The sequence below is a fragment of the Pseudonocardia hispaniensis genome, assembly GCF_042658695.1.
GTDB classification, from domain to species: Bacteria; Actinomycetota; Actinomycetes; order Mycobacteriales; family Pseudonocardiaceae; genus Pseudonocardia; species Pseudonocardia hispaniensis.
Window position 1 is genome coordinate 1 of sequence record NZ_JBHSQW010000009.1, and the last position, 54,852, is coordinate 54,852.

General features: G+C 73.0%; 55 protein-coding genes and 1 pseudogene (1 of these 56 only partly in view). 34 read left to right on the plus strand and 22 right to left on the minus strand.

Annotation, left to right across the window (positions count from 1 at the left end):
* Positions 1-301 precede the first annotated feature (301 nt).
* Positions 302-1,744 carry an aminotransferase class V-fold PLP-dependent enzyme gene (locus ACFQE5_RS03195; protein WP_379583221.1) on the plus strand — a complete coding sequence of 481 codons (1,443 nt, stop codon included), beginning with the start codon at positions 302-304 and terminating at the stop codon, positions 1,742-1,744.
* Between the two features lie 34 nt (positions 1,745-1,778).
* Here the strand turns inward: ACFQE5_RS03195 and ACFQE5_RS03200 are convergent, their stop codons facing one another.
* From ACFQE5_RS03200 to ACFQE5_RS03225, 6 genes are all read right to left on the minus strand, one after another.
* A complete protein-coding gene (locus ACFQE5_RS03200) occupies positions 1,779-2,450 on the minus strand; it encodes a TetR/AcrR family transcriptional regulator (protein ID WP_379582567.1) in 672 nt (223 codons plus the stop codon).
* Complete coding sequence (locus ACFQE5_RS03205; protein ID WP_379582569.1) at positions 2,447-3,598, minus strand: acyl-CoA dehydrogenase family protein; 1,152 nt, start codon at positions 3,596-3,598, stop codon at positions 2,447-2,449. The genes ACFQE5_RS03200 and ACFQE5_RS03205 overlap by 4 nt, the downstream gene beginning before the upstream one ends.
* Before the next feature lie 25 nt (positions 3,599-3,623).
* On the minus strand, positions 3,624-4,385 hold the full coding sequence (locus ACFQE5_RS03210; protein ID WP_379582572.1) for a 3-hydroxyacyl-CoA dehydrogenase: 762 nt from the start codon (positions 4,383-4,385) through the stop codon (positions 3,624-3,626).
* Between the two features lie 12 nt (positions 4,386-4,397).
* Entirely contained in the window at positions 4,398-5,549 is a 1,152-nt protein-coding gene (locus ACFQE5_RS03215) for a thiolase family protein (protein WP_379582574.1), read from the minus strand.
* Positions 5,550-5,643: 94 nt separating this feature from the next.
* Entirely contained in the window at positions 5,644-6,174 is a 531-nt protein-coding gene (locus ACFQE5_RS03220; protein WP_379582576.1) for a MarR family winged helix-turn-helix transcriptional regulator, read from the minus strand.
* Positions 6,175-6,183: 9 nt separating this feature from the next.
* Positions 6,184-7,917 (minus strand): MFS transporter, encoded by a 1,734-nt coding sequence (locus ACFQE5_RS03225; RefSeq protein ID WP_379582578.1) that lies wholly within the window; start codon positions 7,915-7,917, stop codon positions 6,184-6,186.
* 258 nt (positions 7,918-8,175) lie between these two features.
* Here ACFQE5_RS03225 and ACFQE5_RS03230 point away from each other — a divergent pair, with 258 nt between their 5' ends.
* On the plus strand, positions 8,176-8,928 hold the full coding sequence (locus ACFQE5_RS03230) for a class I SAM-dependent DNA methyltransferase (protein ID WP_379582580.1): 753 nt from the start codon (positions 8,176-8,178) through the stop codon (positions 8,926-8,928).
* A 34-nt stretch (positions 8,929-8,962) separates the two neighbouring features.
* Here ACFQE5_RS03230 and ACFQE5_RS03235 read toward each other — a convergent pair whose 3' ends face one another.
* Positions 8,963-9,457, minus strand: coding sequence for a DUF1059 domain-containing protein (locus ACFQE5_RS03235; RefSeq protein ID WP_379582582.1), 495 nt, complete (start codon positions 9,455-9,457; stop codon positions 8,963-8,965).
* A 365-nt stretch (positions 9,458-9,822) separates the two neighbouring features.
* On the opposite strand from ACFQE5_RS03235, the gene ACFQE5_RS03240 reads away from it, so the two are divergent.
* The 5 genes from ACFQE5_RS03240 to ACFQE5_RS03260 are packed head-to-tail and all read left to right on the plus strand — an operon-like array spanning position 9,823 to position 12,611.
* Positions 9,823-10,173 carry a hypothetical protein gene (locus ACFQE5_RS03240; protein ID WP_379582584.1) on the plus strand — a complete coding sequence of 117 codons (351 nt, stop codon included), beginning with the start codon at positions 9,823-9,825 and terminating at the stop codon, positions 10,171-10,173.
* Positions 10,170-10,883, plus strand: a complete 714-nt coding sequence (gene atpB, locus ACFQE5_RS03245) for a F0F1 ATP synthase subunit A (protein WP_379582586.1) — start codon at positions 10,170-10,172, stop codon at positions 10,881-10,883. Before ACFQE5_RS03240 ends, atpB begins: the two co-directional genes overlap by 4 nt.
* A 17-nt stretch (positions 10,884-10,900) precedes the next feature.
* The gene (atpE, locus tag ACFQE5_RS03250) at positions 10,901-11,173 is read left to right on the plus strand and encodes an ATP synthase F0 subunit C (RefSeq protein WP_379582588.1); all 273 of its coding nucleotides are present in this window, start codon (positions 10,901-10,903) and stop codon (positions 11,171-11,173) included.
* A gap of 26 nt (positions 11,174-11,199) precedes the next feature.
* A complete protein-coding gene (locus ACFQE5_RS03255) occupies positions 11,200-11,781 on the plus strand; it encodes a F0F1 ATP synthase subunit B (RefSeq protein ID WP_379582590.1) in 582 nt (193 codons plus the stop codon).
* Positions 11,781-12,611: a F0F1 ATP synthase subunit delta gene (locus ACFQE5_RS03260; protein WP_379582592.1), complete on the plus strand. Its 831-nt coding sequence runs from the start codon at positions 11,781-11,783 to the stop codon at positions 12,609-12,611. Before ACFQE5_RS03255 ends, ACFQE5_RS03260 begins: the two co-directional genes overlap by 1 nt.
* Before the next feature lie 41 nt (positions 12,612-12,652).
* Here ACFQE5_RS03260 and ACFQE5_RS03265 read toward each other — a convergent pair whose 3' ends face one another.
* The 6 genes from ACFQE5_RS03265 to ACFQE5_RS03290 are packed head-to-tail and all read right to left on the minus strand — an operon-like array spanning position 12,653 to position 18,402.
* The gene (locus tag ACFQE5_RS03265; RefSeq protein ID WP_379582594.1) at positions 12,653-12,796 is read right to left on the minus strand and encodes a hypothetical protein; all 144 of its coding nucleotides are present in this window, start codon (positions 12,794-12,796) and stop codon (positions 12,653-12,655) included.
* 41 nt (positions 12,797-12,837) lie between these two features.
* Positions 12,838-13,503 carry a (2Fe-2S) ferredoxin domain-containing protein gene (locus ACFQE5_RS03270; protein WP_379582596.1) on the minus strand — a complete coding sequence of 222 codons (666 nt, stop codon included), beginning with the start codon at positions 13,501-13,503 and terminating at the stop codon, positions 12,838-12,840.
* A complete protein-coding gene (locus tag ACFQE5_RS03275; RefSeq protein WP_379582598.1) occupies positions 13,487-14,971 on the minus strand; it encodes an ABC transporter ATP-binding protein in 1,485 nt (494 codons plus the stop codon). The genes ACFQE5_RS03270 and ACFQE5_RS03275 overlap by 17 nt, the downstream gene beginning before the upstream one ends.
* The gene (locus tag ACFQE5_RS03280; RefSeq protein WP_379582600.1) at positions 14,968-15,849 is read right to left on the minus strand and encodes an ABC transporter permease; all 882 of its coding nucleotides are present in this window, start codon (positions 15,847-15,849) and stop codon (positions 14,968-14,970) included. Before ACFQE5_RS03280 ends, ACFQE5_RS03275 begins: the two co-directional genes overlap by 4 nt.
* On the minus strand, positions 15,846-16,787 hold the full coding sequence (locus ACFQE5_RS03285) for an ABC transporter permease (RefSeq protein ID WP_379582602.1): 942 nt from the start codon (positions 16,785-16,787) through the stop codon (positions 15,846-15,848). The genes ACFQE5_RS03280 and ACFQE5_RS03285 overlap by 4 nt, the downstream gene beginning before the upstream one ends.
* A 10-nt stretch (positions 16,788-16,797) precedes the next feature.
* The gene (locus ACFQE5_RS03290; RefSeq protein WP_379582604.1) at positions 16,798-18,402 is read right to left on the minus strand and encodes an ABC transporter substrate-binding protein; all 1,605 of its coding nucleotides are present in this window, start codon (positions 18,400-18,402) and stop codon (positions 16,798-16,800) included.
* A 282-nt stretch (positions 18,403-18,684) separates the two neighbouring features.
* On the opposite strand from ACFQE5_RS03290, the gene ACFQE5_RS03295 reads away from it, so the two are divergent.
* The 6 genes from ACFQE5_RS03295 to ACFQE5_RS03320 all read left to right on the plus strand — a co-directional run bounded on the left by ACFQE5_RS03295 (position 18,685) and on the right by ACFQE5_RS03320 (position 24,833).
* Positions 18,685-19,839 (plus strand): FecCD family ABC transporter permease, encoded by a 1,155-nt coding sequence (locus tag ACFQE5_RS03295; protein WP_379582606.1) that lies wholly within the window; start codon positions 18,685-18,687, stop codon positions 19,837-19,839.
* Positions 19,836-20,687, plus strand: coding sequence for an ABC transporter ATP-binding protein (locus tag ACFQE5_RS03300; protein ID WP_379582608.1), 852 nt, complete (start codon positions 19,836-19,838; stop codon positions 20,685-20,687). Before ACFQE5_RS03295 ends, ACFQE5_RS03300 begins: the two co-directional genes overlap by 4 nt.
* Positions 20,684-21,742, plus strand: coding sequence for an ABC transporter substrate-binding protein (locus ACFQE5_RS03305; protein ID WP_379582610.1), 1,059 nt, complete (start codon positions 20,684-20,686; stop codon positions 21,740-21,742). Before ACFQE5_RS03300 ends, ACFQE5_RS03305 begins: the two co-directional genes overlap by 4 nt.
* Positions 21,739-22,581, plus strand: a complete 843-nt coding sequence (locus tag ACFQE5_RS03310) for a class I SAM-dependent methyltransferase (RefSeq protein WP_379582612.1) — start codon at positions 21,739-21,741, stop codon at positions 22,579-22,581. The genes ACFQE5_RS03305 and ACFQE5_RS03310 overlap by 4 nt, the downstream gene beginning before the upstream one ends.
* A gap of 519 nt (positions 22,582-23,100) precedes the next feature.
* Positions 23,101-23,316, plus strand: coding sequence for a hypothetical protein (locus ACFQE5_RS03315; protein ID WP_379582614.1), 216 nt, complete (start codon positions 23,101-23,103; stop codon positions 23,314-23,316).
* A 326-nt stretch (positions 23,317-23,642) separates the two neighbouring features.
* A complete protein-coding gene (locus ACFQE5_RS03320; protein ID WP_379582616.1) occupies positions 23,643-24,833 on the plus strand; it encodes an MFS transporter in 1,191 nt (396 codons plus the stop codon).
* An 18-nt stretch (positions 24,834-24,851) separates the two neighbouring features.
* Here the strand turns inward: ACFQE5_RS03320 and ACFQE5_RS03325 are convergent, their stop codons facing one another.
* The gene (locus ACFQE5_RS03325; RefSeq protein ID WP_379582618.1) at positions 24,852-26,033 is read right to left on the minus strand and encodes an acyl-CoA dehydrogenase family protein; all 1,182 of its coding nucleotides are present in this window, start codon (positions 26,031-26,033) and stop codon (positions 24,852-24,854) included.
* The gene (locus ACFQE5_RS03330) at positions 26,026-27,219 is read right to left on the minus strand and encodes an acyl-CoA dehydrogenase family protein (protein WP_379582620.1); all 1,194 of its coding nucleotides are present in this window, start codon (positions 27,217-27,219) and stop codon (positions 26,026-26,028) included. Before ACFQE5_RS03330 ends, ACFQE5_RS03325 begins: the two co-directional genes overlap by 8 nt.
* Positions 27,220-27,386: 167 nt before the next feature.
* On the opposite strand from ACFQE5_RS03330, the gene recC reads away from it, so the two are divergent.
* Genes recC through recD form a run of 3 tightly spaced genes read left to right on the plus strand, consistent with a single transcriptional unit; the run spans position 27,387 to position 36,021 of the window.
* Positions 27,387-30,728: an exodeoxyribonuclease V subunit gamma gene (gene recC, locus ACFQE5_RS03335; RefSeq protein ID WP_379582622.1), complete on the plus strand. Its 3,342-nt coding sequence runs from the start codon at positions 27,387-27,389 to the stop codon at positions 30,726-30,728.
* Between the two features lie 5 nt (positions 30,729-30,733).
* Complete coding sequence (locus ACFQE5_RS03340) at positions 30,734-34,129, plus strand: UvrD-helicase domain-containing protein (protein ID WP_379583223.1); 3,396 nt, start codon at positions 30,734-30,736, stop codon at positions 34,127-34,129.
* Positions 34,126-36,021 carry an exodeoxyribonuclease V subunit alpha gene (gene recD, locus ACFQE5_RS03345; RefSeq protein ID WP_379582624.1) on the plus strand — a complete coding sequence of 632 codons (1,896 nt, stop codon included), beginning with the start codon at positions 34,126-34,128 and terminating at the stop codon, positions 36,019-36,021. Before ACFQE5_RS03340 ends, recD begins: the two co-directional genes overlap by 4 nt.
* A gap of 221 nt (positions 36,022-36,242) precedes the next feature.
* Here recD and ACFQE5_RS03350 read toward each other — a convergent pair whose 3' ends face one another.
* Positions 36,243-37,079 (minus strand): SDR family NAD(P)-dependent oxidoreductase, encoded by an 837-nt coding sequence (locus ACFQE5_RS03350; RefSeq protein WP_379582626.1) that lies wholly within the window; start codon positions 37,077-37,079, stop codon positions 36,243-36,245.
* A gap of 194 nt (positions 37,080-37,273) precedes the next feature.
* Here ACFQE5_RS03350 and ACFQE5_RS03355 point away from each other — a divergent pair, with 194 nt between their 5' ends.
* The 7 genes from ACFQE5_RS03355 (at position 37,274) to ACFQE5_RS03385 (ending at position 42,643) form a co-directional block, all read left to right on the plus strand.
* On the plus strand, positions 37,274-38,134 hold the full coding sequence (locus ACFQE5_RS03355) for a tryptophan 2,3-dioxygenase (protein WP_379582628.1): 861 nt from the start codon (positions 37,274-37,276) through the stop codon (positions 38,132-38,134).
* 31 nt (positions 38,135-38,165) lie between these two features.
* Positions 38,166-38,894, plus strand: a complete 729-nt coding sequence (locus tag ACFQE5_RS03360) for a (Fe-S)-binding protein (protein WP_379582630.1) — start codon at positions 38,166-38,168, stop codon at positions 38,892-38,894.
* Positions 38,891-40,363 (plus strand): LutB/LldF family L-lactate oxidation iron-sulfur protein, encoded by a 1,473-nt coding sequence (locus ACFQE5_RS03365; protein ID WP_379582632.1) that lies wholly within the window; start codon positions 38,891-38,893, stop codon positions 40,361-40,363. The genes ACFQE5_RS03360 and ACFQE5_RS03365 overlap by 4 nt, the downstream gene beginning before the upstream one ends.
* 73 nt (positions 40,364-40,436) lie before the next feature.
* Entirely contained in the window at positions 40,437-41,060 is a 624-nt protein-coding gene (locus tag ACFQE5_RS03370; RefSeq protein ID WP_379582634.1) for a LutC/YkgG family protein, read from the plus strand.
* A 47-nt stretch (positions 41,061-41,107) separates the two neighbouring features.
* A complete protein-coding gene (locus tag ACFQE5_RS03375; protein WP_379582636.1) occupies positions 41,108-41,872 on the plus strand; it encodes a 5-formyltetrahydrofolate cyclo-ligase in 765 nt (254 codons plus the stop codon).
* A gap of 16 nt (positions 41,873-41,888) precedes the next feature.
* On the plus strand, positions 41,889-42,410 hold the full coding sequence (locus tag ACFQE5_RS03380) for an O-acetyl-ADP-ribose deacetylase (RefSeq protein ID WP_379582638.1): 522 nt from the start codon (positions 41,889-41,891) through the stop codon (positions 42,408-42,410).
* A gap of 47 nt (positions 42,411-42,457) precedes the next feature.
* A complete protein-coding gene (locus tag ACFQE5_RS03385; protein ID WP_379582640.1) occupies positions 42,458-42,643 on the plus strand; it encodes a hypothetical protein in 186 nt (61 codons plus the stop codon).
* A 25-nt stretch (positions 42,644-42,668) separates the two neighbouring features.
* On the opposite strand, the gene ACFQE5_RS03390 is transcribed toward ACFQE5_RS03385, so the two are convergent.
* Both ACFQE5_RS03390 and ACFQE5_RS03395 read right to left on the minus strand, forming a co-directional pair.
* Positions 42,669-43,556 (minus strand): ribokinase, encoded by an 888-nt coding sequence (locus ACFQE5_RS03390; protein WP_379582642.1) that lies wholly within the window; start codon positions 43,554-43,556, stop codon positions 42,669-42,671.
* A gap of 44 nt (positions 43,557-43,600) precedes the next feature.
* Complete coding sequence (locus tag ACFQE5_RS03395) at positions 43,601-44,182, minus strand: TetR/AcrR family transcriptional regulator (RefSeq protein WP_379582644.1); 582 nt, start codon at positions 44,180-44,182, stop codon at positions 43,601-43,603.
* Positions 44,183-44,288: 106 nt separating this feature from the next.
* On the opposite strand from ACFQE5_RS03395, the gene ACFQE5_RS03400 reads away from it, so the two are divergent.
* Positions 44,289-44,954: a DJ-1/PfpI family protein gene (locus ACFQE5_RS03400; protein WP_379582646.1), complete on the plus strand. Its 666-nt coding sequence runs from the start codon at positions 44,289-44,291 to the stop codon at positions 44,952-44,954.
* 52 nt (positions 44,955-45,006) lie between these two features.
* Here the strand turns inward: ACFQE5_RS03400 and ACFQE5_RS03405 are convergent, their stop codons facing one another.
* Positions 45,007-45,423: a cupin domain-containing protein gene (locus tag ACFQE5_RS03405; protein WP_379582648.1), complete on the minus strand. Its 417-nt coding sequence runs from the start codon at positions 45,421-45,423 to the stop codon at positions 45,007-45,009.
* 351 nt (positions 45,424-45,774) lie between these two features.
* On the opposite strand from ACFQE5_RS03405, the gene ACFQE5_RS03410 reads away from it, so the two are divergent.
* From ACFQE5_RS03410 to ACFQE5_RS03450, 9 genes and pseudogenes are all read left to right on the plus strand, one after another.
* Positions 45,775-46,368, plus strand: a complete 594-nt coding sequence (locus tag ACFQE5_RS03410) for a hypothetical protein (RefSeq protein ID WP_379582650.1) — start codon at positions 45,775-45,777, stop codon at positions 46,366-46,368.
* A complete protein-coding gene (locus ACFQE5_RS03415) occupies positions 46,361-47,533 on the plus strand; it encodes an SRPBCC family protein (RefSeq protein WP_379582652.1) in 1,173 nt (390 codons plus the stop codon). Before ACFQE5_RS03410 ends, ACFQE5_RS03415 begins: the two co-directional genes overlap by 8 nt.
* A gap of 3 nt (positions 47,534-47,536) precedes the next feature.
* On the plus strand, positions 47,537-47,995 hold the full coding sequence (gvpJ, locus tag ACFQE5_RS03420) for a gas vesicle protein GvpJ (RefSeq protein ID WP_379582654.1): 459 nt from the start codon (positions 47,537-47,539) through the stop codon (positions 47,993-47,995).
* On the plus strand, positions 47,992-48,723 hold the full coding sequence (locus tag ACFQE5_RS03425) for a GvpL/GvpF family gas vesicle protein (protein ID WP_379582656.1): 732 nt from the start codon (positions 47,992-47,994) through the stop codon (positions 48,721-48,723). The genes gvpJ and ACFQE5_RS03425 overlap by 4 nt, the downstream gene beginning before the upstream one ends.
* A gap of 4 nt (positions 48,724-48,727) precedes the next feature.
* The gene (locus ACFQE5_RS03430; protein WP_379582658.1) at positions 48,728-48,958 is read left to right on the plus strand and encodes a gas vesicle protein GvpG; all 231 of its coding nucleotides are present in this window, start codon (positions 48,728-48,730) and stop codon (positions 48,956-48,958) included.
* Positions 48,959-49,042: 84 nt separating this feature from the next.
* Positions 49,043-49,471 (plus strand): gas vesicle protein, encoded by a 429-nt coding sequence (locus ACFQE5_RS03435; RefSeq protein ID WP_379582661.1) that lies wholly within the window; start codon positions 49,043-49,045, stop codon positions 49,469-49,471.
* Positions 49,464-50,237 carry a GvpL/GvpF family gas vesicle protein gene (locus ACFQE5_RS03440; protein WP_379582663.1) on the plus strand — a complete coding sequence of 258 codons (774 nt, stop codon included), beginning with the start codon at positions 49,464-49,466 and terminating at the stop codon, positions 50,235-50,237. The genes ACFQE5_RS03435 and ACFQE5_RS03440 overlap by 8 nt, the downstream gene beginning before the upstream one ends.
* Positions 50,234-50,416: a gas vesicle protein gene (locus tag ACFQE5_RS03445; protein WP_379582665.1), complete on the plus strand. Its 183-nt coding sequence runs from the start codon at positions 50,234-50,236 to the stop codon at positions 50,414-50,416. Before ACFQE5_RS03440 ends, ACFQE5_RS03445 begins: the two co-directional genes overlap by 4 nt.
* Positions 50,413-50,685 (plus strand): annotated as a pseudogene (locus ACFQE5_RS03450) (gas vesicle protein K); the annotation flags it as partial. The gene ACFQE5_RS03445 and the pseudogene ACFQE5_RS03450, both read left to right, overlap by 4 nt.
* A gap of 35 nt (positions 50,686-50,720) precedes the next feature.
* Here the strand turns inward: ACFQE5_RS03450 and ACFQE5_RS03455 are convergent.
* Positions 50,721-51,779, minus strand: coding sequence for a threo-3-hydroxy-L-aspartate ammonia-lyase (locus ACFQE5_RS03455; RefSeq protein ID WP_379582667.1), 1,059 nt, complete (start codon positions 51,777-51,779; stop codon positions 50,721-50,723).
* Between the two features lie 85 nt (positions 51,780-51,864).
* On the opposite strand from ACFQE5_RS03455, the gene ACFQE5_RS03460 reads away from it, so the two are divergent.
* Positions 51,865-52,800: an RluA family pseudouridine synthase gene (locus ACFQE5_RS03460; protein ID WP_379582669.1), complete on the plus strand. Its 936-nt coding sequence runs from the start codon at positions 51,865-51,867 to the stop codon at positions 52,798-52,800.
* A 64-nt stretch (positions 52,801-52,864) separates the two neighbouring features.
* Here the strand turns inward: ACFQE5_RS03460 and mftD are convergent, their stop codons facing one another.
* Both mftD and ACFQE5_RS03470 read right to left on the minus strand, forming a co-directional pair.
* A complete protein-coding gene (gene mftD, locus ACFQE5_RS03465; protein ID WP_379582671.1) occupies positions 52,865-54,043 on the minus strand; it encodes a pre-mycofactocin synthase MftD in 1,179 nt (392 codons plus the stop codon).
* Between the two features lie 125 nt (positions 54,044-54,168).
* Positions 54,169-54,852 carry the 3' portion of a hypothetical protein gene (locus ACFQE5_RS03470; RefSeq protein ID WP_379582673.1) on the minus strand. 588 nt of this gene lie beyond the right edge of the window, so 684 of the gene's 1,272 nt are visible here — the last part of the coding sequence; the start codon falls outside the window, past its right edge; it ends in the stop codon at positions 54,169-54,171.

A 54,852-nucleotide genomic window follows, 5' to 3' on the forward strand; every position in this document is an offset into this window, starting at 1 on the left:
AGCCGCTGGCCCTCCTCGTCGGAGAGCCGCCTGACTCTCACCCGTTCAGCCATGCCCACCAGCATCGGCTTCACCGGCAACGTTTGTGGTCACGGCACTAGGTGTAGCGACCCAGCACGTTGCTGACGGTCGGTCCGGCGTGGCGGCTTGATCGAGAGCGCTGGCGGGCGGGTGGCCGGCCGCGCGGATCGCCGACGTCGCGCTGATCGGGGTCCCGGACCCGGCTGCGCGAGGAACGGGCGGCGGGTGGCCTGGGCTCCGGCCCGGCCGAATCGGTCGTAGGGTCGGCCACGTGCCCGATCTGGATCCCGAGGAGTTCCGCAGGCTCGGCCACCGGTTCGTCGACTGGGTGGCCGACTATCGAGCCGGTCTGGATGCGCTGCCGGTGGGCGCCACGGTCGAGCCCGGCTGGGTGCGCGGGCAGCTCGCCGCGGACCTTCCCGAACGTCCCCGGCCGCTGGAGGAGTTGCTCGCCGAGGTCGACCGGGTCGTCGTCCCGGCCAGCGCGCATTGGCAGCATCCGGGGTTCTTCGGCTACTTCCCCGCCAACGCCTCGCTGACCTCGCTGCTCGGCGACCTGCTCTCCGGCGGCCTGGGCGCCCAGGGGATGCTCTGGTCGACCTCGCCGGCGTGCACCGAGGTCGAGCAGGTGCTGCTCGACGGGCTCGCCGCCGCCCTCGGGCTGGGCAAGGAGTTCACCTTCGACGGCGGCGGGGGCGGCTCGATCCAGGATTCCGCCTCGTCGGCGGTGCTGGTGGCGCTGCTGGCGGCGCTGCACCGCACGTCCGACGGCGCCTGGCGGGAGACCGGCACCGACGGACTCGAACGCGTCTACCTCACGGCCGAGACGCATTCGTCACTGGCCAAGGCGGCCCGGGTGGCCGGGTTGGGGGCGGGGGCGGTGCGTGTCGTCGAGCCCTGCGCCGGGTCGCTGGCGATGTCACCCGATGCGCTCGCCGCCGCGATGGCCGCCGACGTCGCCGCGGGACTGCGCCCCGTGCTCGTCTGCCCGACCATCGGCACCACCGGCACCGGTGCCGTCGACCCGGTGCGCGAGATCGCGCAGGTCGCCCGGGAGCACGGGGCCTGGGTGCACGTCGATGCCGCATGGGCCGGGGTGGCGGCGCTCTGCCCCGAGTTCCGGCACCTGCTCGACGGCGTCGAGCTCGTCGACTCGTTCTGCACCGACGCGCACAAGTGGCTGCTCACCGCGTTCGATGCCTCGATGCTGTGGGTGCGCGACGGCGTCGCGCTGCCGGCCGCGCTGTCGATCACCCCGGAGTACCTGCGCAACGCCGCGAGCGAGTCCGGCGAGGTCGTCGACTACCGCGACTGGCAGGTCCCGCTCGGCCGCCGGTTCCGCGCGCTCAAGCTGTGGACGGTGCTCCACGGCCTGGGGCTGCAGGGCCTGCGGGCGCATCTTCGCGGGCACGTCGCGCTGGCCTCCGAGCTGGCGTCATGGGTCCGTGCCGACCCGCGGTTCACCCTCGCGGTGCCGCCGTCGCTGGCCCTGGTGTGCCTGCGCGTCGTCGGCCGCGACGGCACCCCCGACGACAGCGCCGATGATCGAGCCACCCGCGCCGTGCTGGAACGGGTCAACGCCGCCGGGTCCGCGCTGCTCACCCACACCGTCGTCGACGGGCGGTACGTCATCCGGGTGGCGATCGGGTCGGTGGCGACCCGGCGCCGGCATGTCGAGGCCCTGTGGACCGCGCTGTGCGAGGCCGCGGACGCGGTGCGCTGACCGGCTGGAGAGGATCGGGCCCGGCTCGGCTCGATCAGCCGGCCAGCAGCGTGCGGGTGAGGTCCTTCCACTGGGCGACCATGGGGTCGCGCCGCACGTCCCGCGGGTCGAACGCGTAGGTCAACGCGGTGCCGCGCATGCTGGTCAGCAGCAGGTCACGCAGCTGACGGAACCGCGGATGGGAGACGAGCGGCTCGCCGAACATGCGACCGACCGAGGCCTTGATGACCGCCCCGAGTCGCCGCTCCTCGGGCCGCAGCACCTCGGCGATCTCCGCATTCGCCCTGGCCGCGGTCCACAGCTCGATGGCGGCCCAGAAATGCGGCTCGTGAAAGGACTCCCAGAGCAGCTCGACGACCCGGTCGGCGCGGTCCCACCCCTCGATGCCGGTACCGACGATGCTCAGCACCCGGTCCTCGGTGTCGCGCACCCGTTTGACCGCCAGATGCTGCGCGGCCGCGACGAGCAGCCGGTCCCGGGACGGGAAGTGGTGCAGCAGGCGACCACGGGAGACCTCCGCGGCGGCCTGGATGGTCAGCGTCGTGGCCGCGGCGTAGCCGCCGTCGACGAGACAGGCGACGGCGGCGTCCAGGATCCGGGCGCGGCTGTCCTCGCTGCGCTGCGCCCGGGTCTTCGTCGTCGCGCCACCCGGCCCCGGCGCGCCGGCCGGCTTCGGTGCGCCGGCCGGCTTCGGTGCGCCGGTCACAGCCCGAGCGAACGGCCGATGACTTCCTTCATGATCTCGGTCGTGCCGCCGTAGATACGGGTGATCCGCGCGTCGGCGTAGGCCTTCGCGATCGGGTACTCGGTCATGTACCCGTACCCACCGTGCAGCTGCAGGCACCGGTCCAGCACCCGGCCCTGAAGCTCGGTGCACCACCACTTCGCCTTGCTCGCGTCCACCGCGGTCAGCTCGCCCGCGTTCAACGCACGCACGCAGTCGTCGATGTAGTGCTGGGCGATGTCGACCTCGGTGGCGATCTCGGCCAGCACGAACCTCGAGTTTTGGAACGACCCGATCGGCTGCCCGAACGCCTTGCGCTCCTTGACATAGGCCAGGGTCTGCGCCAGCGCGGTCTGCGCCGCGGCCACGGCGGCGATCGCGATCGAGAGTCGCTCCTGGGGCAGGTTGGTCACCAGCTGGGTGAAGCCCTCCCCCTCGCCCGGCCCGAGCAGGTTGGCCACCGGCACCCGGACATCGGTGAACGACAGCTCCGCGGTGTCCTGCGCGTGCTGGCCGAGCTTGTCGAGGTTGCGGCCGCGTTCGAAACCCGGCATCCCGCGTTCGATCACGAGCAGCGACATCCCCTTGTGCCGCTGGGTGGGATCCGTCTTGACGGCGGTGATCACCAGATCGGAGTTGATGCCGTTGGTGATGAACGTCTTGGCCCCGTTGACCACGTAGTGGTCACCGTCGCGGATCGCGGTGGTGGACATCGAGGCCAGGTCCGAGCCGATTCCCGGCTCGGTCATCGCGATCGCCGTGATCAGCTCACCGGAGGCGATACCCGGCAGCCAGCGCCGCTTCTGCTCGTCGGTGCAGTAGGCCATGAAGTAGGGCAAGCAGATGTCGTTGTGCAGGCTCAGACCGAGCCCCGCGGCGGCGACGCCGCAGCGCATGACCTCCTCGGCGATCACCGCGTTGAAGCGGAAGTCGCGAACCCCGCCCCCGCCGAAGGCCTCGGGGATCTCCATGCCCAGGAACCCGGCCTTGCCCGCGGTCGCGAACAGCTCCCGCGGCACGATGCCGGCCCGCTCCCACTCCTCATGGTGCGGGACGACCTCGACGGCCAGGAACTTCCGGAACGACTCGCGGAACGCCTCGTGCTCGTCCTCGTACAGCCTGCGCTTCATCGTCGGCTCCGTCGCGGAATCTGCGTCATCGAGGGCCCATCCGGATCGCGCCGTCGAGCCGGATGACCTCGCCGTTGAGCATCGGGTTGGCGACGATATGCGCCGCCAGCGCGCCGAACTCGGCCGGGTTGCCGAGCCGGGACGGGTGCGGCACCTGTTTGCCGAGCGAGGTCCTGGCGTCCTCGGGCAGCGAGGCCAACAGCGGGGTGTCGAACAGGCCCGGCGCGATCGTGACCACCCGGATCAGCGCCCCGGCCAGGTCGCGGGCGATCGGCAGGGTCATCCCGACCACGCCGCCCTTCGACGCCGAGTACGCCGCCTGTCCGATCTGGCCGTCGAACGCCGCCACCGAGGCGGTGTTGACGATGACGCCGCGTTCGCCCTCGATCGGGTCGGCCCGCGCGATGCGCTCGGCCGCCAGCCGGATCACGTTGAACGTGCCGATCAGGTTGATGTTGACGATCTTCGTGAAGTCCGCGAGCGGAAACGGGCCGTGCTTGCCCAGGGTCTTGATCGCATTGCCGGTCCCGGCGCAGTTCACCGCGACCCGCAGTGTGCCGAGCTCCGCGGCCAGGTCCAGCGCCGCCGTCACGTCGGCCTCGTCGGTGACGTCGCCGGGCGCGAACCGGACCTTCTCGCCCAGCTTCTCCGCGACCTGCCCGCCCGCCGACCCCGGAAGGTCCAGGATGACGACGCTCGCGCCGGCGTCCAGCAACTTCTCGGTGCTCGCCAGACCGAGCCCGGAGGCCCCACCCGTGACCAACGCGACGGACCCGTTGATGTCCATGGTGGTGTCTCCTCAGTGGACGAGCTCGAAGATGGTGGCGTTCGCCTGGCCCCCACCCTCGCACATGGTCTGCAGGCCGTAGCGGATGCCGTTGTCGCGCATGTGGTGGATCAGCGTGGTGGCCAGCCGTGCCCCCGAGCCACCCAGTGGATGCCCGATGGCGATCGCCCCGCCGTTCGGGTTGAGCGCCTTCGCATCGGCACCGATGTCGGCCAGCCAGGCCAGCGGCACCGGCGCGAACGCCTCGTTGACCTCGAACGCCCCGATCTCCTCCAGCTTCAGCCCCGAGCGGGTCAGGGCCTTCTGGGTGGCCGGGATCGGCGCGGTCAGCATGATGATCGGGTCCGCCGCCGCCAGCACCGCGGTGTGGACCCGCGCGATCGGCCGCAGCCCCAGCCGCGCCGCCATCTCGCTGGTGGTCATCAGCAGTGCGGCCGACCCGTCGGAGATCTGCGAGGAGTTCCCGGCCGTGATCGTTCCGCCCTCGGGCTTGAACACCGTCTTCAACGCGGCCAGCGACTCCAGCGTTCCGCCGCGCCGGATGCCCTCGTCCTTGCTGACCACGGTGCCGTCGGGCAGCGTGACCGGCACGATCTGCGCGTCGAACCGACCCTCGTCCTGCGCGACGGCGGCCTTCTCATGGCTGGCGAGGGAGAACTCGTCGAGCTGCGTGCGGGACAGGCCCCACCGCTCGACCACCATCTCCGCGCCCGGGCCCTGGTTCGGGAACACGCCGTCGTAACGGGCCAGGAAACCCTCCCCGACCGGGAGCTTCCCGGCCAGGGACGACCCCATCGGGACCCGCGACATCGACTCGACGCCTCCGGCCACGACCACGTCGTACTGCCCGGCGACCAGGCCGGCCGCGGCGAAGTGCACCGACTGCTGCGAGGAGCCGCACTGCCGGTCCACCGTCACCCCGGGCACGGTCTCCGGCCAGCCCGCGGTCAGCACCGCGGTCCGACCGATGTCGAAGGTCTGCTCCCCGGACTGCGTGACACATCCCCAGATCACGTCGTCGACCACCGCCGGGTCGATCCCCGACCGCTGGGCCAGCGCGTCGAGCACCAGCGCCGACAAGTCGGCCGGATGCACCCCCGACAGCCCGCCGTTGCGCTTCCCCACCGGGGTCCGCACCGCTTCCACGATCACTGCATCTCGCATGTCCGGCTCCTCGTCCGTCGCTGACCCGTCGAAACGACGCGCACCGGTATCTGCCGGCGACTCCGCGCCGGTGGCGACCGTAGCAGCAAAACAGTCAGTGCTGACCGTCTTGCGGTTGTGGTGTGGGCCGCAGGCTCGACCCGGCGAGCCCCCGGCGCGGTGGCGGCCCGCCCCCCTCCGCGGCCAACGCCTCCAGCACCGGCAGCGCCGCGGCGAGCACGGCCAGGCCGCGGGCGTCGAGATGGCCGATCCGGTCGGCGAGCAATCCGGTCCGGCGGCGCCGCAGCGCGCCGAGCAGGCTCGAGCCCGCCGCGCTCAGCGTGATCCGGATGGCGCGATGGTCGTCCGGGTCCGGGGTGCGCCGCACGAGCTGACGCTCGTCCAGGCACTCGACGATCCGCGACATCGTGGGCGCACTGATCCCGAGGCGTTCGGCGAGCGCTCCCACCCGCAGCGGGCCGTCGGACTCGAGGACCGCGAGCGTCGTCAGCCGGGTCGGGGTCAGGCCGGCCTGCGCGTCCTGGGTCCGCAGCTGATGCCCCAACCGGCTCAGGGCGATCCGCAGCCGTCCGGCGAGCTCGGCCGCCTCCGGGTGTCCCGGCCGTCCCGCCGCTGCGCCGTCCACGGCCCTGTCCTACCGTGCCGCCGCGACCGGGCCGCGCCGACGACCGGTCGCGGCGCGCGGGTCGTCGATCCTCCCGTGCCGCCGGTCGTCGGCGAACAGCGACGCCACCGCGGCGATGGCGCACGCGACGACGGCGAACAGGAACGCCGTGGCGAGACCGTCGGAGAACGGGCCCGAGATCAACTCAGGGAAGAAGCTCCGCCCGGTGAGATAGGCCGCCTGGTCGGCGGGCAGCCCGCCGAGCGTACCGCCGAGCAGTTGCTGGATCGGGTTGTACCCGAGGAACGCCGCGAAGAGCACTCCGACCGGCGGGAGCTGCGCGATCGCGTGCGCGTCGGCCACGGGTACTCCATGCTGGACCAGGCCGTCGGCCAGCACGACGGGCAGGTGCTGGGACAGCCCGGCGATCATCAGGCTGAAGAAGATCCCGATGGACAGCACCATGGCGGTGTTCTGGAAGGTGGCGGTCATCCCGGCGCCCGCCCCCCGCGCCCGCGCGGGCAGGCTGTTCATGATCTGCGCCCGGTTCGGCGACGCGAACAGTCCCATCCCGATGCCGTTGACCAGCAGGATCGTCGCGAAGGTCCAGTAGTCGAAGTCGACGGGCAGCGCCTGCAGCAGCAGGAACGTCACGGCCGCGACGACCATGCCGCCGGTGGTGTACCAGCGGGCGCCGCCGCGGTCGGACAACAGGCCGGACAGCGGCGCCGCGACGAGGAACCCGAGGGTCAGCGGCAGCATGTAGATGCCGACCCACAGGGGTGTCTGCTCGAAGCTGTAGCCGTGGCGGGGCAGCCAGATCCCCTGCAGCCAGATGATCAGGATGAACATGAGGCCGCCCCGGCCGAGCGAGGCCAGCAGGTTCGCGACGTTGCCCAGCGTGAAGCTGCGGATCCGGAACAACGACAGCGTGAACAGCGGATCCGGCGCCCGGACCTCGATCACGGCGAACAGCCCGAGCACCGCGACCCCGCCGATGAGCAGGGTCAGCACCATCGGGCTGGTCCAGCCCATGACGTGCCCCCCGTACGGCTGGATCCCGTAGGTGATCCCGACGAGCACCGCGATCAGCCCGGCGGCGAAGGTGAGGTTGCCCCACCAGTCCATCCGGGCCGGTGTGCGCTCACCGGTGTCGCGCAGCTTCAGATAGGCCCAGACGGTGCCGAACACCCCGATCGGCGCGGACACCAGGAACACCAGGTGCCAGTTCACCGGGGCGAGCACTCCCCCGACGACCAGGCCGAGGAACGAGCCCGTGATCGCCGCCACCGAGTTGATGCCAAGGGCCAGGCCGCGTTGGTGCAGCGGAAAGGCGTCGGTGAGGATCGCGTTGGAGTTGGCCATCAGGAACGCACCGCCGATGCCCTGCACGATTCGCCAGCCGATCAGCCACAGCGCCGCGACGTCGCCGCGCTGCCAGGTGACGGCCAGCAGGACCGAGGACACCGCGAAGATCGCGAAGCCGAGGTTGTACATGCGGACGCGGCCGTACATGTCGCCGAGTCGCCCGAACCCGACCACCAGGACCCCGGTGACGACCAGGAAGCCCATGATCATCCACAGCAGGTAACCGGTGTTCGCGGGTTCGAGGGGGTTGATGTCGATGCCGCGGAAGATGTCGGGCAGCGCGATGAGCACGATCGAGGAGTTGACCGTGGCCATCAGCATGCCGAGCGTCGTGTTGGACAGTGCGACCCACTTGTAGCGCGAGCCGAGATCGAGAGCGGGCACGAGCGACCCCATCAGTTCTCGCCAGACAATTTAGTTGACACAAGCTAAACAGTCTGCCCGCGCCGAGGCGACGAAGCTCGTCCGGTTTGCGAGTGAGCTAGACCACGCCTGTGAGTGCGTAACGGTGTGGGAACACTGTTACGCACTCACAGGCGTGGTCTACGTCTTCCGAGTGAAAGGACCGGTTTGATCGGATTATCGGCTAACGGCGTCCACGGCGAGGTCGGATGAATGATCGACATCTCACATCCGTAACCCCGAAAGGACCTCATGAGTATCTCCGCCACGGCCCAGCTCCGCCGGGCGGCGCGGCTCGCCGCCGGCCATGCCCTGCGGTTCGGAACGGCACCCGCACGCTGGCTTGCGCGCGCAGTGATCCGGATGCATCCGGGGCTCGAGCCGCGCATGGCAGACTGGGCCTGGCTGTGGCAGCCGGGTTGGGGACGCCGCTGTCACGAACGGCTCTACCGCCGCCCGGATCCCTACGGCATCGCCGAGAGCGCCTATGAACAGGACAAATACGACCTGATCATGCAGACGCTGGACGACACCCACTACTCAAGGACGCTGGAGGTCGGCTGCGGCGAGGGCCAGCTCACCGAACTACTGACGAAACTCACCGACGAACTCGTCGCGGTCGACATCTCCGCGGCGGCGATCGAGCGGACCCGGGGACGTCTCGAGGGCGATCCCCGGGTCGTCGCGCAGCGGCGCACGCTGCCGCTGGACATGCCGCCGGGCACGTTCGACCTGATCATCTGCTCCGACGTCCTCTACTACTGGGAGCCGACCACGCTGAGGCTCGGGCTCGGCCGACTCCTGGACCGGCTGCGACCCGGTGGCCGGATCCTGTTCCTGCACTACCGAGGCAACTTCGGGCAGGCGAATTGCGCGGACGCGGTGCATGAACTCGCCCGCGAGTTCGCCAACGGCCGTGGATTCGGACATCCGGTCTCCCGGACGGTGCACGGTGTGGGCCCCGGCGGCCTCGGGCTCCGGCTGGACCTGCTGGCGCGCGCCTGACCCACCGGCGCGGGGCCGTGGCCTCGTGGGTTGCTCAGAACACCTCGACCCGACGGACGTCCACATTGCGAAACGTCGGCTCCCCGTCGCAGAGCTGCGCCAACTTCTCCGCGAACCGGTTGGTCACCGGATGCTTCGAGTTCGCCATCGCCGAGTCGCGGTCGGGAAACGCGACCATCTGCAGGAAGCGGCCGGGCTCGCCACGGTCGACGGTCTGAACGACCCAGCGCGCCGTCCGGTCCGGGCCGATCGCCTCGGCCCACCCCCGCTCGACCTCCTCGAGTTCCTGGATGCGACTCGTGCTGAACTCGATGACCTGCACGAACGCGCCGGGCTTCAGCTCCAGCACCGGCGCCTCGGTCAGCGCCGCACGCAACCCGGTGCGCAGCTCCTCGTTGTCCGTGTGCCCGTGCACCTCCACCGCGTGCGCGACGGCGGTGCGCAGCACCTCCTCCTCCTCGCCGGTGATCGTCAGCGTGCAGTTGGACTCGCTGGGCATGGTCCGGCAGTCCATCGTCTTTCTGGCCATCACGTCCTCCTGACAGGGTCTTGGACGGGCGACGACGTCCCTCGGCCGGCTCGGCACCGGTGCGCGGCCTCGCGTCGGCCAATTACCGATGAGGGGTTCTCAGCCAACTCCGCCCGATCGAAACTGTCCATACGTGGTTCGGGACCCGTCCCGACCACCGGAAGCCACCCATTAAGGCGATACGGATATTCCTCGACGATCCACCGCTTGCCTGGCCGGGCTCGCCGGGCCACCATCACGTGATAGTCGACACGCTGGCTGCGACGGCGCTTCCGGCGGAAGGGCGACAGAACGGACAGACGGGAGACAACCGGTCAATGTTCACGGCCTCCTACATTCCACCCAACGCCCGTTCGATCTTTCGGATGTCCGTTATCGGCGCAGGTATCGCGGCATTGTTGGGACTCGCGGCGCTGATCCCGCTCGGACATGGCCTGGGCGCGTTGTTCGGCATTCTCGGACTCGCCCTCGGCGTCGGGAACTCCTGGATGATCCTGCGCTCCACGGCGCGATATGCCGACAGCGGCCGCGCCGCCAAGAGCCGCCTCGCGACGAGCACCCTGAGCCGCCTGGCCATCGCCACCGTCATCGCCCTCCTGTTCGCCGCGCTGCTGCGCCCTGAGGGTCTCGGCGTCCTCGTCGGCCTCGCGATGTACCAGCCGATCGCCGTCGTCGCGGCCGCCGTCCCGATGATCAAGGAGCTGCGCCGCTCGTGAGTACCGCCGGCCCGCTCGCCGCCGGGGGCGGCGAGGTCAAGATCGGTGAACACTGGACCGCCCACCCGTTCGGCTTCACGCTCAACCTGGACACGATCGTCGGCACGCTGGTCGCGGGCGCGATCGTGGTCGGGCTCGGCCTGTGGGTGGCCCACGGCGCCAGCGTCGGCAAACCGACCAAGCTCCAGATCGCCCTCGAGGTCACGAAGGAGCAGATCGAACAGCAGGTCGAAGACAATCTCGGGATCCGGACCGCGCCCTGGGTCGTCCCCTTTGCCTTCACGATCGCGCTGCTGATCCTGCTGTCCAACCTGCTGGCCATTCTGCCCAGCGAGGAGTGGCTCCCTCCGCCGACGGCGGACGTGAACCTCACCTTCGCGCTCTCGATCGTCGTCATGCTTGCGGTGTGGTTCACCGCGATAAAGCGACATCCGGTGCGATTCTTCGCACACTTCAAGAACCCGATGGCGATCATCGAGGAGCTGACCAAGCCGATCTCATTATCCCTGCGGCTCTTCGGCAACGTGCTGTCCGGCGTCATCATGATCCAGCTGATCATCCTGTTGTTCCCGATCTGGCTGTTCTGGGTGCCGTTCACCGCCTGGAAGCTCTTCGACATCTTCATCGCCGTTCTACAGGCGGTGATCTTCACGATTTTGACGATCATCTATTTCGGACAAGCGCTCGGCGGGGAATCCGACGCGCACTGACCCCGAGGGGAACGAACATGTCGCAGGTCCTCGCAGCGGCGGCGGATATCAACACCGCGGTCACCACGGCCGGCGCCTACATCGGCGGTGGCCTTGCGCTGGCCGGTGGAGCCATCGGCGCGGCTGTCGGTGACGGCCTGGCCGGTGGTCAGGTCATCGCCGGGGTGGCCCGGCAGCCGGAGGCCCGTGGGCGCCTCTTCGGCATCTTCCTGCTGGTCGTCGGCCTGGTCGAGGCGATGTACTTCATCAACCTGGCCTTCATGGCGATGTTCGTCTTCGTCCTGGGCTGAGCCGAACCACCGAGCCGGGAGATCACATGAGTGTGCTGGCCCAAGAACAGGGGGGCGGGAGCAACTTCCTGCTGCCCAACATGACCATCGTCGTCGAGGTGCTGGCGTTCCTGCTCATCCTCTACATCCTCCGGCGCTGGGTCTGGCCACCGCTGTCCAAGGCGATGAACGACCGGCAGGCGATGGTGCGCAAGCAGGCGGCCGACAGCGCGGAGGCGAGCCGCAAGCTCCGCGAGGCCGAGAAACACTTCGCCGCGGCGCTCGCGGATGCCCGCCGCGAGGCCACGGCGATCCGCGACGAGGCCCGGGCGGACGCGAAACGGATCCGCGAGGAGATGCGGATCGCCGCGGATGCCGAGGTCGAACGGATCCGCCGGCGTGGCGAGGAACAACTCGCCCGGCAGCAGGAGCAGGTGACACGCCAGCTCCGCTCGGAGATCGGTGGGCTGGCCGTGCAGCTCGCCGAACGCATCGTCGGTCAGTCGCTCGCCGATGACGGCATGCGCCGGGCGACGATCGACCGGTTCCTGGCCGAGTTGGACCGGGTTCCGGCCCACCCGCGCAGAACGGGCGCCCCCGGCGGGGTCAGCGGTGCGGGGGCAAGCTGATGGTCGCCCATCTCCATCCGGCCAGCCGGGAGTCGCTCCGGGCGGCGACGGACCGGCTCGACGACGTCATCGACACCTCGTCGGTCACCGACCTCGAACGTCTGGGCGCCGAGCTGTTCTCGGTGCTTCGGCTGCTCGAACACCAACCGCGACTGCGGCGACACCTCGGGGACGCCTCGGCCCCGGCCGAGGCGCGCACCTTGCTGGTCGACCGGCTGCTCATGGACAAGGTCGGCAGGCTGACCCTCGATGTCATGTCCGACCTCGCGGCGGCCCGCTGGTCACAACCCGGTGACCTGCTGGAGGCGCTGGAGACACTGGCCCGGCGGGCGACGCTGGGGGTGGCGGAGCGCAACGGCAGCCTCGAGGAGGTCGAGGACCAGCTGTTCCGCATCGGCCGCATCCTGAACCGGGAGCAGGAGCTGAGCAGGCTGCTCGGCGACCGCAGCACCGCGGACGACCGGCGCGCCGAACTGCTGCGCGGCCTCCTCGCGGGCAGGACCTCACCGGTGACGCTGGCGCTGATGGAGCAGAGTGTGCGGTCCCCGCGCGGAGCGGGCCTCGACCTGACGACCGAGGAGCTGTGCGAGCTGGCCGCCGCGCGCCGCGACCGCTACGTCGCCCACGTCCGCACCCCGATCCGGCTGACCGTCGAACAGGAGTGGCGGCTGACCGAGTCGTTGAGCCGGCTGTACGGCCGCCCGATCTCGCTGCAGATCGAGTTGGACGAGGAGCTGCTCGGCGGTCTCGTCATCCGGATCGGCGGCGAGGTCATCGACGGCAGCGTGGCGAGCAAACTCGGCGTCGCGCGCCGCAACCTGCCCCACTGAGCGCTGCGACGTCCCGGTGCGACGTCCCGGTGCGCCCGGGCTCAGTCGCCCGGTAGATCGGCGCCGCACCGCTGACAGCGGGTGGGCGGGTCCTCATCGGCCAGCCCACCGCATTCGGGACAGACCCGGTTCATCCAGCAGGCCGGGTCGCCGACCTCGTCATCGGGCTCGTAGGCGCGGCTCATCCACCGAGACTACGTCCGCGAGCGGCCGGCGACACACCCGCTCAGGACGGCGCACCGGCGATGCCGGTGGCCGCGGCCGGGTCGACGGCCTGGTGCCAGTGGCCGGCCGGGTTGTCGATCACGAGCGGTCCGAGGTTGCAGGGGCCGAGGCAGCCGGTGGGGGTGACCTGGGTCGTGGTGCCGCGGGTGGCCTCGGCCAGCGCGCGGTGGGTGGCGCCCGCTCCGTAGGCGGTGCAGCGGGGGCCGCGGCAGACCAGCAGGTGGCGCTGCGGGATCTGCAGGATCGACCAGGCCGGGCTGCGGAAACCGGACGGCGCCGCGGTGACCGGGGTGCCGTCGGTGCCGCCCAGCCCGGCGAGGATCTCGGCGAGCGCGGGCAGCGAGCTGAGCGCGGTGCCGACGCGGATGTCCAGGTCGTGGCGGCGGGTCTCGCGCCAGTTCGCGACGGCGCGCCCGATCCAGGTGGTCAGGTAGCGGTCCTCGGGGATCGCCAGCCCGACGATCATGGCTGCGTGGCGGCCGTCCGCGGCGATCTCGTCCAGGGCGCTGTGGATCGAGGGTTCGGCCTGGTCGAGGTGTCCGATGCGGACCGGGTGGGCGGTGTGGTCGGCGACCGCGGCGGCCAGTGCGCTCAGCGACCGGGCATCGACGCCCGCGGGGGTGGGGCGGGCGACCAGCAGCAGCGCTCGATCATCCGGCGGCGGCATAGCGGGGTTGACCTCCAGGAGTCAGACGTCCGGTTGTCATGGTGGCGATGCGGTCGGCGTAGCCGGCGAGGCGCTGCTGGTCGTGGCTGACGACGAGCAGCGCGGCGCCGTCGTCGGCGACGGCACGGAGCAGGGTGGTGATCTCGGCCGCGGCGGCGACGTCGAGGCTGGCCGTGGGTTCGTCGGCGATCAGCAGGGCGGGGCGGGCCACGATCGCGCGCGCGATCGCGACGCGCTGGGCCTGGCCGACCGACAGGCTGGCGGGCAGGCGGTCGACGTCGATCTCGGTGAGCCCGACGCGGTCGAGCGCCTGGCGGGCCAGCTCGCGGCGTCGCGCGCGGGGGTGGCGCTCGCCGCGGGCCAGCAGGGGTTCGGTCAGGGTGCGCCACAGCGCCCAGCGCCGGTCCAGGCTGGCCACCGGGTCCTGGAAGATCGGCATGACGAAACCGGCCCGCAGGGTGCGCCGCCCGGACCAGGCGTCCCGGCCGTCCAGGTGGACGGTTCCGGTGTCGGGCCGTTCCATGCCGCCGACGATGCGGGCCAGCGTCGACTTGCCCGACCCGGAGCGGCCGACCACACCGACGACCTCGCCCGCGGTCAGGGTGAGCGACACGTCGTCCAGCGCGGTCACGGCGCCCGGCCCGCGGCCGTAGCGGCGGGAGACGCCGCGGACCTGCGCGACCACCGGCCCGGACCGGTCGGAGGGGATGACGCGCCGCGGCGGCGGGGTCGCGGCGGCCACCAGCCGCCGGGTCTCTGCGGCCGTCGGGGTGTGCAGCACCGTCGCGGCCGGACCCCGTTCCACCACCCGCCCCTCGGCCAGCACGAGCACGGATTCGGCGTGCCGGGCCACGAGGGCCAGGTCGTGGCTGATCAGCAGGAGCGCACCACAGCACCGCCGCAGCAGGTCCAGCGCTTCGTCGGCGAGCTCGGTGTCCAGCGCGCTGGTCGGTTCGTCGGCGAGGGTGAGCACCGGGGTGTGCGCCGTGCCCGCGACGAGGGTGGCACGCTGCAGCATCCCGCCCGACCACTGGTGGGGGTGATGGCGGGCGCGCCGCGCGGCGTCGGCGATGCCCACGGCGCCCAGCGCGGCGCCGATCGCCCCGGTGGGTGGGGTGCGGCCGTGCGCGGTCCAGGCCTCGGCGACGTGATGCCCGACGGTCCGCAGCGGGTCGCAGGCGGCGAACGGGTCCTGCGGCACGTACCCGACGAGCAGCCCCCGCAGCCGTCGCAGGGTGTGTTCGGGGGCGCCGAGCACCTCGCGGCCGTCGACGCGGATGCTGCCGGTGGTCCTGGTGCCCGCGGGTAGCAGCCCGAGGATCGCGCGAACCAGGGTCGTCTTACCGCTGCCCGAGCGTCCGACCAGGGCGCAGCGCTCGCCTCCGCGCACCGTGAGCGCGACGTCGGTGAGCGCACGGTGCCCGTTGGGATAGGTGACGGTGAGGTCCTGCACGACGAGCGGGGTCACGACTGCCCGCCCGGGTCGGTGACGTCCCGCAGCGCGTCGCTGATCAGTGTCGCCGCGGCGACCGAGAGCACCAGCCCCAGTCCCGGGCCGAGCAACTGCCAGGGCGCGTAGGCGAAGGTCTCGCGGCCGGTCGAGAGCATCGTCCCCCATTCGGCGGTCGGGGGCTGCGCACCGAGCCCGAGGAAGGAGAGCCCACCCAGCGCCAGCACCGCCTCGCCGAGTCCGAGGGTGGCCGCGACGACGACCTGGTTCGCCACGCCGGGGACGACGTGCCCGAGGATCCGGCGCACCGGACCGACCCCGGCCATGCGGGCGGCCAGCACGTCGGGTCGTTGCATGCTGCCCTGTGCGACGCTGCGGGCGAGCCGGGCCAGCCCGGCCCAGCTGGTCGCAGACATGGCCAGCACCAGGTTCCAGAACCCCGGCCCGAGGACCCCGACCACGGCCAGGGTCAGCACCAGCGACGGCAGCCCGAGCAGCACATCGGTCGCCCGGGTGAGTACGGTGTCGACGAGGCCGCCGACGGCGCCCGCGAGCGTCCCGACCAGCAGTCCGATGACACCCGCGAGCGCCATGACCAGCAGCGCCGCGCCCAGCGAGGCCTGCGCCCCGGCCAGAGTGCGTGCCAGCAGGTCGCGGCCGGCCTGGTCGGTGCCCAGCCAGTGCGCGGCGCTGGGCGCCGCGAGCTGGTCGGTGTAGTCGGGCAGGTCCGGGTCGGCCGCCAGCAGTGGGCCTGCGACGGCGGCGAACGCGAGCACCGCGGCCAGCGCCAACCCCACCCGGGCGGCGGGTCGGCGCAGCAACGCTCTCCACACGGACCGGCCCACCGGCCCCGGCGCGGGCACCCCCGGCCGGCGCAGAATCCCGACCGCGCTCATGCCGCCCCCCGACCGGCGCGCAGCCGTGGGTCCAAGCCCGCGCACACCAGGTCCAGGACCAGGCTGGTGAGCACGTAGCCGACGACCGCGACCAGGGTGAACCCGACGACGACCGGCATGTCCCTGCCGTTGATCGCCTCGACGGTGTAGCGGCCGATCCCGGGCCAGGTGAACACGCTCTCCACGATCGGTGCCCCGCCGATCAACGCCGCCGCCCCCAGGCCGATCAGAGTCAAGAAGGGCGGGGCCGCGTTGGGTAACTGGTGCACGCCCAACAGCCGCCGGCGGCTCGCCCCGCGGGCCGCGCTGACCCGTAGATACGGCGCCGACCCGGCTTCCAGGAGGCTGGTGCGCAGCACCCGCGACCAGCTCGCGGCCGAGGCGAGCGCGAGAGTGAGAGCGGGCAGGAACACCGTCGCCCAGGTCCCGTCGGCGATCACCCGGCCCAACCCGGCCCGCACGACCAGGACGTCGAGAACGATCACCCCGAGCACGAAGCTGGGCACCACGAGCATCGCGAGAGACACCGCGCGGACCGCGACGTCGGGCCATCGGCCCGGTGCCGCGGCGGCGAGGGTGCCCAGCGCGAGCGCCAGCACCACCGCGAGCGCCATCGCGGCCCCGGTCAGGCGCAGCGTCGCCGGTAGCCGGGTGACGAACTCGTCGGTCACCGGTCGTCCGGTCCGCCAGGACACGCCCAGGTCGCCGGTGGCCGCACCGCTCGCCCAGCGGCCGAACCGGATCACGAGGGGGTCGTCGAGGCGCAGCTCGTCGCGCACGGCCGCGACCGCCGCCGGGCTGGGCTCGGTGACCCCGCGGGCCTCCAGGACCCGACGCGCGGGGTCACCCGGGGTGACGGCCAGCATCCCGAACACGAGCAGACCGGCGCCCAACAGCGTGCCGAGCGCCTGCCCGATCCGCCGCAGCACGGCGCTCATCCGGTCCGCCTCACGCGCCCGGGGCCGCCTGCGGTGCGGTCCTCGCGTCGACCCAGAGGTTGGCGATCGGCACCGGGTAGCCCCGCCACGCCGGGCCAGCGACCACGGCCGGCAGCCGCACGCCCAGATACCCGAGGTGGCCGTTGTCGGCGATGCGGTGCTGGATCCGGCGCAGCAGCTCGTCGCGGGCGGTGGTGTCGAGCTCGACGGCCAGCCGTTCGATCAGCGCGTCCAGCTGCGGGTCGGAGATCCCCGGGTAGTTCCGCGGACCCGTGCTGTGCAGGTAGGTGCGCAGCGGGGACAGGTAGTCGCCGCCGAAGGACAGGAAACCGTTGCCGCTCACCGCCGCCTGCCAGCCGGTGCCCTGCTCCATCGCGGAGGTGATGTCGGGGACCTGCCGGATGTCCACCCCGACACCGAGCCGGGCCAGCTGCGCCTGCACGGCCAGCGCGAGCGCGTCGGAGTCGGGCTGCTGAGGATAGGTGAGCATCACGAACCGCAGCGGCGCCCCGTCGCGGGTGCGCGGCCCGTCCCCGGTGCGGGTCCAGCCCGCCTGGTCCAGCAGCGCGCCGGCCGCCGCGGGATCGGTGGCCTGGGTCTTCTCCGCCCACGACAGGGACTCGATGTACAGACCGGTCGCGGGCGCGTACAGCCCGTTCATCACATCGTTCGCCAGCTCGGCGTAGTCGATGCCCGCATACACCGCTCGCCGCACCAGCGGGTCGTCGAACGGGGCCTCGCGCTGGTTGAGCTGCAACATGAACGTCGGGCCGGTCGGCTCGCCCGTGACGAAGAAGGAGTCGGCCCGACCGGCCAGGGCCGGTGCGCTCGCCGTCGGCGGGTACAGCGCGAGATCGGCCTCCCCGGCCTGCACGGCCTGGATCCGCGCCGACGCCTCGGGGACGAACCGGACCGTCAGGCCCGCCAGGGCGGGCGTGCCACCCCAGTAGTCCGGGCGCGGCGACAGGTGCATCGCCTCGGCGTCGAGGCTGTCCACCACGTACGGCCCGGTGTAGAGCCCGGCGCCCACCAGCTCGCCCGCCGGCGCCCCGGCGGCGACATGGCGCTGGTACGCGGCCACGTCGTAGACCGGCACCATCCCCTCATCGGCCAGCAGCGCCGGCACGTTCGGCGCCGGCCGCGCTGTGCTGAGGGTGACCTCCAGCGGGCCCGTGACCGCCGCGCTCGCACCCGGCAGGGCGGCGGCGAAGCTGGGGTTCTCGGCGAGCTGGAAGGTCAGCAACGCGGCCAGCGCGGCCCCGTCCAGCGCGGCGCCGTTCTGGAAGGTGATCCCCTCGTTCAGCCGCAGCCGCCAGCTCAGCGGTTCTGGATTGGCCAGCTCCGAGAGCACCCACGGCGTCGGCTCACCACCGCGCTCGGGCCGCATGAGCAACTCGACATAGCCGAACTCCGGGCCCCAGAAGCCGTTCTCCAGCGGATCGAGGTCGTCGATGGCGAACCCGGTGGCGATCGTCAACGTGGGTGGCCCCGCGGGGGCGGCGTCGCCGCCCCCGGTCGTGGCGCATCCGGCCAGCGCCACGGCGAGCAGGACCGCCAGCACCGCGGCACACAACCGACGCGGCCCTCGGCGCAACACAGGGAATCGTGAACTCACCGGGAGCTGCCTCCAGTCTCCGGGGGACGGTGTCGGGCCGAGGCTCGTTTCCGCCTTCGGATGGTCCGGCAGATCCTAGGACATATGTATATCTGTTCAGTCGATCTGAGATCTGATCCACAGCTCCTTGGCCGCGGTGCGGGGGCGAGATTGGATATCGGGCGTCGGCCCGCACCCGGGACGGCCCCGCCGGAGGGGACGCGGCGCTCGGGGGCCTGCTCGCCACCGCCACGGCGGAGTCGGCCGACGGATTCAGTGACCGGGGGCGGTATGACACGGCAGATGCAGCGATTCCGGTCGTTCTCCCGGGCGTCCGGAACCGGTCGGGTGACGACGCAGGCCGAGACGCTCGACGGCAGGTCTTCCCCCGGCCGCGCCGGGCCGCCGGCCGCCGCGTCGCGATGGGGGTTCCGGGTCGTGCTCCTCGCGCTCGCCGTCGGCGTCGTGTTGTCGGTGGTGGCGGCGGTCTCCGTCGGTCCGATCGGCGTGCCGCCGTCTGTGGTCTGGCGGTCGGTGTGGGCTCATCTGCTGGATCGCGCGGGGTCCGGCGACTGGCCGGCTACCCAGGACACAATCGTGTGGGAGGTGCGCCTGCCGAGGGTCCTGCTCAGCGTGGTGGTCGGCGCCGGGCTCTCGGTGGCCGGTGTGGTGTTCCAGGCGCTGGTGCGCAACGCCCTCGCCGACCCCTACATCCTGGGCGCCTCGTCCGGGGCGTCGGTGGGGGCGGCCGCGGTGCTGCTGCTCGGTGTGCTGTCGTCCCTGGGCGCGTACGCGCTGGCCGGTGGGGCGTTCGCCGGGGCGGCCGCGGCGGTGACGCTGGTCTTCCTCGCCGCGCAGGACCGGGGCAGGGTGTCGCCGCTGCGGCTGGTGCTCTGCGGTGTCGCGGTCGCCGGAGTGTGCTCGTCGCTCACCAGCCTGATCGTGATCACCGACGACGACATCGACGCGGCCAGGGCGGTGATGAGCTGGACCCTGGGCAGCCTGGCATCGGCCCGCTGGGATCTGCTGGGCCTGCCCAGCGCGGTCGTCGTGATCGGGACGCTCTGGCTGCTCCTGCGGGCTCGGCGACTGAATTCGTTGAGCCTCGGTGACGAGACAGCCCGGACGCTGGGGGTGGATCTGCGGCGGTTCCGCGCGGAGCTGATCGTGGTGGCGTCCCTGGTCACCGGGGCGGTGGTAGCGGTGAGTGGAGCCATCGGCTTCGTGGGGCTGATGGTGCCGCACATGGTCCGGCTCGTCGTCGGTGCGGACCACCGGCGGCTGCTGCCGGTGGCGGCGCTGGGCGGGGCGATCTACCTGGCATGGGTCGACGTCGCCGCACGCACCCTGCTGCAGCCCAGGGAGATCCCGATCGGGGTGTTGACGGCCCTGCTGGGTGGGCCGTTCTTCGTCGCTCTGATCCGGCGGCGCGGCGGGGACGGGGCGACGATGCGATGACCCGCACATCCGGGCGTGAGTCGCCCGTCGGCCACGACAGCCTCGATGTCGAGGAGCTCTGCGTCGACATCGGCGACGTCCGTCTGATCGAGCGTGTGACCCTTCGCGCTCCGTCCGCCTCCGTGGTGGGTCTGTGCGGCCCCAACGGCAGCGGCAAGTCGACGCTGCTGCGCGCCATCTACGGCGCGCTGGCCGGTTCCGGGGGCGCGGTATTGATCGGCGGCGACGACCTGCGCGCGCTCTCCGCGCGCGAACGTGCCCGGCGCGTCGGCGCCGTTCTGCAGGAACGGTCGACGGAGTTCGACTACACCGTCCGCGAGATGGTCGACATGGGACGCGATCCGCACAAGGGCATGTTCGATCGCAGCGACGGTTACGATCGCGAGCTGGTCGAGTCGGCGATGCGGCAGGTCCGCATGGGAGCACTGGCGGGGCGCGGCTTCGCCTCGCTGTCCGGGGGCGAACGTCAGCGGGTGCTCATCGCCCGGACGCTGGCGCAGCAGACACCGGTCCTGGTGCTGGATGAGCCGACGAACCACCTCGACGTCCGCTACCAGCTCGAACTGATGGAGCTCGTGCGCTCCCTCGGTCGGACGGTCGTCGCGGCGCTACACGATCTCAACCTCGCGATGCGCTACTGCGACGAGGTCTATCTCCTCGCGGCGGGACGCGTCGTCGGCCATGGCCCGCCGCGCGAGGTGCTGACACCGGCGCGGCTGAGAACGGTCTTCGACATCGAGGCCGACGTCGTCGAGCACAGACCCAGCGGACAGCTCCACCTCGTGTTCCTCGGACCGGGCCAGGAACGCACCGATTCCCGTGGACAACCGGAGGAAACGAACCGATGAGAAGGACGATCAGATCTCGGGCCCTGCTCGTCACCGCCGCGGCGACGACGGTGGTCGTCGCCGCCTGTGGCGGCGCCGCGAACCGGGATGGAGCACCGCCGCCCGCGGGGGTGGCCGGGAGCGCGAGCTTCCCCATGACGATCGAGAACTGCGGCCGGGAGGTGACGCTGCAGCAGCGGCCGGCGGCGGTGGCGGCCCAGCTCCGCAACGAGATGGAGACGATGGTGTTCCTCGGCCTGGCCGACAAGGTCGTGGCCTGGGCAGGCCCCGGAGAACCGGTCCGCCACCCGGATCTCGTCGAGGGCTACCAGGCCCTCCCGCCGGCCGGCACGTTCCCGCTCGGCAAGGAGATCCTGGTCGCGTCCGGGACCGAACTGTTGCTGTCGAACTTCGCCTTCGAGGGAACCACACCCGCCGATCTCGCGCCGCTGGGCATCCAGATGCTGCGGCCGAGCGCCTACTGCAGCGGAACCGGCGAGGCCGGCGGGCCCGCCGCGGGTGCCGCCGTCCCGTTGGGTGCTGACGGTAAGCCGGCCATCGTCGACGCCATCGCGGAGGACGTCGAGGTCCTCGGCCGGATCTTCGGTGTGGAGCAGCGTGCCGCCGATCTGGTCGCGGACCAGCGGGCGCGTCTGGCCGCCGTCACCGCTGCGGTCGCCGGACGGGAACGGCCGCGGGTCGCTGCGGTGTTCTTCATGAACGGGTACGACGGCCCTCCGCGGGTCGAGGGCCGGCTGGGACTGCCCCAGGCGATGATCGACATCGCCGGAGGGGAGAACGTGTTCGAGGATCTCGGCCAGTCGTTCGGGGACGTCGGCTCGGAGGTCCTCATCGACGCGCGGCCCGAGATCATCGTCGTAGTAGAGAACGGGCCGACGAAGCTCGACGACATCCGTCGCATGATGCGCGACCATTCCGGTTATCGGGACATTCCGGCCGTGCGCGAGGACCGCTTCGTCCCGATCGTCGCGGAGGAGTACATGCCCGGGCTCCGGTTCGCCGACGCGACCGAACGGATCGCCAAGGCGTTGCACCCGGGAGCGTTCGGCGCATGAGCACCTCCGACTGGAAGCGTGCCGGGCGGTCCTGGGCGCGCCGGGCCGACTGGCACGACATCGCCTTCGCCCCGTTCGACCAGCCGCTCCTGGACGCCGCGGGCTGCCGGCCCGGCGAGCGAGCCCTGGACGTCGGTTGCGGAGCCGCGACCATCACCCTCGCCCTCGCCGACCAGGTCGGCCCGACGGGAACGGCGATCGGGGTGGACGTGTCCGAGTCGCTGTGCACCACCGCGCGCACCCGGATCGCCGCCGCGGGGATCACGAACGCCGAGATCGCGCTGGGCGACGCCGCCACGACCGACCTCGGGCCTGCCCCGTTCGACGTCGTGGTCTCCCGGTTCGGGGTGATGTTCTTCGCGGATCCCGTCGCGGCGTTCACCCACCTGACCCGGGTGCTGCGTCCGGGAGGCCGGGTCGCGTTCGCGGTGTTCCGGGAACGCGACCGCAACCCGTGGGTGGATCTTGCGGTGCAGGCACTGCAACCGTTTCTCCCGCCGAGCGAGGAGCTCGGTGCGGAACCGGCCGGTTTCAGCATGGCCGACCCCGAACGGGTTGGCGCCATCCTCGGCGATGCCGGCCTGGTCTCGGTGGGGTTCACCCCAGTCGACGTCCTGATGACGATCGGTGGCGGGGAGGGTGTCGACGGGGCCTTCCGGGCTGTCGCGGGGCAGTTGCTCGCGGCGGGAATCCTCCGCCGTCTCGACCCCCCCACCAAGGCTGCCGCCCACGAGGCCCTGCGCACCGCGCTGGCGGAGCACCTCGACGGCCCCGCTGTCCGCCTCGGCGGTTCCGCGTGGATCGTCACCGCCCACCGCCCTCGACCCGGGCCCACCTGACCGTCGGGCTCGCAGGGGACCGAGCGGGGCAGTCGGGGCCGGTTTCGGGGCGTGGGTCGGATTCAACCGACCGGGTGCGCCGGTCCCGTTTCGGGTGATGGTGTAGGTCTGTGGTCGTCACCGTCCGCGTGCTTTCGATCTTGCCGCTGTTCTGTTCCCTGAGCTGTCGGCGGTAGTCGTTGACGAGGTCGATGACACCGGCGCCGTTGTGCGGCTGCACGCCCGGACAACCGTCCCTGACGATGTCTGCCCACGCTGTGGCCATGCGTCACGACGAACGCATGCCTCGCATGTGCGGCGCCTGACTGATCTCCCCGTGGCCGGGGACGGCGACTGGGAAGGTGCAGGGCCACGGCCCGCCCGGAACGCACCGCCGATGGCCCCACCGCACCCCGACCGGTCGGGGCGAGACCCATCGCCACCATCGATCACCCCTCCGGTTCGGTCCGTCCCGGCTGCGTCCGCCGACCCGCCCGGCCGCACAGTAGAACATCTGCTCAATTGTTCAATTATTCTGAGATGTCGCCCACATCGCCCTGGCCAGCGGCGCCGATGCCGGGGTTGTGTGTCGGGCGTCGGCCCACGCTCCGGGGTCGACCGCACCGAAGGGAGAAACGCTCGGGCACGGACCTCGACTATCCAGAGACCGAGCTGGAACAGCTGTTCTCCAACGACGGGATGGACACGATCAGCCGGCACAAGCACTGCGCCGGGCTGTGTGACTACGAGGACTGAATGTTCGTCCGGGGCCGGCTGAGCGGGTCGCTCACCCGGCCCCGGCGCGTGCGCTGGGAAGGAGAGGTCGCGATGGCGGTACCGGACCAGCGGTCCGACCCCGCCCGGTCACCGGAGGCGCCGGTGAAGGCGATCCGCATCGGCACCCAGCGCGCGGTGCCGCCAGGAGGTCACCTGGGCCACCATCACACCGCATCTCGATCGGTTCGGCATCACCCGGGTCGCCGACGTCACCTGGCTCGACGGCGTTCCCGGTTTCTCCCTGGTCGACCGGTGAACACCGCGTCCCCCAGCCGGTGCCCCGCCGATAACGCCCGGCCGCGTCGATGACCGGCTATCGGGTCGTGCTGCGCTGCGGCCCGGCGATGGCCGCCGGGGCGGCCACCCTGCTGGGGCGGCTTCCGCAGGGCATGTACTCGGTGGCTCTGCTGCTGCTGGTGCAGCAGGCCACCGGGTCGTTCGGGGTGGCCGGCGCCGCGGTCGCCGCCTTCGCGGTGGGCACCGCCCTGGGCGCGCCGCTGCTGGGCCGGGCGGCCGACCGGGTCGGTCCCCGCCCGGTGCTGCTGGGCGCGGTTCTCGCACATGCCGCCGGGCTGGCCGGGGTGCTCACCGCCGCCGCGGCGGACGCGGCGGCCGGGATCGTCGCGGCCGGGCTGCTGGCCGGGATGGGTGTGCCGCCGCTCGCGGCCGTGCTGCGCACGGTGTGGACGCGGCTGTTTCCCGACCCGGACGCCCGGCGGGCGGCGTTCAGCGTGGACGCGGTCCTGGGGGAGGCGGTGTTCCTGCTCGGCCCGCTGCTCGTCGGCGGCATCGTCGCGGTCGCGGACCCGACGGCCGCGGTCGCGGTGGCCGCGGGGCTGGCCGTCACCGGGGTGGTGTGGTTCGCGTTGTTGCCCACCGCCCGCCCGGCGGTGGCCGCCGGGCGGGCGGCCGGGTCGCCCGCCCGGCTGGGCGCGCTGGCGGTGCCCGCGATCCGGGTGCTGGTCACGGTCCAGACGCTGCTGTTCGCCGCGTTCGGGCTGGTCGAGGTCGGGGTGCTGGCCCGGGCCACCGCGGCGGGCGCGGTCCCGGTGGGCGGGGTGCTGCTGGCGGTGTGGTCGGCGGCCAGCCTGACCGGGGCGCTGGCCTGGGGCGCCCGGGCGTGGCCGGGCCGCCCCGAGGGCCAACTGGTGGTCCTGCTGGTCCTGGCGGCACTCGGGATCGCCGCCACCGTCCCGGCCGGCGACCTACGCTGGCTCGGAGCGGCGTTGATCCCGGCCGGGTTGGCGATCGCGCCCGCGGGCGTAGTCGGGCAGGGCATCGTGGCCGAGGCGGTACCGGAGGCCCGCCGGACGGAGGCGTTCGCCTGGCTGTCCACCGCGGCGATGGCCGGTTCCTCGGCCGGGACGCTCGGCGCGGGGTGGCTCGTCGAGGCGACCGGCCCCGCAACGGTGCTGGCGGTCGCCGGCGGAATGACGCTGGTGGCCGCCGCCACCACCGCCACCGCCCGACCGACCCTGCGACAGACCGGGCGGTGAACGAGCCCGGACGGTCGCTCAGCGGCCCGCCATCCCGGCCACCGGCGGCACCTCCGAGGCCGGGACGACCGCGCGGTCGAGGACCGCGAGGGCGATGCGATTGCGGTGCTCCTCGGCGCTGCCCAGCAACGCGGCGTCGGTGACCGCCCGCTTGTAGTACAGATGCACCTGATGTTCCCAGGTGAACCCGATCCCGCCGTGCACCTGCAGCGCGTCGGCCGCGACCCGGTGGTAGGCCGGCGAACAGGTCGCCTGCGCGATGCTCGTCGCGATCCAGGGGTCGTCGGTCCCGTCCTGGATCGCCCAGGCCGCGTGGTAGGCCGTCGACCGGGCATGCTCGACTTGTACGAGCATGTCGGCCAGCCGATGTTTGACGGCCTGGAACGAACCGATCGGCCGGCCGAACTGGAGGCGCCCCTCGGCATACCGCACGGTGCGGTCCAGCAGGTGCTGGGCGCCGCCGACCTGCTCGGCCGCCAGCAGCACCGCCCCCACGTCCAGGGCGTAGCCGACGACATGTTCGACCTCGCCGGGGTCGGCGAGCAGCCGGGCAGGCGCGTCCGACAGCCGCACCGCCGCCTGCCGCCGCGTCAGGTCCATGGTGGACAACGGCTCCCGGTCGACCCCGTCGGCCGTGCCCTCCACCGCGAACAGCGCGACACCGTCCGGTCCGCTGGCGGCGACGAGCAGCACGTCGGCCGCGGCCGCGTCGACCACCTGGGCCAGCCGGCCGGTCAGCTCCCAGCGACCGCCTGCCCCCACCGCACCGACCGTGATGCCCGCCGGGTCGAACCGGCCCGCCCGCTGGGGTACCGCGAAGGCGGCGGTACGGGTACCCGCGAGCAGCGGTGCGAGCAGCTCGTCGCGCACACCGCTGTCCCCCACCATGACCAGTGCCGGGATCGCCAGATCGACCGTGCCGAACACCGGCCCGCACAGCAGCGCCGCCCCGAACTCCTCGGCCACGATCGCCTGGTCGACGAGCCCGCCGATCGCGCCGGACTCGTCGGGCGCCGCGAGCCCGAGCACCCCGAGCTCGCCCCCGAGCCGGCGCCAGGTCTGTGGGTCGTAGCCGGCCGGGGACTCCATCAACCTGCGGACCGCCGCCTCGTCGGAGTACTCGGCGCAGAACCGCCGGACGGTGCGGCGCAGGTCCTGCTGTTCTGCGGCGAAGGCGAACACGTCACCGGTCTCATCCACGGGGGATCTCCTTCCATGGCCTGCCGGCGTCGGCGCGCAGGTCCCCCGGCAGGCCGAGCACCCGCTCCCCCAGGATGGTGCGCAGCACCTCCGACGTACCGCCCTCGATCGTGTTGGCCCGCGAACGCAGGAACCGTCGCTGGAGCGGGCCGCGCCAGTCGGCCTCGGGGCCGTCGTCGCCGACCGCGTAGTCCCCGTACAGCGTGCCCTCGAGGCCGATCAGGTCCATGCAGAACTCGTAGATCTCCTGGTTCAGCTCGGCCGAGACCAGCTTGCCGATCGAGCCCTCCGGCCCCGGGGAGCCCGCGCCGGCCGAGCGCCGAGCCCGCTCGCCGGTCAACCGGTGGGCCTCGGCGCGGGTCCACAGGGCGGCGAGCCGGTCGCGCAGCACGGGGGTGTGGCAGTCCGGGCGGGCCGCCCACAGCGCCACCGCGTCGGCGATGGTGCCCGTGCCGCGCACGCTCGACGCCTCGCCGAGCGCCGCACGCTCGTTCATGAGCGTGGTCAGCGCGACCCGCCAGCCGTCCCCGACCGCGCCCAGCCGGTGCGCGTCGGGGATCCGCGCGTCGTTCAGGTACACCTCGTTGAACTCCGCCTGCCCCGTCATCTGGCGCAGCGGCCGGACCTCGACGCCCGGGACGTGCATGTCCAGCACGAAGTAGCTCAGGCCCTGGTGTTTGGGCTGGTCCGGGTCCGTGCGAGCGAGCAGGAGACCCCACCGGGCGCGGTGCGCAAGGCTCGTCCAGACCTTCTGCCCGTTGATCACCCACTCGGTTCCGTCGGGCACGGCGCTGGTCGCCAGCCCAGCGAGATCGGAGCCCGCGCCGGGCTCGCTGAACAGCTGGCACCAGATCTCCTCGGCGGTCGCCAGCGGGCGCAGCCACCTGCGCGCCCGCTCGGTCGAAAGGGCGTGGTCGCGGATGGTCGGCGCCGCCATCCCGTAACCGATGGGGTTGCGGGCGAACGGCGCGGGAGCACCCGCGGCCTGCATGATCTCGTCCGCGAGGGCCTGCAGCCCGCGGCTCACGCCGAGCCCGCCGAGCCCCTCGGGAAAATGCACCCAGCTCAGTCCGGCATCGAAACACGCGCCCAGCAGCTCCCGCGTCGGGACCTGCCGCGGATCATGGTCGGCGACGACCGTGCGGGCCGCCTCCTTGACGCGCGCGGCGTCGGTCACTGCGCTCATGGTCCCCCCAGGAGAGATCAGCGGTGCGAGTGCCGGTAGGTGCCGACCGTACGACGGGATCGGCACCCTGCCCACCGGGTCGTGATTGTGCTGCGATCAGCCGGTCCGCGCCACCGGGTCACGGGTCGAACGCGGAGGGTGTCGGTGCCGCCGGATAACGTCGCCTCGTGCTGCACGTCCACCGCGCCGAACACGCCGACACCCTCGTCGACGCGCTGGCCTGCGTGCTGCGCGAGCCGCCGGCGGATCCGTTCGCGCCCGAGATCGTCGCGGTGCCGGAGCGCGGCGTGGAACGGTGGCTGGCCCAGCGGCTCTCGCACCGGCTCGGCGCGGGTGAGGGCCGCGGCGACGGGGTGTGCGCACGAGTGCTGTTCCCGGCTCCCACGGCGATGGTGGCCGCGGTGGTGGGGCGCTACAGCGGGATCGACCCCGAGGAGGACCCCTGGCATCCGGCACGTGCGGTGTGGCCGCTGCTGGAGCTGGTCGACGAGGTGGTCGGCGAGGCCCGGTTCGCGGTGCTCGATGCGCATCTGGGCGGCAACGGCTCCGTGGACCGGGCTCACCGGCGGGGCCGCCGGTTCGCGGTGGCGCGCAAACTGGCCGGCCTGTTCGCGAGCTACGCCGCGCACCGACCCGGGCTGCTCTCGGCGTGGCGGCGCGGCGCCGACCTCGACGGTCCCGACGGCGATCCGCTGCCCGACGATCTCGCCTGGCAGGCCGAGCTGTGGCGGCGGCTGCGGGAACGGATCGGCGTCGCCGGACCTGCGGAGCGGACCGAGACGGCCTGCGCCGCGCTGCGCGCCGACCCGGGGCCGGCAGACCTGCCCGCACGGCTGTCGCTCTTCGGGCCGACCCGGCTTGCCGCCGACCACCTCGCGGTGCTCGAAGCGCTGGCCGTCCACCGCGACGTGCATCTGTGGCTGCCGCATCCCTCACCCGCCCTGTGGGACGCGGTCGCACCGCACGCCGGCGCCGTCCCGCGGCGCGCCGCCGACCCGACGGCCGAGCTGCCCCGCCATCCGCTGCTGTCCTCGCTCGGCCGCGACGTGCGGGAGCTTCAGCTGCGGTTGCCCGTCGCCGCGGCCGGGCGTCATCACCGCGGCACCGAGCCGCCCGCAACGCTGCTCGGGCTGCTGCATCGCGGCCTGCGCGACGACGCGCTGCCGGCGCCGCGGCAGCGGCCCCGGATCGACCCGGCCGACCGCAGCGTCGCGGTGCACGCCTGCCACGGTCCGGACCGCCAGGTCGAGGTGCTGCGCGAGATCGTGCTCGGCCTGCTCGCCGCCGATCCCACGCTGGAGCCGCGCGACATCCTCGTGATGTGCCCGGACATCGAGACGTTCGCGCCGCTGATCTCCGCATCGTTCGGGCTCACCACCGGGCACGGGCATCCCGGCCACCGGCTGGCGGTGCGGCTGGCCGACCGCGCGCTGCACCAGGTCAACCCCCTGCTGGGCACGATCACGTCGCTGCTGGAACTGGCGGACGCCCGGGTGACGGCGTCGCAGCTGCTCGACCTGGTGGCCTCGGCCCCGGTGCGGCGCCGGTTCCGGATCACCGACGACGAGCTCGACCGGCTGCGCGACCTCACCGTCCGCTCCGGGGTCCGCTGGGGCCTCGACGGCGAGCATCGCAGACCGTACCGGCTGGAGGGGTTCGCGCAGAACACCTGGTCGGCAGGGCTCGACCGGATGCTGCTCGGCGTCGCGATGGCCGAGGACGAGCAAGGCTGGCTGGGTACCGCGCTACCGCTCGACGACATCGACAGCTCCGATGTCGACCTGGTCGGCAGACTCGCCGAGCTGGTCGACCGGCTGGGCGCGGTGCTGGCCCGGCTCACCGGCGAGCGGCCGCTCACGGCGTGGGGCGCCGCGCTCACCGACGGCCTCGACGCTCTCACCGCCACCACTCCGGCCGAGGGCTGGCAGTCCGTGCAGGCCAGGGCCGAGCTGGCCGGCATGGTCCGGGCGGCGGGACCGCACGCGGGTTCGGTGCCACTGACCCTCGCCGACGTCCGCGGATTGCTGGCCGACCAGCTGCGCAGCCGTCCGACCCGGGCCAACTTCCGTTCCGGGACGCTCACCGTCGCCACCCTGGTGCCGATGCGGTCGGTGCCGCACCGGGTGGTGTGCCTGCTCGGCCTCGACGACGGACAGTTCCCCCGGACGGGCGTGCCGGACGGCGACGACGTGCTGGCCCGCGACCCTCGGGTCGGTGAGCGCGACCTGCGCAGCGAGGACCGCCAGCTCCTGCTCGACGCGATCGGTGCGGCCACCGAGCACCTGGTCGTCCTGTACTCCGGGGCCGACGCCCGGACCAACGCGTCGCGGCCCCCCGCGGTCCCGCTCGGCGAGCTGCTCGACGCCCTCGACGCCACCGCCGTGGCCGCCTCGGGCGGACCGGTCCGGGAGCAGGTCGTCGTCCGGCATCCGTTGCAGCCCTTCGACTCTCGCAACTTCACCTCGGCCGCGCTCGGCGTCCCCGGCCCGTTCAGCTTCGACCGCGCCGCGCTGGCCGGGGCTCGGGCGGCGGGGGGTGAGCGCCGCGAGCCCGCACCGTTGCTGGCCGAGCCCCTGTCTCCGCCACCGGTGCCGGAGACCGTCGAGCTGGAGGACCTCGCCCGGTTCCTGGAGCATCCGGCCCGGGCGTTCCTGCGCCAGCGGGTCGGGATCACCCTGTCCAGCGAGGACGACGAGCCCGCCGATGCGCTCCCGGTGGAGCTCGACGGGCTGGGCCGGTGGTCGGTCGGTACCCGGCTGCTGCGCGACCGACTTGCCGGACAGCCGCTGGAGCGATGCCGGCAGGCCGAATGGCGCCGCGGCGAGCTACCCCCGGGGGCGCTGGGCCAGCGGCTGCTCGACACCGTGGCCGCCGACGTGGAACGGCTGGTGGCCACAGCCGCGCCGCTGCGCCCGGCGGAGCCGGCGGCCGGCGACATCACCGCGGTCCTCGACGGTGTTCCGGTGGTCGGCACCGTGGGCGCGCTGTTCGGCTCGACCGTGGTCCGGGTCGAGTACTCCCGGCTGGCGCCCAAGCACCGGCTGCGCGCCTGGGTGCAGCTCCTGGCGCTGACCGTGGCCCGCCCCGGTACCTCGTGGCGGGCCGTGACCCTGGGCCGCGGCCAGTACTCCGGGCTCACCCGGTCGGTGCTCGGTCCGGTGGGGCCGGACACGGCGCGGGCGGTCCTGGCCGACCTGGTCGCCCTGCACCGGCAGGGGCTGTGCGAACCGCTGCCGATGGCGACCGCCAGCAGCGCCGCCTACGCCCGCACCCGCATCGGCGGTGGCTCCCCGGCCGAGGCCGAGGCCAGCGCCGAGCAGGCCTGGGTCAAGGGCTACGGCGCCGAACGCGACGACGTCGTGCACCAGCGGATCTGGGGGCCGGGCGCGCCGGCGGCGGCCCTGTTCGCGGCGCGGGCCGACGGGCCGGGCGAGCCCACCCGGTTCGGCCGGCTGGCGATGCGGGTGTGGCAGCCGTTGCTCGCGGCCGAGGAGGTCGACCATCCGTGACGGCGATGCGGGGGTCATCGGTGACGGGGATGCACGCGGTGGCCCCGGCCGCGTTCGACGTCTGCGGTCCGCTGCCGCCCGAGGGCGCCACCACCGTGTTGGAGGCCAGCGCGGGCACCGGCAAGACGTTCACGATCGCGGCCCTGGCGGCCCGCTACATCGCCGAGGGGCGCGCGACGCTGCCGCAGCTCATGCTCGTGACGTTCGGCCGGGAGGCCACCCGGGAGTTGCGCGACCGGGTGCGCGAGCGGCTGGTCGCCGCGCAGCGCGGGCTGGCCGACCCGGCCGCCGCCCGCGCCGGCGACGACCCCGTGGTCGCCCTGCTGGCCGGGGCCGACGGGGCGCCCGAGGCCGAGGTCGCCGCGCGCAGGCGCCGGCTCGGCACCGCACTGGCGCATTTCGACGCGGCCACGATCGCCACCACCCACCAGTTCTGCCAGCAGATGCTCGCCGGTCTGGGCGTGGTCGGCGACGGCGATCCCGACGCCGTGTTCGTGGAGTCGGTCGACGAGCTGGTCACCGAGGTCGTCGACGACTTCTACGTGCGCAAGTACGCCGCGCCCGGCGCCGGGAACCCGCCGTTCGACCGCACCGAGGCGCTGGAGCTGGCGCGCTGCGCCGTCGAGGACGAGCATGCCCGGCTCGAGCCCGCCGACGCGCCGGACGGCAGCGCGGCCGGGGTGCGGTACCGGTTCGCCGACGCGGTCCGCCGCGAGGTCACCCGGCGCAAACGGGCGAGGCGCCTGTTCAGCTACGACGACATGCTGAACCGGCTGGACGAAGCGCTGGCCGACCCGGTGCGCGGCCCGGCCGCGCGGGCGCGGCTGCGCGAGCGGTACTCGGTGGTGCTCGTCGACGAGTTCCAGGACACCGACCAGGTGCAGTGGAGGATCCTGAGCAGCGCCTTCCACGGGCACAGCGCACTGGTCCTGATCGGCGACCCCAAGCAGGCGATCTACGCCTTTCGCGGGGCCGACGTCGTCAGCTACCTGGCCGCGGCGGATCAGGCGAGCACGACGGCCACGCTCGCGCGCAACTGGCGCAGCGACACCGCCCTGCTCACGGCACTCGAGTCGGTCTTCGGCGGCGCGGCCCTGGGCGACGACCGGATCGTGGTGCACCCGCTCGAGGCCGAACACACCGGGCGCAGGCTCACCGAGGCGCCGGTCGGGGCGCCGCTGCGGCTGCGGATCGTCGGCCGCGACCGGCTCCCCGTGCTCACCGGGCGCGGCCTCGGTGTGGTCGGCCCGGCGCGGCAGGTGGCGTCCACCGACGCGGCCGCCGATATCGCGAGGCTGCTCGCCGGCCCGGCGCGGGTCGACCGACGACCGATCCGGCCCGGTGACGTCGCCGTGCTGGTGCGCACCAACGTCCAGGGCGGCCTCATCCGCGAGGCCCTGGCCGCAGCCGGGGTGCCCGCGGTGCTCACCGGCACCGCCAGTGTGTTCGCCACCCCGATCGCGGGCGAATGGCTGACCCTGCTGGAGGCGATCGAACAACCGCAGCGCACCACCCGGCTGCGCGCCGCGGCGCTGACCTGTTTCGTCGGGCATACCGTCGCCGAGCTCTGCGGGCCCGACGGCGAGGCGCACGCCGAGAAACTCGCCGGCCTGCTGCGCTCGTGGTCGGCGGTGCTGCGCGAGCACGGGGTGGCAGCGTTGCTGGAGACGGTCAGCGACTCCCGGCACCTGCCGCAGCGGCTGCTCGGCTGCACCGACGGCGAGCGGCGGCTCACCGACCTGCGCCATATCGCCCAGGTCCTGCACCGCGCCGCGACCGAACACCACCTCGGGCCGGCGGCACTGACGGAATGGTTGCGCCACCGCATCGACGAGGCCGCCGCCGACACCGGCGCGGAACGCAGCCGCAGGCTGGAGTCCGATGCCGAGGCCGTCCAGATCGTCACCGTGCACCGCAGCAAGGGCCTGGAGTTCCCGATCGTCTACCTGCCGTTCGGGTGGGACCGGTTCGTTCCGCGCGAACCCGATGTGCTGCTGCTGCACGACGAGGGGGGCGACCGGGTGCTGGATGTGGGCGGCCCGGCGGGCCCGGGCTACCGCGCCCGGCTGGCGGCCCACCGCGCCGAGGAGGCAGGCGAGGACCTTCGGCTGCTCTACGTGGCGATGACCCGGGCGCGCTGCCAGGTCGTCGCCTGGTGGGTGCCCGCCACCACCACCGCGAGCTCGGCGCTGCACCGGTTGCTGGTCGGCCGCCCCGCGCCCGGTACCACCCCGGCGCAGTCCTACCCGGTGCCCGACGATGCGGCGATGCTCGCCGAGCTGCGCAGGCTCGCCTCGGCGGACCTCGTCGTCGAGTCGGTCGGCGAACCCGTCGCCCGGCGCTGGCAGCCGCCGCGCCGGACCACCCCCGAGCTCACCGCCGCCCGGTTCGACCGCCGCCTGGACACCGCTTGGGGACGCACCTCGTACAGCGCGCTCACCGCGGCGACGCACGACCGGCCGCCCGCCGAGGTCGCGAGTGAGCCCGAGGACTCGGGCCTCGACGACGAGCCCGCCGAGGACCTGGAGCTCGCCGGCGCCGCGGCGAACGCGGATCCGGCCGTCGCGAACGTGCCGTCGCCGATGGCCGCGCTGCCGGTGGGCACCGAGTTCGGCACGCTGGTGCACGCGGTGCTGGAGACCGCCGACCCCACCGCACCCGACGTGCTGGGCGAGCTCGCCGAGCGGGCCCGCGCCGAGCTGGCGCGGCGGCCCGCGGCACTCGACCCGACCGAGCTCGCGGCGGCGCTCGTCCCGGTGGTGCAGACCCCGCTCGGCCCGCTCACCGGTGGCCGGTCGCTGCACGCCATCCCCCCGGCCGACCGGCTCACCGAGCTCGAGTTCGAGCTCCCGCTCGCCGGTGGTGACGCCCCGGGCGCCGCGCTCACCCTCGGCGATCTCGCCGCCCTGCTGCGCGTCCACCTTCCGGCGGACGACCCGCTGGGCCGCTACCCCGATCTGCTCGACTCCGCCGCGCTCTGCGCCCAGCCGCTGCGTGGCTACCTGACCGGCAGCATCGACGCGGTACTGCGGGTCGACGGCCGGTTCCTGGTCGTGGACTACAAGACCAACTGGCTGGGGCCGGCCGGGCCGGCGGGCCGGGAGCCGCTGACCGCGGCGCACTACGCCCCGCCGCTGCTGGCCGAGGCGATGCTCGCGGCCCACTACCCGTTGCAGGCGCTGCTGTACTCGGTGGCGCTGCATCGGTATCTGCGCTGGCGGCTGGCCGGATACGACCCGCACCGCCACCTCGGCGGTGCGCTGTACCTGTTCCTGCGCGGGATGTGCGGGCCCGGGACCCCGGTCGTCGACGGCATGCCGTGCGGCGTGTTCGGCTGGGCACCGCGCCCGGAGCTGATCATCGAACTGTCCCGCCTCCTCGACACCGGGCGGGCGTCATGACCCCGGCGCCGTCCGATGTCGACGTCCACGATCCGCGGTTCGCCCGCAGCGCGTCCGGGTTGCTCGGTGAGTTCAACGCGGCGGGCGTGCTCACCGCGGCCGACGTGCACGTCGCGAACCGGCTCGGTCGGCTCGGCGCGGAGCCCGATGAGCGGGTGCTGCTGGCCGTCGCGCTGACCGTGCGGGCGATCCGGCACGGCTCGGTGTGCATCGACCTCGATGCGATCAGCCACACGGTGCTCGGCGAGAGCGACGAGCTGATCGACGTCTCCGCGCTGCCGTGGCCCGAACCCGTGGCGTGGCGGGCGGCGTGCGTGCGCAGCCCGCTGGTCGGCACCGGGCGGGACGTCGGCTCCGCACCGCTGCGGATGCCCGCTCGGCTGCTCTACCTGGACCGTTACTGGCGGCAGGAGGAGCAGGTGCGCACCCAGCTTCGGGACCGCGCGGCGGCCGCTCCCCCGGCCGTGGACCTCGACCGGCTGCGGGCCGGGCTCGACCGGCTGTTCCCCGGTGACCCGGCAGGCGCCGCGGCGGGAACCGATCGGCAGCGCCTCGCGGCCGCGGTGGCCGCCCTGCGCCGGGTCACCGTGCTGGCCGGGGGCCCGGGGACCGGCAAGACGACCACGGTCGCGCGGCTGCTCGCCTTGCTGCACGACCAGCCCGGACCGCCGCCGCGGATCGCGCTGGCCGCACCGACCGGCAAGGCCGCCGCCCGGCTGGCCGAGGCGGTCGCCGAGCACACCGCCGAGCTCCCCGAACCCGATCGGGCCCGGCTCGGCCCGCTACCGGCGTCGACCCTGCACCGGCTGCTGGGGCGCAGGCCCGACAGCACCAGCTGGTTCATGCACGACCGGCACCACCGGCTGCCGCACGACGTGGTCGTCGTCGACGAGACCTCGATGGTGTCGCTGACGCTGATGGCGCGGTTGCTGGAGGCGGTGCGTCCCGACGCCCGCCTGGTGCTGGTCGGGGATCCCGACCAGCTGGCCTCGGTCGAGGCCGGTGCGGTCCTGGGCGACCTGGCCCGCGCGCAGGGGCGGCCCGAGGCCTGGCTCGACGAACGGCTCCGCGGGATCGGCGCGCTCGGTCCGGCCGATCCGCCGGTCGTGCACGGGGTGGTGACCCTGGACCGGACCTGGCGCTTCGGCGGCGCGATCGCCGCATTGGCCCGCGCCGTACAGACCGGTGACGCCGACGCCGCGCTCACGCACCTGCGCGCCGGGCATCCCGACCTGGTGTTCATCGAGGCCGACGATCTGGACTCCCGCGATCCCGCCGGGCTGGAGGCCGTGCGCACCGACGTCGTCGCCGCCACCGGTGCACTGTCCGCGGCCGCCCGGGACGGTTCGGTCGCCGAGGCGTTGGCCGCCTTGGAGCGGCATCGGCTGCTGTGCGGGCATCGGCGCGGGCCCTACGGCGTTGCGCGGTGGAGCGGCGAGGTCGAGCGCTGGCTGGCCGAGGACGGCGCCGGATCGGCCGGCTCGGCCACCGACGACGAATGGTATCCGGGCAGGCCGCTGCTGGTCACCGCCAACGACTACGACCTGGGGCTCTTCAACGGCGACACCGGGGTCGTGGTGCGCGAGAACGGCACGGTGCGCGCCGTGTTCACCCGCGGCGGCAGGCCGCTGCGGGTGCCGACGAGCCGGCTCGGCGCGGTGCAGACCGTACACGCGATGACCGTTCATCGCAGCCAGGGCAGCCAGTTCGCCCGGGTGACGGTGGTGCTCCCGCCCGCTGAGTCGCCGCTGCTGACCCGCGAGCTGCTCTACACCGCGGTGACCCGGGCGCGCGAGGTGGTGCGGGTCGTGGGAACCGAGCAGGCGGTGCGGACCGCGGTCGAGCGGCCGGTGAGCCGGGCCAGCGGGCTGCGGGAGCGGCTCGGCCACTGAGCGCCGCGCCCAGCCGGTCCCAGCCATGATCAGCGTTTGGGCGCCGCGGCCGGATCACTGAGCGCCGCGCCCAGCCGGTCCCAGCCATGATCAGTGTTTGGGCGCCGCGAGCCGCGCCGAGCGCGGCGCCAGGCTCCGAAACGTTGATCACGGCGTCGGGCTGCGCTCCGGCGGCCGGGCCGGGATCGGGCCGGGGTCGGGGCCGGGAGGGACCGCCGGCCTCAGCCCGCGAGCCGCAGGTCCACCTCGTACTCGCGCACCAGCGCCGGGCCCATCGGCCTCGGCGTGGGCGGCTGCTGTTCCCGGCCGCGCCCGGCGAGCCTGGCCAGCAGCCGCAGGGAACGCCGCGGACCCTCCAGGATGGCGACCAGCAGCCGGTAGAGCCAGCCGGGGGTGCTCAGCCGGCGGCCCCGGTGCAGGTCGCGCAGGCAGGTATCGACCGCATCGACGGGCTCGATCCACAGCGGCGACCCCGGCGAGTGGACCTGCTCCTTCCGGGCCGTGCGCAGCCGGCCCGCGCACAGCGCGATCGCCCGGACTCCGGTGCCGGCGACCGATGCCGCGAGGGTGTCGGTGAAGTTCAGCACCCACGCCTTGCTGGCGCCGTAGGCGGACCCGCGGGCGGGCAGATACCCGGCGAAACTGGCGACGTTGATCACCGAGCCGCGGTCGCGGGCGAGCATGCCGGGCAGCGCGGCACGGGTCAGCCGCAGCACCGCCGTGACGTTGAGGTCGATCTCGGCCTGCAGGTCGGCCATCGGGGCGGCGGCGAACTCGTCGGCGGCCTCGACCCCGGCGTTGTTGACGAGCAGGTCGATCGGGGCGGCCGTCGGAGCCGCGAGCCGACGTTCGACCCGGGCACGGGCCGAGGGCACGGTGAGGTCTGCGGGCAGCACGTCGACCCGGACGCCGTGGGCGGCGCGCAGCTCCCCGGCGACCGCCTCCAGCCGCCCGCGGTCCCGGGCCACGAGGACGAGGTCGTGGCCGTCTGCCGCGAGCCGCCGCGCGAAGGCGGCGCCGAGGCCCTCGCTCGCTCCGGTGATCAGTGCTGTGGTCACGGCACGAACAGTAGGAAGCACGCGCTTAATCCACGCTGAGAAGCTGAACCCCCGCTGAGAAACCCCGCTCAGCCCCGCGAGTCGCGGTATTTCCGAGCGCGAGTCGCAGTATTTCCGCGACCGAGTCGGGATATTCGCGCGACCGGCCGGGCGGACTTTCGACCGCTGCCGCATCGGCGTCCTACCCTGGGTGAATGCGCACCGACAAGACCTACGGTGCATATCTGCACCTTGATCAGCTGTTGTCGGCCCAGCACCCGGTCAGCAGGCCGGTGCACCACGACGAACTACTGTTCATCGTGCAGCACCAGACCTCGGAGCTGTGGCTCAAACTGGTGCTGCACGAGCTCGACTTCGTGCGGGACCGGCTCGCCGACGACCAGATACGGCCCGCGCTCAAAGGCCTGGCCCGGGTCAAGCACATCCAGCGCACACTCACCGATCAGTGGTCGGTGCTGGCCACCCTGACGCCCTCGGAGTATGCCGAGTTCCGGCGCTTCCTCGGCACCTCGTCGGGGCTCCAGTCGTTCCAGTACCGGGTCATGGAGTTCGCCCTCGGCAACCGGGACGCGACGATGTTGGAACTGTTCGCCGACGACCCGCCCGCCTACTCGATGCTCACCACGGAGCTCAAGCGCCCCACCGTCTACGACGAGTTCCTGCGCCATCTCGCCCGGCAGGGGCACGCCGTGCCCGCCGAACTGCTCTCGCGCGATGTGCGTCAGCCGCACACGTTCCATTCCGGCCTGGTCCCGGTGTTCCGCCGGATCTACGAGCACACCCGCGACTTCTGGGCGGCCTACGAGACCTGCGAGGAACTGGTCGATCTCGAGGAGAACGTTCAGCTCTGGCGTTTCCGCCACCTCAAGACCGTGGAACGCACGATCGGTACCGCCCGGGGCACCGGCGGAACGAGCGGCGTGGGGTTCCTGCGGGCCGCCCTCGACATCAGCTTCTTCCCGGAGCTGTACGCGGTCCGCACCGAGATCGCCCCGGTGGCGCCACCGACCGGGACGAACATCCCCTCACCAACCAGAGAGCCGATGCCTGACTAGGGTGGATGCAACCGGACCGAGAGGAACCCGGATGCGCATCGCGCTGTTCGTGACCTGCCTGGCCGACGCGCTCTATCCCGACGTCGGCAAGGCGGTTGTGCGGCTGCTCGACCGGCTCGGTCACGAGGTCGTCTTCCCCGAGGCGCAGACCTGCTGCGGACAGATGCACATCAACACCGGCTACCAGCGCGAGGCGGTGCCGCTGGTCCGCCACCACGTCGAGGTGTTCGAACCGTTCGACGCGATCGTCGCGCCGTCCGGGTCGTGTGTCGGCTCGGTCCGCCACCAGCATGCGATGGTCGCGCGCCGGGCGGGCGACGAGCGGCTCGCCGCACGGGCACAGGCCGTCGCCGAACGGACCCACGAGCTGTCCGAACTGCTCGTGGACGTACTCGGCGTCACCGATGTCGGCGCCTACTATCCGCACCGGGTCACCTACCACCCGACGTGCCATTCGCTGCGGCTGCTGCGCGTCCAGGACAAGCCGCTGCGGCTCCTGCGAAACGTCCGCGGGATCACGGTGCTGGAGCTGCCGGACGCGGACCAATGCTGTGGGTTCGGCGGCACATTCGCGGTGAAGAACGCCGACACCTCCACCGCGATGCTCGCCGACAAGATGCGTCACGTGCTCTCGACCGGCGCCGAGATCCTCACCGCCGGCGACAGCTCCTGTCTCATGCATATCGGCGGCGGCCTGAGCAGGCTACGCAGCGGTACCCGGACGGTGCACCTCGCAGAGATCCTGGCGGCGACGGCGTGACGACATTCCTGGGCCTGCCCACCCATGCGCCTCGCGGCGTCGGACATCTGCGGGGAGATCGCCCCTTCCCCGCGGCCGCCCGCGCCGCGCTCGCCCAGCCGCAGCTGCGTCGCAACCTCGGGCACGCGACCCGCACCATCCGCGGCAAGCGCGCCGCCGTCGTCGCCGAACGCGACGACTGGGAGGAGCTGCGCCGCGCCGGTGCGGCGATCAAGGCCGCGACGATGGCCCGGCTCGACGAGCATCTGGAACGGCTGGAGCGGGAGGTCACCGCCCGCGGCGGCACGGTGCACTGGGCGAGCGAGGCCACCGAGGCCAACGAGATCGTCACCGCCCTGGTGCGCGCCACCGGCGCGCGCGAGGTCGTCAAGGTCAAGTCGATGGCCACCCAGGAGATCGGGCTCAACGAGGCGCTCGAGGCGGCCGGGATCACCGCGCAGGAGACCGACCTCGCCGAGCTGATCGTGCAGCTCGGCGGCGACCTGCCCTCGCACATCCTGGTCCCGGCGATCCACCGCAACCGGGCGGAGATCCGGGAGATCTTCCTGCGCGAGATGCCCGGCGTCGACCCTGCGCTCACCGACGACCCGCGTGGGCTCGCGATGGCCGCCCGGGCGTTCCTGCGTGAACGGTTCCTGCGGGCGACGGTGGCGATCAGCGGCGCCAACTTCGGTGTCGCCGAGACCGGCGGGCTGGTCGTCGTCGAGTCCGAGGGCAACGGGCGGATGTGCCTGACGCTGCCCCGGACGTTGATCACCGTCATGGGTATCGAGAAGGTCGTGCCGACCTGGCGGGACCTCGAGGTCTTCCTGCAGCTGCTGCCCCGCAGCTCCACCGGCGAGCGGATGAACCCGTATACCTCGATCTGGACCGGGGTGCGGCCGGGAGACGGGCCGCAGGAGTTCCATCTGGTGCTGTTGGACAACGGCCGGACGGCCGCGCTGGCCGACGAGGTCGGGCGCGAAGCGCTGCACTGCATCCGGTGTTCGGCCTGCCTCAACGTCTGTCCGGTCTACGAGCGCACCGGCGGGCACGCCTACGGTTCGATCTATCCCGGTCCGATCGGCGCGGTGCTCACCCCGCAGCTCACCGGAGTCGAGGACAACGCGTCGCTGCCGTACGCCTCCAGCCTGTGCGGCGCCTGCTTCGACGCCTGCCCGGTCCGGATCGACATCCCGGCGCTGCTGGTCCGGCTGCGCGCCGCGCACGTCGAGGAACGTCGCGCGGCCTCGCGGATCCCGACGGTCGAGCAGCTGACCATGGCGGCGGCGGGCTGGACGATGGCCGAGCCGCGGCGGTTCGCCGCCGCGGAGAAGGGCTCGCGTCTCGGGCGGGTACTGGGCCGCCGCACCGGGGTGATCGGCGCGCTGCCGCCGCCGCTGTCGGCGTGGACCGCGAGCCGGGATCTGCCCCGCCCGCCCGCGGAGAGCTTCCGGGAGTGGTGGGCGCGGGAGCGGGGACGCCGATGAGGTGCGCCGATGCGGTGCGGGGCCCGGTGACGGTCGGGGCTGTCGGTGGTCCGGACTCACGGAGGGTGCACCCGTGAATACACCCCCGACGGGGCGGCAGCGGGTGCTCGCCGCGATCCGGGCGGCCAACGTCCACGCCGACGCACCCGAGATCCCGCGGGCGTACCACCACACCGGCGAGCACGCCCCCGGCGCGGAGCCGCTGCTCGACCTGTTCGCCGACCGGCTCCTCGACTACCGGGCGTCGGTGCGGCGGGTCACCGCCGGGGAGCTGGCGGCGGCGGTGGCCGCGGCGCTGCCCGACGGTCCGGTGCTGCTGCCGCCCGACCCGCCCGCGGCGTGGGGCGAGATCGCCGGCACCCGCGACGACGGCACGCTCACCCCGCACGCCCTCGACCGGTTCGCCGCCGTCGTCACCGGCTGCGCGCTGGCCTGCGCCGAGACCGGCACGATCGCGCTCGACGGCTCGGCCGGGCAGGGTCGCCGGGCGATCACCCTGGTCCCCGATGTGCACGTCTGCGTGGTGCACGCGGCGCAGGTGGTGCAGACCGTGCCCGAGCTGCTCGCCGGGCTGAGCCCGACCCGTCCGATCACGCTCGTCTCCGGCCCCTCGGCGACCAGCGACATCGAGCTGCAGCGGGTCGAGGGGGTGCACGGACCACGGACCCTGATCGTCGTGCTCGTGAGCGACCCCTAGCGCGGTCCTCGCCGCTCGCGAGCGTGCGAGCCGATACGGTGCGCGCCATGGCACGGGGACGGCGGCACGATCACGACGCGGGAGGCGACCCGGAGCTGCTGGCCGCCAAGGCGGCGCTGCGCGACGAGGTCTGGACCGCGCTCACCGCGGCCGGGGTTGCGCGCTTCCCCGGTGCGCGCAACCGGATCTCCAACTTCCGTGGCGCAGAGGCCGCGGCGCAGCGGCTGCGCGAGCTGCCGGAGTGGCGGCGGGCCGAGCGGGTGAAGTCCAACCCGGACTCGGCACAGCTGCCCGTCCGCCAGCGGGCGCTGGAGGACGGCAAGACCGTCTACATGGCGGTGCCCCGGCTCGCAGAGCCCGATCCGTTCTTCCTGCTCGACCCCGACCACCTCGCCGATCCACCGCGACGCGCGGCGTCGATCAAGAACGCGGTGCGTTCGGCTCGCCGGGTGGCCGTGGCCGACCTCGATCCCGTCGACCTCGTCGTCACCGGCTGCGTCGCCGTCGGGATGGACGGCGCGCGGCTGGGTAAGGGCGGCGGGTTCGCGGATCTCGAGTTCGCCCTGGCCACCGAGGCCGGGCTGATCGGGCCGGAGGCCCTTGTCGTGACCACGGTGCACGAGCTGCAGGTCCGGCCGGCCGGGGTGATCCCGACCGCGGCCCACGACGCGCCGGTCGATCTGATCGTCACGCCGGAGCGGGTGATCGACTGCCGGGACCGGCGCGGCGCGCGGCCGTCGGGGGCCATCCGGTGGTCGGAGCTGACGGACGAGAAGATCGCCGCCATCCCGTTGTTGTCCGCCTTGCGCTGACGCGCACCATGGGCACATGAGCGCCATCGACATCGTGCTGGTCCGCGGCGACATCACCGAGCAGGACGTCGACGCGGTGGTCAACGCGGCCAACTCCGCGCTGCTCGGCGGCGGCGGGGTCGACGGTGCGATCCACCGCCGCGGCGGGCCCGCGATCCTGGCCGCGTGCCGCGAGCTGCGGGCCACCCGGTATCCGGACGGACTCCCCACGGGCCAGGCGGTCGCCACCACCGCGGGCAGGCTGCCGGCCCGCTGGGTGATCCACACGGTCGGGCCGGTGTACGCCGGACGACAGGACCGCTCGGCACTGCTCGCCTCGTGCTACCGCGAGTCGCTGCGGGTGGCCGACGAGCTGGGCGCGGCCACCGTCGCGTTCCCCGCGGTGTCGGCCGGGGTCTACGGCTGGCCGATCGACGACGCGGCGCGGATCGCGATCGGGACCGTGCGGGAGACCGCCAGCAGCTCGGTCCGTGAGGCCCGGTTCGTGCTGTTCGACGACATCGCCTTCGACGCCTTCCACCGCGTCCACGGCGGCTGAGCGATCCCCCGCGCACGAGCGCCGAGATCATGCAAACATCTGAGTCCATGGGTGGCGAGAAGTGGTACTACTGCCTCGAGCATCACCGGGTCGAGCCGCGCGAGGGCTGCCGCGCCGAGGACCGGCTCGGCCCCTACCCGGACCGCGAGACCGCGGCACGGGCCTTGGAGATCGCCCGGGAGCGCACCGAGGCCGCCGATCGCTACGACCGGGAGTGGGACGAGGACGACTAGCGCAGGCCGGCTCGGCGGCCCGAGGCTAGGCCGGTATCTCCGCGCGGCGCGGCAGCGACGCCGACGCGCCGGGACGCGACACCGTGACGGCGGCGACGCGGGACGCCCAGCGCGCGGCGTCGGCGAGCGAGGCGCCGTCGAGCAGTGCGTCGGTGACGGCGGCGACGAAGCTGTCTCCGGCCGCGGTGGCGTCGACGAGCGTCGTCGGCACCGCCGGGATCCGGACGACCCCCGTCGGCTCGACGACGACGGCGCCGTCGCCGCCGCAGGTCACGACGGTGGCCGCGGCCGGGCGTAGCGCGCGGGCGAGGTCGACGATGTCGTCGGGATCGTCCGGGACCGCCGCGCCGGTCAGGACCGAGAGCTCCCCGAGGTTCGGCACCAGGACGTCGGCCCTGCTCAGCACGGCCTGCGGGAGCCGGCGGGCCGGAGCCGGGTTCACCACGTACAGCCCGGACGCCAGTTCGGCCGCCGCGACCAGCGCGGAGTCGGGCACCTCGCACTGCACCAGCACCGCCGCGGCCTGCGCGATCGGGCCGGCGGCCGCGCGCACCCGCGCGGCGTCGAGCCGCTCGTTGGCGCCGGCACTGACCACGATCGTGCTCTCACCGCCGTGCACCAGCACGATGGCGGTGCCGCTGGGACCCTCGACCGTGGCCACGTCCGCGACGTCGACGCCCTCCGCGGCCAGCGCGGCCCGCAGCGCCGCCCCTTCCGCGTCGGCGCCGACCGCGCCGACCATGCGGGTGCGGCGGCCGAGCCGGGCCAGCGCGACCGCCTGGTTGGCCCCCTTTCCGCCGACCCCGCGGCGCACCGGTCCACCCGCGACGGTCTCCCCCGCCGTGGGCAACCGCTCGAGGCTCACCGCGATGTCGTGGTTCAGACTGCCGACGACGGTGACGGCGCCGCCCATGATCGATCACCCCCTGCCCACCGTAACGAGCCGGGTCCGGGTGATCACGCCGCGGCGGCGTGCACCTGCAGCAGCGCTGCGGCCGCCGAGCGGCCGCGCAGCGCTGCATCGGCGTCGCCCTCGACGTGCGCGGTGACGATCGCGCCCTCGACGAGCAACATCAGCCGGTCCGCGAGCACGCCCGCGTCGGCCGCGCCGGTGTCGGCGGCCAGCTGCGCCAGCAGTGCGCGAAGCGCACGCTTGTGCTCACGGGCGACGGCCCGCGCCGTCGTGTGGGTGACCAGCTCACCCGCCACGTTGACGAAGGCGCAGCCGCTGAACCCGGGTTCGCTGAACCACTCGCGCAGTGCGTCGAAGACCGCAAGGACCCGGGGCGATCCGGGCTCGGCGGCGGCCACCCTGGTCCGCAGCCAGTCCATCCAGCGCTGGTCGCGGCGCCGCAGGTAGGCCTCGACGAGGCCGTCCTTGGAGCCGAACTGCGCATACAGCGTCTTCGTCGCCACCCGGGCCGCGGCCACCACGTCGTCGACCCCGACGGACTGCACGCCGCGTGCATAGAACAGCCGCTCGGCGGCGTCGAGCAGCCTGGTCCGGACCTGTGGGTCCCGGGCGTCGGTGGGACTCATTCCGGCCAGTCTAGACGGCCGCGATGTTGACGGAAAACGGTCGTTCCCCTAGGGTCGGATCGCCGTGGAAAACGTTCGTTTTCCGATGCAGACGCGGGAGGGCGTGATGGGGACCAGTGGCTTCCGGCTCGGGATCTACGTGTTCAAGGACGTCGAGATCGTCGATTTCGCGGCCCCGCACGGGGTGTTCGCCGTGGCCCGCCGGTTCGATCCGGAGCTGGACGCGTTCCTGATCGCCGACGCGCTGCGGCCGGTGCAGGCCCAGGCCGGGTTCACGGTGCTGCCCAACTACTCCTTCGCCGACCGGCCCGCGATGGACGCCTTCCTCATCCCCGGCGGGTTCGGCACCCGCCAGGAGGTCCGCAACGGCAGGCTGCACGAGTTCATCCGCAGCCAGCCGCAGGAGACGCTGCTGACCAGTGTGTGCACCGGCTCGTGGATCTATGGGCAGATGGGCCTGCTCGACGGGCTGGCAGCGACCAGCCGCAAGGAGCCCGACCGGGTCGAGGCCAACCCGCCCGGCAAGACGCCGATCGACCGGCTCGCCGACATCGCCCCCGCCTGTCGGATCAGCCGGGCCCGGGTCGTCGACACCGGACGGATCATCACCGCGGGGGGGATCACCTCGGGCATGGAGATGGGCTTTCACCTGCTGCGCCGGGCCGGCTACGCCGAGGAGCTCATCGGCGAGGTCGCCAGAGTGATGGAATACCAGGACGCGTACAAGCTCTACCGCGACGACCTCGAGGTGATCGGCTCCTCGACGTCCTGACCCCGGCGGGCACCACGGCCGGCCGTGCTTCGGCGCGGCCGGCCGTGGTTGCCTAGGACGACACGGCGTACGGCCCGTGCTCCGGCGGGCCGGAACGGATCTGCATCCCGGGCCGGCGTCGGTGCACGGTCAGGTAGGCCAGGCCGTCCGCACCGGCGGCGAGGCTGCGGGTGGAGCCGTGGGGCAGCCACACCAGCCGGCCCGGACCGAGCTCGAGCGGACCGTCGTCGGTGCTCATCGTTCCGCTGCCGGCGACGACGACCAGCAGCACGTCGAGGTCGGGTTCGGCGTGGGTGCCGATGACCTGCCCGGCGGCCAGGTTCAGCAGGTTCGCGTCGAGCTGACGGCCGGATTCGGTCATCCGCCAGACCACCCCCGTCGGTGCCGCGGCGGCCTCGGCCAGCGCCGCCCGCACATCGCACAGCACCTGCGGCGCGTCCACGCCCGCCGGCCCATCGATGGTCGACATGCCCGAAGCATCGCATGCTCGGCCCCCGCGACCATCGTCCGGGCGTGGACCCCCACCGCAGGGCTGGCGCCCCACCGGCACCCGGGGCCGCACGGTGAGCTCGCGCCGCCGCGCCGCACCTGAACGGACCAGGCCCGTTCGGCCGCATCTCGACCGCCGATCAGGGCAATTATCCGGCTCCAGCCGTTCTGACGTGTGCCCGATCCCGGCTGCGGGTAGGTCCCCGTTCGACCCCATCCGGGGCCATTCCATCGCGCCACGTCGGTGATGCCACGGTCATCCGTTCCGCTCTGGGTCTCCAGCCCGGGCGCGACGTCGATCGGCCGCCGGCAACCGACATGAGGAGATCCAGTGAAATGTGGAGCGCGGATAGCCCTCGGCGTCGCCGGCGGCTACCTGTTGGGGCGCACCAAGAAGATGAAGCTCGCGCTGATGTTGGGGGGTCTGGCGGCGGGCCAGCGCGCCGGCGGAGCGGGCGAGATCCTGGCCCAGGGCACGAAGCTGATGAAGGCGTCTCCGGAGCTCACCCGGCTGGTCGGCGAGGTACGCGGCCGGCTGCTCGACGCCGGTAAGGGCGCCGCGCTGACCGTGGCGACCCGACAGGTCGAGTCCCTCACCGACAAGGTGGGACAGCGCGTCGAGTCTCTCGGTGACCTCGGGAAGGCGCGTCGCAAGCGGGCCGAGCCAGAACCCGAGCCAGAACCCGAGCCAGAACCCGAAGCCGAGGCCGAGGAGGACGAGGAGTTCGCCGAGGCCGACCAGGCCGATGACCAGGCGCCGCCGCGCCGCCAGGCCCGGGGCGCACGCGCGACCTCCGGTTCGAGGCCCCCGAGGCAGGCCGCGACCCCCAAGCGCGCCGCCTCGTCGGCGGCGGGCGGCACCGCTCGCGCGGGCAGCGCCGTTCGAAGGAGCACCCGTCCCTCGCGGAGTGACGACGATGGCTGAGACAACCACCTCCCGGGCGCGGGAGGCCACCTCCCAGGGGCAGCCCGGCGACGGGCTCAAGGAGGCCGGGCAGCGGCTGCTCGGTCTGCTCGTTCAGCGAGCGGCGCAGGCCGCGACGGACCGCGTCGACGAACTCGTCACACGCCTCGACGGCGTCGCCGAGAACGGCCTTGCGAGCCTCACGGCACGACCCGAGGACAGCTCCGGATCCGAGGGTGGGCCGGGGCTCGGCGCGAAGCTCGGCGCGGGGGTCAGCGCCCTCAAGGAGAAGATCAAGGGCGTTGTCGGCGGCGGCCAGGACGGTTCCGGCAAGAAGCTCAAGGTCACCAACATTGTCGAAAGCATCGACGTGCCGCTTCCGCTGCGGACGACCTACGACCTGTGGACCCGGTACGAGGACTTCCCCAGCTTCATGAAGAAGCTCGAGAACGTCGACCGCGAGTCCGACGAGAAGTCCCAGTGGAAGGCGCAGGTCTTCTGGTCGCACCGCACCTGGCAGGCGACGGTCATCGAGCAGGTCCCCGACTCGCACATCGTGTGGCGGTCCACGGGGGCCAAAGGCCACGTCGACGGCGGCGTCAGCTTCACCGGGATCGGGCCGAACCTCACCCAGGTGCTGCTGGTCCTGGAGTACTGGCCGCAGGGCCTGTTCGAGCGCACCGGCAACCTCTGGCGGGCTCAGGGCCGCCGGGCCCGGTTGGAGTTCAAGCACTTCCGCAGGCACGCGATGACCAACGTTCTGCTCCACCCGGAGAAGGTCGAGGGCTGGCGCGGTGAGATCCGCGACGGCGAGGTCGTCACGACGCATGAGGAAGCCCTGGAGCAGGAGCAGCGCGCCCAGGGCGACGAAGCCGGTACCGAGCCCACGCACGAACCCGAGGAGTCCGCCGCGCAGACGGAGGAACCGGCCGAGGAGCCCACGGAGGAGACCGGCCGTGCGGACCGGCGGTACGAGGACGAGGAGGCCGAGGAGGCCGAGGAGGCCGAGGACGACTACGACGAGGGCTACGACGAAGACCACGACTATGACGAGAGCGACGACTACGACGAGGACGAGGACTACACCGAGGACGAGGACGAGGACGACGAGGAGCAGCCGCGCGGCGACGGGCGGGCCGCTCGCGAGGACGAGCCCGCGCCCACCCGCCCACGAAGGAGCCGATGACCGATGTCGATAGCGACCGTGTCGGGCGGCGGCGGCCACGTCGAGCGCGCCTCCTCCGGTGGCCGCGGGGGCAGCCTCGCGGACGTCGTCGAGCTCATCCTCGACAAGGGCCTGGTCATCGACGTGTTCGTCCGGGTCTCGCTGATCGGGATCGAGATCCTGACCATCGACGCCCGCGTGGTCGTGGCCAGCGTCGACACCTACCTGCGGTTCGCCGAGGCGACCAACCGGCTGGACCTCTACGAAAAGGGCGGCAAAGGCCTCACCGACGTCGTCCAGGGCGTCACCGAAGGTGGGATGAAGGCCGGCGCCAAAGGCAAGACCGCGGGAATGATCGAGGCCGCGGCCGACAAGATCGGAGACGTTCTCGACGGGATCCGGCAGGAACCGGAGGAGTCCGAGGAGTTCGAGGAGGCGCCGCGGCGGCGACCGCGACAGCGTGCCCGGGAGCGCGAAGAATGATCCCCACCTATGTGTACGGACTGGTGGCGGCGGACACCGCCATTCCGGACGGGCTCACGGGACTCGGCCCGTCGGGCACCATCTCGACGATCACGCACGGGAAGCTCGCCGCGATCGTCAGCGATGTGCCCACCGAACGCCCGCTGGGCACCCGCGACGACCTGGTCGCTCACGAGTCCGTGCTCGACGCCGTGGCGGCGACCGCCGGCGTCCTGCCGCTGCGGTTCCCCGCCGTCGTCGACGAGCAGGGCGTGGTGGCGGAGCTCCTCGAGCCGCACCACGACCACTTCGTGGAGATCCTGGCCGGGCTGGAGGGCCGCACGCAGTTCACGCTCAAGGGTCGTTACGAACAGGACGCGGTGCTGCGCGAGATCCTCGAAGAGGACTCGCAGATCCGGGAGTTGCACGAGACGGTCCGCGAGCTGCCCGAGGACGCTGCGTACTACGACCGCGTCCGGCTCGGTGAGCTCATCGTCGGAGAGCTCGAGCGGCGGCGCCAGGACGACGCCGTGGCCATGGTGGAGCGACTGCGGCCGACCGTCGACGACGTCGTCGCCAACCAGCCGGCCAACCCCGACGACGTGATCAACGCGGCCTTCCTGGTGGAACGCGCCCGCCAGCGGGAGTTCGAGGACGCGGTCGAGGACCTGGGTCGCGAGCAGGCCGGACGAATGCGGCTGCGGCTGCTCGGCCCGTTGGCCCCATACGACTTCGTCCCACGGGAGTGAGCCGATGGGGCTGCTGACCGGGCTGCTCGGCCTGCCGCTGAGCCCGCTGCGGGGGGTCCTGTGGCTGGCGAAACGGATCCACGAGCAGGCGCAGGAGCAGTACTACGACCCGGCGCGGATCCGGACCCAGCTGGAGCAGATCGACGAGGCACGCCGCACCGGCGAGCTCTCCGAGAACGAGTGCGCCGAGCTGGAGAACGAACTGCTGCAGCGGCTGATGTACCGCAGGGAGTGATCTGCACGGAGTGGACGCACAGCAGAAAGCGGAAGCACAGTACGGCGTAGCGGCACAATGCTCCGCCAGCAGAGGTGAGGTCCGATGACGCGGGGGGGACTACCGGTCCCGGGCCAGGCCACCACCACGGCGCGCCGACCGGAGTCGGCCAACCTGGCCGACATCCTCGAGCGCGTCCTCGACAAGGGAATCGTCATCGCCGGGGACATCCGGGTCAACCTGCTCGACATCGAGCTGCTGACGATCAAGATCCGGTTGCTGGTCGCCTCGGTCGACAAGGCCCGGGAGATCGGTATCGACTGGTGGGAGCGCGACTCGTTTCTGAGTTCGGGACGGCCCGACCTCGCCGGCGAGAACCGGCGGCTCCGGCGGCGGATCGAGGCCCTCGAGGCGCGCGCCGGCGATCGGGACGGGGCCAGGCCGGGGCGGCGACGGGCGCCCGAACAGGCACGCACCAAGCGGGCCGCACCGGACCCCGAGCGAGCCGAGCCCAGGCGCGCAGACGATGCCTGACGACGCGGTGTACGTGTACGCGATCGGCGATGCCGGTCTCGCCGCGGCCCTTCCGGGGATCGCCGGGGTCAGCGGAGCACCACTGCGCGCCGTCGGGTCCGGGGCGCTGGTGGCCGTGGTCAGCTCGGTCGACACCGCCGAGTTCGGCGACGAAGCCCTGCCGCGCAATCTGGAGGATCTCGGCTGGCTCGCCGACACCGCCCGCGCGCACCACACCGTGGTCGATGCGTTGGCTCGCCGCCACTCGGTCGCGCCGGTGCGGCTGGCCACGGTCTATCTCGACGACGCCAACCTGCGGACGATGCTCGACCAGCGGGCAGCCGCGTTCGGCGCCGTGCTCGACCGGATCCGCGGGCGCACCGAATGGGGGGTGAAGGCATTCGTCATCCCGCCGTCCGCCGATCGGCACGCCGCCGAGCAGCAGCCGTCGGTTCCGAGCGGAACCGGGGCAGGCCGGGCCTACCTGATGCAGCGCCGGGCCGCCCGTGACCGGGCCGCCGAGGCGCGCCGGTCGGCCGTGGATGCGGCCGGGCAACTGCACGAGGAACTCTCCCGGCTCACCGTCGCGAGCCGGCACTACCCGCCCCAGGACCCGCAGCTGACGGGATGCCGCGACGAGATGGTGCTCAACGCCGCCTACCTCGTCGACCACGCCGGGGAGGCGGCCGTGCGCGGGCGGGTCGAGCGGCAGGGGGCGCCCGGACTGAGGCTCGAGCTCACCGGCCCCTGGGCGCCGTACTCGTTCGCCACCGTGGAGCAGGTGTGACACTCGCCGGAACCGCCGACCAGGTCGCCCTCGTCGACATCCTCGATCGGCTGCTCGCCGGCGGCGTCGTGATCACCGGCGAGCTCACCATCGCACTCGCCGAGGTCGACCTGGTGCATATCTCGTTGCGTGCGCTGATCAGCTCGGTCCAGACGCTGGTGGACGGGGACCCCGAGTGACCCGGCTGCCCGCTCGCATCGCGACCGACCCCGAGTCGGTGGCCCGCGACCTCGGTCGGCTGGTCCTCACCCTCGTGGAGCTGATCCGCCAGCTGATGGAGCGCCAGGCGCTGCGCCGGGTGGACGCCGGGGACCTGCCGGAGGAGACGGTGGAGCGGCTCGGGCTCGGCCTGATGCGGCTCGAGGAGGCGATGAGCGAGCTGCGGGAGCATTTCGGGCTCCGCCCCGAGGATCTCAACCTCGACCTCGGTCCGCTCGGTCCGCTGCTCCCCCCGCCCGTCGATGCACCGGAGCCGGTCCGCGATCAGGAACCCGATGCGGCCCGCGACGACCCCGGCGGCCCGGCGGTGCCGGACGTGCCGACGGCGTGACACCGGGGGTCGACGTCCTCGCCCGGGGCGGTCAGGCGGGCGAACCGGTCCAGGTCGATGTTCCCGCCGCTGACGATCACCCCGACCCGCTGCCCCGCGAGCCGACCGGCCTGCGCCAGGGCGCCGGCGAGGGCCAGGCAGCCGGTCGGTTCGACGATCAGCTTCATCCGGGTGGCGAAGAACCGCATGCAGTCCACGAGCTCGTCGTCGGAGACCGTGAGGATGTCGTCGACGCCGTCGCGGATGATCGCGAACGGGTAGTGTCCGAGGTGTTGGGTCTGCGCGCCGTCGGCGATGGTGCGCGGCACGTCGATGTGCACGATCGTGCCGGTGCGCAGCGAGCGCTGCCCGTCGTCGCCCGCGGCGGGCTCCACCCCGTAGATCCGGGTGCGCGGCGATCGGGCGCGCGCCGCGAGCGTCGCCCCGGCCAGCAACCCACCCCCACCGAGGCAGACGAACAGCGCGTCGAGCTCACCGACCTCGTCGAGCAGCTCGAGGGTGGCGGTGCCCTGCCCGGCGATGACGTCGGGATGGTCGTAGGGCGGGATCAGTGCGCAACCCCGGTCGCGGGCGAGCGCGGCGCCGAGCGTCTCGCGGTCGGCGGTGTACCGGTCGTAGCTGACGATCTCGGCGCCGTAGCCACGGGTGGCCGCGAGTTTCGCGGCGGGCGCGTCGGTGGGCATGACGATGACCGCGGGGATGCCGAGCTCGCGCCCGGCCAGCGCGATGGCCTGGGCGTGGTTGCCCGAGGAGTAGGTCAGCACCCCGGCCCGGCGCTCCTGCGCGTCCAGCCGGGACAGCGCGGTGTAGGCACCCCGGAACTTGAACGCCCCGGCGCGCTGCAGGTTCTCACATTTGAGGAACAGCCGGGCGCCGGTGCGCCGATCGAGGGTGCGGGAGGTCAGCACCGGGGTGCGGTGCGCAATCCCGGCGAGGATCCGCGCCGCGTCCGTGACGTCGGCGAACGTGGGGACGGGACGCGCATCGGTCACGGTGTCTCCCTTCCCGGCGTCGTCCGGCCGAGGGTAGCGGCCCGAGCCGATCACCGTCTGGGCGCGCCGAGTAGGCTCGCGGCCGATGAGGCGCAAGCTCCGGTCGCCGCTGCCCCAGCGGCACGGCCTCGACGCCGTCCGGCTCCGGACGCCCGCGGACGGTCCATGGGCGACGATGCGCGATCACCTGGTCGACCGGCTCCCCCGCGTCTCCCCGGCCCGGATCGACGCGATGCTGCACGAACGGCGGATCGTCGGACTGGACGGCCCGGTGGCCCCGGACGCGCCGTTCGTCCCCGAGATGTTCCTGTGGTTCCATCGCGACCTGCCCGACGAGCCGCCGGTCCCGTTCGAGATCGGCATCGTGCACCGCGACGAGAACCTGCTGGTGGTGGACAAGCCGCATTTCCTGGCGACGATCCCGCGCGGCCGCCACATCCTGGAGACCGCTCTCGTGCGGCTGCGCCGGGAGCTCGACCTGCCCGACCTGAGCCCGGCGCACCGGCTGGACCGGATGACAGCGGGCCTGCTGATGCTGGTGATCCGCCGCGAACACCGGGGCGCCTACCAGACGTTGTTTCGCGACCGCCGGGTCGGCAAGACCTACGAGGCCATCGCCCCGCACGACCCGTCCCTCGCGCTGCCCCGGACGGTCCGCAGCCGGATCGTCAAGCAGCGCGGCGTGCTCACCGCGCAGGAGGTGCCGGGCCCGCCGAACGCCGAGACCACCGTCGAGCTGCTGGCGCGGCGCGACGGGCTGGGCCGCTACCGGCTCACCCCCGCCACCGGCCGCACCCACCAGCTGCGCGTGCACATGGCCGGACTGGGCGTGCCGATCCTGGGCGATCATTTCTACCCGGTGCTGCGCGACAAGGCCCTCGACGACTACAGCCGTCCGCTGCAGCTGCTGGCCGCGGCCCTCGAGTTCACCGATCCGATCAGCGGGACGCCGCGGCGGTTCCGGACACGGCTGTCGCTGCAGGCGTGGACGTCCCATGCGGACTGGTTGGCCGCCGCCTGACGGCGGCGCCGCCGACCACCGATACCCGCCGCACCTGGTACTGCGAACGCCACGACACGGTCCGTCAGGGCTTCGCCATCCGGGTGAAGCCCTCCGGGATCAGCAGGTCGTCACGCACCAGCTCGTGGATCGACGCCCGGCCGAGGCCGAGCAGGGCCTCGTCGATGCCGCTGCGCAGGATCTGCAGCACGTTGCTGACGCCGGCCTCGCCACCCGCGGCCATCCCCCACAGGTAGGCGCGCCCGACCAGCACCGCCTTCGCGCCCAGGGCCAGCGCCTTCACCACATCGCTGCCCCGCCGGATGCCCCCGTCCAGCAGCACCTCGACCTGGTCGCCCACGGCGTCGACGACGCCCGGCAGCGCCCGAATCGACGCCGGCGTGCCGTCGAGGTTGTTGCCGCCGTGGTTGGACACCGAGATCGCCGTGGCACCGGCGTCGACCGCCCGCCGCGCGTCGTCGGGGTGGATGATCCCCTTGATCGCGAACGGCCCGTCCCACTGCTGGCGAAGCCAGGCAATGTCCTCCCAGGTCGGCAGGGGGGTTCCCATCCATTCGCCGTACGCACCGAAGAACGTCGGCGCGGGCTGGCCGGGCAGCGCGAGGTTCGGCGTTGTGAGGTCCGGCAGCCGCCCGGCACGCGCGAAGTCCAGCAGCCACCGCGGCCGCATGATCCCCTCCGGCGCGAACCGGAGCATCGCCTTCAGGTCGAGCCGCTCGGGAATCAGCGGACTGCCCCAGTCGCGCCGGGTGGCGAACGTCCAGTCCAGCGTGATGATCAGGGCCTTCGCCCCGGCCTTCTTGGCGCGCTCGGCCCGCGCCAGGATCACCTCGCGCGAACCGACCCAGTACATCTGGAAGAACGTCTTCGGGTTGACCGCGGCCACGTCCTCGATCGACCGGCTGGCGAACGAGCTCAACCCGATCGCCGTGTCCGCCGCGGCGGCGGCCCTGGCGACGGCGACCTCGCCCTCCGGGTGCACGGCCTGCACCCCCGTCGGCGAGATGATCACCGGGAACGAGATGTCCTGGCCGAGCACCGTGGTGGCTTGGTCCCGGGTCCGCGGCAGGTCCGCGATATGCGGCCGCAGCCCCAGCTCGCTGAACGCGTTCACGTTGTCGCTCAGGGTGAGGCCCTGTTCGGCGCCCGCGACCAGCGCCAGGTACACCGACTTGGGCAGCCGCTTCTTGGCCCGGCGCTGCGCCTCGGCGACCGTCTCGAACCACTCCTTGCTGCTTGCCATCCCTGTCCCCTCGCAGCTCCCGCCGGCACGTCGCGAGGAAGGCTACCTTTTTCGGCACTCGGTGTCACAATCACCGCGTCACTGTGCCCGATCGGGCCGGTCCCGTACCTACCCGATCGTCGAGGTCAGTCGTCCGGCGGGGAAGCGGCGAAGTCGGGCGAGTCCGGATCCACCGCCCGGTGCCGCCCCTCCTGCAGCCCGCGCTGGTAGGAGGCCAGCCGCATCCGCACGAGGTCCGGGGCCCGGTCGGCCGCCCCCACGTGTGCGGTCGTCGCCGCGCGCCGCGGCGGGGCCACCATCTGCTGACCCGGCCGACGCCGCGGCAGACCGCTGGAGGTCAGCGACGACACCTGGTCCGCGCGGCTCGCGCGCTCCGCGGCTGCGCGCCACTCGGCGTCGCCCTGGGAGCTCCAGTCGAGGGGCTCCGCACCGCGGCCGCGGCGGCCGCCGGAGCGGTTCGGCCGCTCGAACCACGCCGACGCGACGGCCGCGTAGATCGGGGTGTCGGACAGGTCGTCGGCAGGTTGCGGCGCGACCTCGTCCAGCGGACCGAACAGCTCGTCGACACCGCGGGCCGCCGGCGGCGGGTCGAACGAACGCTCGACATGCGGGCGGTCCGGCTCGACGGACCGAGCCGGACCCCGGTCGCCGAGCAGCCGGGACGGGCAGTGCACGGCCCCGACGAGCGCCAGGCCCAGCGGTGCCTCGACGCCCGGGTCGGGCACCAGGCCCACCCGAAGGCCGCAGCTGTGCGCCAGTCGCGCGGCCACGAACACGCCGATCCGTTCTGCGGCCAGCGGTCCCTCCGG

Excerpts from the sequence above, each read along its gene's own strand:
- ACFQE5_RS03340 (WP_379583223.1), top strand. The coding sequence starts at position 30,734 with ATGCGGGGGTCATCGGTGACGGGGATGCACGCGGTGGCCCCGGCCGCG.
- ACFQE5_RS03320 (WP_379582616.1), top strand. The coding sequence starts at position 23,643 with ATGACCGGCTATCGGGTCGTGCTGCGCTGCGGCCCGGCGATGGCCGCC.
- ACFQE5_RS03260 (WP_379582592.1), top strand. The coding sequence starts at position 11,781 with ATGGTCGCCCATCTCCATCCGGCCAGCCGGGAGTCGCTCCGGGCGGCG.
- ACFQE5_RS03330 (WP_379582620.1), bottom strand. The coding sequence starts at position 27,219 with ATGAGCGCAGTGACCGACGCCGCGCGCGTCAAGGAGGCGGCCCGCACG.
- ACFQE5_RS03215 (WP_379582574.1), bottom strand. The coding sequence starts at position 5,549 with ATGCGAGATGCAGTGATCGTGGAAGCGGTGCGGACCCCGGTGGGGAAG.
- ACFQE5_RS03315 (WP_379582614.1), top strand. The coding sequence starts at position 23,101 with ATGTCGCCCACATCGCCCTGGCCAGCGGCGCCGATGCCGGGGTTGTGT.
- ACFQE5_RS03430 (WP_379582658.1), top strand. The coding sequence starts at position 48,728 with ATGGGGCTGCTGACCGGGCTGCTCGGCCTGCCGCTGAGCCCGCTGCGG.
- ACFQE5_RS03270 (WP_379582596.1), bottom strand. The coding sequence starts at position 13,503 with ATGCCGCCGCCGGATGATCGAGCGCTGCTGCTGGTCGCCCGCCCCACC.
- ACFQE5_RS03395 (WP_379582644.1), bottom strand. The coding sequence starts at position 44,182 with ATGAGTCCCACCGACGCCCGGGACCCACAGGTCCGGACCAGGCTGCTC.
- ACFQE5_RS03300 (WP_379582608.1), top strand. The coding sequence starts at position 19,836 with ATGACCCGCACATCCGGGCGTGAGTCGCCCGTCGGCCACGACAGCCTC.
- ACFQE5_RS03225 (WP_379582578.1), bottom strand. The coding sequence starts at position 7,917 with ATGGGGTCGCTCGTGCCCGCTCTCGATCTCGGCTCGCGCTACAAGTGG.
- ACFQE5_RS03440 (WP_379582663.1), top strand. The coding sequence starts at position 49,464 with ATGCCTGACGACGCGGTGTACGTGTACGCGATCGGCGATGCCGGTCTC.
- ACFQE5_RS03310 (WP_379582612.1), top strand. The coding sequence starts at position 21,739 with ATGAGCACCTCCGACTGGAAGCGTGCCGGGCGGTCCTGGGCGCGCCGG.
- ACFQE5_RS03435 (WP_379582661.1), top strand. The coding sequence starts at position 49,043 with ATGACGCGGGGGGGACTACCGGTCCCGGGCCAGGCCACCACCACGGCG.
- ACFQE5_RS03240 (WP_379582584.1), top strand. The coding sequence starts at position 9,823 with ATGTCCGTTATCGGCGCAGGTATCGCGGCATTGTTGGGACTCGCGGCG.
- ACFQE5_RS03265 (WP_379582594.1), bottom strand. The coding sequence starts at position 12,796 with ATGAGCCGCGCCTACGAGCCCGATGACGAGGTCGGCGACCCGGCCTGC.
- ACFQE5_RS03355 (WP_379582628.1), top strand. The coding sequence starts at position 37,274 with ATGCGCACCGACAAGACCTACGGTGCATATCTGCACCTTGATCAGCTG.
- ACFQE5_RS03390 (WP_379582642.1), bottom strand. The coding sequence starts at position 43,556 with ATGGGCGGCGCCGTCACCGTCGTCGGCAGTCTGAACCACGACATCGCG.
- mftD (WP_379582671.1), bottom strand. The coding sequence starts at position 54,043 with ATGGCAAGCAGCAAGGAGTGGTTCGAGACGGTCGCCGAGGCGCAGCGC.
- ACFQE5_RS03280 (WP_379582600.1), bottom strand. The coding sequence starts at position 15,849 with ATGAGCGCGGTCGGGATTCTGCGCCGGCCGGGGGTGCCCGCGCCGGGG.
- ACFQE5_RS03295 (WP_379582606.1), top strand. The coding sequence starts at position 18,685 with ATGCAGCGATTCCGGTCGTTCTCCCGGGCGTCCGGAACCGGTCGGGTG.
- ACFQE5_RS03405 (WP_379582648.1), bottom strand. The coding sequence starts at position 45,423 with ATGTCGACCATCGATGGGCCGGCGGGCGTGGACGCGCCGCAGGTGCTG.
- ACFQE5_RS03210 (WP_379582572.1), bottom strand. The coding sequence starts at position 4,385 with ATGGACATCAACGGGTCCGTCGCGTTGGTCACGGGTGGGGCCTCCGGG.
- ACFQE5_RS03305 (WP_379582610.1), top strand. The coding sequence starts at position 20,684 with ATGAGAAGGACGATCAGATCTCGGGCCCTGCTCGTCACCGCCGCGGCG.
- ACFQE5_RS03205 (WP_379582569.1), bottom strand. The coding sequence starts at position 3,598 with ATGAAGCGCAGGCTGTACGAGGACGAGCACGAGGCGTTCCGCGAGTCG.
- ACFQE5_RS03400 (WP_379582646.1), top strand. The coding sequence starts at position 44,289 with ATGGGGACCAGTGGCTTCCGGCTCGGGATCTACGTGTTCAAGGACGTC.
- ACFQE5_RS03230 (WP_379582580.1), top strand. The coding sequence starts at position 8,176 with ATGAGTATCTCCGCCACGGCCCAGCTCCGCCGGGCGGCGCGGCTCGCC.
- ACFQE5_RS03460 (WP_379582669.1), top strand. The coding sequence starts at position 51,865 with ATGAGGCGCAAGCTCCGGTCGCCGCTGCCCCAGCGGCACGGCCTCGAC.
- atpE (WP_379582588.1), top strand. The coding sequence starts at position 10,901 with ATGTCGCAGGTCCTCGCAGCGGCGGCGGATATCAACACCGCGGTCACC.
- ACFQE5_RS03425 (WP_379582656.1), top strand. The coding sequence starts at position 47,992 with ATGATCCCCACCTATGTGTACGGACTGGTGGCGGCGGACACCGCCATT.
- ACFQE5_RS03255 (WP_379582590.1), top strand. The coding sequence starts at position 11,200 with ATGAGTGTGCTGGCCCAAGAACAGGGGGGCGGGAGCAACTTCCTGCTG.
- ACFQE5_RS03380 (WP_379582638.1), top strand. The coding sequence starts at position 41,889 with ATGAGCGCCATCGACATCGTGCTGGTCCGCGGCGACATCACCGAGCAG.
- ACFQE5_RS03285 (WP_379582602.1), bottom strand. The coding sequence starts at position 16,787 with ATGAGCGCCGTGCTGCGGCGGATCGGGCAGGCGCTCGGCACGCTGTTG.
- ACFQE5_RS03235 (WP_379582582.1), bottom strand. The coding sequence starts at position 9,457 with ATGGCCAGAAAGACGATGGACTGCCGGACCATGCCCAGCGAGTCCAAC.
- ACFQE5_RS03415 (WP_379582652.1), top strand. The coding sequence starts at position 46,361 with ATGGCTGAGACAACCACCTCCCGGGCGCGGGAGGCCACCTCCCAGGGG.
- recD (WP_379582624.1), top strand. The coding sequence starts at position 34,126 with ATGACCCCGGCGCCGTCCGATGTCGACGTCCACGATCCGCGGTTCGCC.
- ACFQE5_RS03385 (WP_379582640.1), top strand. The coding sequence starts at position 42,458 with ATGGGTGGCGAGAAGTGGTACTACTGCCTCGAGCATCACCGGGTCGAG.
- ACFQE5_RS03375 (WP_379582636.1), top strand. The coding sequence starts at position 41,108 with ATGGCACGGGGACGGCGGCACGATCACGACGCGGGAGGCGACCCGGAG.
- gvpJ (WP_379582654.1), top strand. The coding sequence starts at position 47,537 with ATGTCGATAGCGACCGTGTCGGGCGGCGGCGGCCACGTCGAGCGCGCC.
- ACFQE5_RS03360 (WP_379582630.1), top strand. The coding sequence starts at position 38,166 with ATGCGCATCGCGCTGTTCGTGACCTGCCTGGCCGACGCGCTCTATCCC.